The organism is Cyanobium sp. NIVA-CYA 375, assembly GCF_056108345.1.
The window spans coordinates 1-51551 of the sequence record NZ_JBSYHW010000011.1 but is presented as its reverse complement, the minus strand read 5'-3'; the positions used below and the strand labels follow the sequence as shown (position 1 = coordinate 51551).

Here is a 51551-nt window from a genome sequence, read left to right as displayed (position 1 = left end):
GGCCGGGTTTTCGAGGGGCGCCGGCCTCTCTTCTCCGCCTGCCGGGCACGCCATCCCCACGGTTGGCTGTGCTGCTTCGGGACCGTGCCTGAGCAGAGGTCGACCGGCTGGTGGTTCGGGGGCTGGCCGGAATGGTGGGTTTCAGGGTCTTCAACCGAGTCCGAGCCGGGATTCGACCCAGGATGGGGCGTGCACCTGCCCGGTCTGGGCCTCGCTGCTGCATCCCCTCGCTCAAGCTGCGTTCCCTCCGCCGGCTGGATGGCCCCATGACGGCGTTCTCACTGTGGTGCTGCCGTGCGATCGTCCGCCAGGCGCCCACTGTCACGCCACGGCTGCCACGCCACGGCTTCCACGTCACAGCCCCCCACGCCACAGCCCCACCGCGATGATCATCCTCGGCATCGACCCCGGCCTGGCCCGGGTGGGCTACGGCGTGATCGAGGTGCAGGAGCGAAGCGCGACTGGGGGTGCGGGCAGCCAGCGGCTGCTCGATTGCGGCATGATCCGCACCGAGGCTGGCCGCAGCGAAGGCGACCGCATGGTGGAGATTGCCGCCGATCTGCGCTCCTTGATCCGCCGCTGGCGGCCCGATCTGGCGGCGGTGGAAAAGTTTTTCTTTTATCGCTCCAGCAACACGATCGCCGTGGTGCAGGCCCGGGGCGTGCTGATCATGACCCTGGCCCGCTTCAAGATTCCGGTGGTGGAATACCCGCCGATGCAGATCAAACTGGCCGTCGCCGGCCACGGCCACGCCGACAAGGAGGCGGTGCTCGATGCGGTGATGCGCGAACTCGCTCTCGACCAGCCCCCCCGCCCCGATGACGCCGCCGATGCCTTGGCGGTGGCGCTGACGGGCTGGTTCCAGCGATGAACCAGTCAGCGGCCAGGGCCGCCGAAAAGGGCCGGCTGCGGCGACAGTTCCGGGCGCTGCGGCTGGCCGCACTGGCCGACAGCGAGGCCCTGATCCTGGCGGTAGCGCGCCGGGAGCTGCCGGCCCTGTTGCCGCCGGGCCGGCGGCTGGGGATCTACTGGCCCCTGGCGGGGGAGGTGGATCTGCGCCCCCTGGCGGCCCTGGATCTGCCCCTGGCGTTGCCGGCAGTGTGCGGCGACGGACCGCAGCCGCCGCGGCTGCTCTACCGCCCCTGGCACCCCGGCGATCCCCTGGCTCCAGATCACTGCGGCATCCCCGCCCCCCCGGCCAGCGATGCGCCAACCCGGCCGGCAGCCGAGCTCCACCCAGACGCCCTGGGCCTGCTGCTGGTGCCGGCCCTGGCGATCGATCGCCGCGGGACTCGCCTGGGCTACGGCGGCGGCTGGTACGACCGGCTGCGCGCCGAGCCGGCCTGGCGGGCGGTGCCGGCCCTGGCGGTGCTGCCCGCCGCCTGCGTCGTCGAGGCCCTGCCCCGCGATGGCTGGGATGTGCCCTTCGCGGGCTGGCTCGATGAGTGCGGCCTGCACCGGATCGCCGCCGCCAACATTGCAAGCTTGTAACGGTGCCGCCCTGGGCTCTCCATTGCGGCGGTGATTTGCCAAGATCCCAGACAGCAACGACTTCGCCCCCTTTGGACCTGACCGCGCTGCAGAACCAGGCCCTGCGGAGTCTCGACCACACCCCCGCCGGCCTGGAGCGCCGCCATCTCGAAAGCGAAGGCCGGCCCCGCACCGCCTCCGAGCGGATCCTGGCGGCCGAGCTGCAGGTGCGCGGCGAAGCCCCGGATGCGCTGTCGATGATGGTCGGCTCGATCGCCCGGATGGTGCAGGCCGGCAAAAGCAGCGATAGTCGCTGGAGCGCCTCCTGAATCCACGGCCCATGTCCCGTCTTCTGCTGCCCCTGCTGCTGGGCTCCGCCGGCCTGTTGCTGCTCCCCTCCGGCGCCCGGGCCCACGGCCTTGAATCCAGCCTGCAACGGCTGGGCAACCTCTCCGCCGGCCTCGAGAGCCACTATTCCAGTGGCCTGCCCGCCGCCGACGCCAAGGTGCGCCTGATCGTGCCCGGTGCTGAGCCCATCCAGCTGGGCCGCACCGATGCGGCGGGCAAGCTCACCTTCCAGCTGCCAGCCCAGGCCCAGGCCGACTGGGAGATCCAGATCGAAGCCGGCCCCGGCCACAAGGACTACCTGGAACTGCCTCCCAGCCGGCCCCAGTCCGCCGCCGCCATCAGCCACAGCGAAACCGGGCCTTTTGTAGCGCTGCGCCATCTGGGCAGCGTGGGCCTGTTGGGGCTGCTGGGAGCCGCCTCTGGCCTGCTGATGCGCCGCCAGCGTCCCTGAAACAACGCCCCAATCCCCAAGCCCCCATCCCCGTGAGCACCGGCAGCGCCGCCCTCGACCGGATCGTCGAGCGCCTCGGCAGCACCAGCGATCCGAAGCGCCGCTATGAGTACGTGCTCTGGCTGGCGAAAAAACTGGAGCCCCTACCCGAGCCTTTCCGGCAGGAGGCCTACAAGGTGCGGGGCTGCGTCTCCCAGGTGCATGTGGTGGGCCTGCTGCAGGAGGGCCGGCTCCACTGGCAGGGGGATAGCGATGCGGCGATCACCAAGGGGCTGCTGGCCCTGCTGATCGAAGGGCTGGAAGGGCTGACCCCGGCCGAGGTGGTAGCGATCGATCCAGCCTTCATCGCCGGCACCGGCCTGCAAGGCAGCCTGACGCCCTCCCGGGCCAATGGCTTCCTCAACATCTTCAAGATGATGCAGGCCCAGGCCCGGAGCCTGCTGGAGAGCCCCGCCGACCCGGCGACCGAGGCAGCGGGCTGATCCGGCCCGCAGATTTCTAGGATGGGAGGTTTGCAGGGTTGCGGCGCATGACCATCGGCATCGGCTTGTTGGGGCTGGGCACGGTGGGAGCCGGCGTGGCGGCGATCCTGGCCAGCCCGGAGGGGCGCCATCCGCTGGTGGCGGAGCTGGAGCTGCGCCGGGTGGCCGTGCGCGATCTCAGCCGCCCCAGGCCGGTGGAGCTGGCGGCTGAACTGCTGAGCACCAGCCCCGAGGCGGTGATCGACGATCCGGCCGTGGACATCGTCGTTGAGGTGATGGGCGGCCTGGAGCCGGCCCGCTCCCTGATCCTGCGGGCGATTGCGGCCGGCAAACCGGTAGTAACCGCCAACAAGGCCGTGATTGCGCGCTATGGCGAGGAGATCGCCGCCGCCGCCGCCCGCAGTGGGGTTTACGTGCTGATCGAAGCTGCAGTGGGTGGCGGCATCCCGATCATCGAGCCCCTGAAGCAGTCCCTGGGCGGTAATCGCATCCAGCGGGTGAGCGGCATCATCAACGGCACCACCAATTACATCCTCAGTCGCATGGCGGCAGAGGGCGCCGCCTACGCCGACGTGCTGGCCGAGGCCCAGCGGCTGGGCTACGCCGAAGCCGACCCCGCCGCTGATGTGCAGGGGGGGGATGCCGCCGACAAGATTGCCATCCTGGCTGGCCTGGCCTACGGCGGATCGGTGCCCCGGGAGGCCATCCCAACAGAGGGGATCGACCAGCTCGAAGCCCGCGACATCGCTTACGCCGCCCAACTGGGCTACGTGGTGAAGCTGCTGGCCGTAGCCCAGGCCATGCCCAGCGACGAGGTCGAGCAGCTGCTCGACGTGCGCGTCCATCCCACTCTGCTACCCAAAAGCCATCCACTGGCCGGCGTGAACGGGGTCAACAACGCGATCCTGGTGGAGGGAGATCCCGTGGGCCAGGTGATGTTCTATGGGCCCGGGGCTGGAGCGGGGCCCACCGCATCGGCGGTGGTAGCCGACATTCTCAACATCGCCGGCATCCGCAAGGCCACCGGCGACAGCAGCCAGGCCCGCCTTGATCCCCTGCTGGCCGCCGGCAGCTGGCGCTCCTGCCGCCTGGTTGAGAGTTCCGTAACCAGCCACCGCAATTACGTGCGGCTGCGCACTAGCGACCGGGCCGGCGTGATCGGAGCCATCGGCACCTGCTTCGGTGAAACGGGGGTGTCGATCCAATCGATTGTGCAGTTCGAAACCCAGAGCGCCGGCGACGCCGAAATCGTGGTGATCACCCACGATGTTTGCGAAGCCAATTTCCGCCAGGCCCTGGCGGCAATCGAAGCCCTGTCAGACGTTCAGACCGTGGCCGCCTGCCTGCGCACCCTGTAGCAACGCGGCTGATCGCCGCCATCAGGTCTCTAAATCGCCACTAACTGGCCAACGGGGACAGCGGCAGTCCAAGGTGGTTGGATAAATCGAAAGCAATCCTTAAGGCCCCAGCGGGGTCCGATCTGGCGGGACCAGCTCCTGAGGCGAGCCTTGTCGAGATCCACACCCGGGCCGATGTTTGTAGCGAGAGGAACAGTTTTCAGCTCCTACCCCTCGCAGCATCAGTCCATTCAGCTCCAATCAGTTAGCTCCTAACCCCATGAACGGCCCCACCTGCTCCAGTGCCCCGACCTTGTCCACAGTCAGCCTTCATCAGGGCGCCTGTGTGCAACTGGAAAGCGATGAGCAGCTCTATCAAGTAATCGGCATCGACGACCACCACGACCGCTGCTGGCTGCGCCGCTGGCCCCTGGCGCGACAGGGCTCTGAAGTGTTTGAAATTTCCCTGCAGCAGGTGCGCCCTGCCTGGCCCCGGCGTTCTTGAATGGCATTGATTTGACGGCCGCCCCTTGCCCCGCGCTCTGCGGCTGACCCAAACCCTGGCCGCAGCCCTGCTGATCAGCAGCCTGGCAACTGGCCTGGCTCTCTCCGGCTGCCGGCCCAAGCAGGAGGCGTCGGCCAACCGGCTGGTAGTTGCCAGCAAAAACCGCATCGACACGGTTGATCCAGGCGGCGCCTACACCTTCGGCGCCATGCAGCTACTGAGCGCGATCGGCGATCCGCTCTACGCCATCAATGCCAGCGGCCAGCTGGAGCCGCGCCTGGCAGTTGCCCTACCCCGCCTGAGCGCAGACGGTCTCACGGCTTTGGTGGAGCTGCGCCAGGGCGTGCGCTTCCACGACGGCACGCCGTTCAATGCCGCGGCCATGGTGTTCAGCCTGGAGCGCTTCCTGGCCATCGGCAAGCTCAGCTACCTGCTGGGCGATCGGGTAAGCGCCGCGCGGGCCGTGGGGCCCTACACAATCGAGCTGACGCTCAAGCGCCCCTTCAGCGCCTTGGCAGAGCTGCTCAGCGCCGTAAACCTCACACCCCTCTCCCCCATCGCCTACAAAGGCCACCGCGACCGCTTCCTCAACGACCGCTTCGTGGGCACCGGGCCCTACCGGCTCAGCTTTTTCACAGGCCAGCAGCAACGCTTAGAGCCGTTTGCCGGGTATTGGGGGCCCAAACCCGCCAATGGCGGCATCGACCTGGTGTCGCTCAGTAATTCCACCGCCCTCTACGGCGCCCTGCAAAGCGGCGAGGTGGATGTGCTGCTCTCGACCAGCCTCGAAATCGACCAGCAGGCCGCCCTGCAACGCCAGGCGGCGATGGGGAGCTTGCGGGAGGGCAGCGGTCCGGCACTGGAGATCGGCTACCTCACCCTGCTTACCGACCAGCCGCCCCTCAACGATCCCCGGCTGCGCCAAGCGGTTGCCTACAGCCTCGATCGCAGCACAATCAGCCGCCGGGTGACCCTGGGCCTGCGGCCGCCCCTGCGCGATCTGGTGCCCCCCAGCCTCAAGGGCTCCGATCCCCAGGCCTGGCCCAGTTACAACCCGGCCCGAGCACGCCAGCTCTACCGCCAGGCCGGCTACTGCCAGGGCAAGCGCCTCACCCTGCCGCTCACCTTCCGCTCCAACATTCCCGCCGACCGGATGTTTGCTCTCACCTGGCAGGCCCAACTGCGGCAAGATCTGGGCGATTGCGTTGAGCTCGAGGTGACCGGCATGGAGGCCACCACCGCTTACCGCCAGCTAGGCGAGGGGGCCTTCCCCCTGATCCTGCTGGAGTGGATGGGCGACTTTCCCGACGCCGACAACTACCTAGTGCCCTTGCTGGGCTGTGAGGAGGCCCGCGGTGAGCGCTGTCTCAGGGGGGCCAGCGCCGCCAGTGGCAGTTTCTGGGCCAAACCCGGGCTGCAACAAGATCTCGAGCTCAGTGCCTCCCTGGCCGGCCCCGCCCGCGCCGCCCTGTTACGCCGCATCCAGCGCCAAACCGCCGCCGCCAACCCCTACCTGCCGGTGTGGCTGGTGGCACCGCGGGCCTGGGCCCAGCCCAGCGTCAGCCAGCCCCGTTTTGATGGCTCCGGCCGCCTGCTGCTGCAGGAGCTCACCCGCAATCCGACCCGCCGCGGGACCACCAAACCATGAGCCGCCGCCGGACCCTATTGCGCTATCTGGCCGCCCGGCTAGCCCTGGCGCCATTGATGTTGTGGCTGATCGCCAGCCTGGTGTTCCTGCTGCTGCGGGTGGCGCCAGGGGATCCGATCGATGCCCTGCTCGGCACCCGCGCTCCCGAAAGCGCCCGCACAGCGCTGCGGGCCCAGCTGGGCCTTGATCAACCATTGCTGCATCAATACGGCAGCTTCCTGGGCAAATTGCTGCATGGCGACCTAGGCGCCTCGCTCACCAACCAGGAACCGGTGACGGAAGTGATTCGCCAAAGCCTGCCGGCCTCTATAGAGCTGGGGGTGGTGGCCCTGCTGCTGGCTGCTGCCATCGGGCTGGCGGTGGGTTTCTCTGGCATTGCCCGACCCGAAGGCAAGCTTGATCTGGCCGGCCGGCTCTACGGCATCGGCACCTATGCCCTACCGCCCTTCTGGGCTGCGATGGTGGTGCAGCTGGTGTTTGCGGTGTGGCTGGGCTGGCTGCCGGTGGGGGGCCGCTTCCCGCCCACCTTGCTGCCACCGGCAGGCTCCGGCTTCTACCTGCTCGACAGCCTGCGCGGTGGCCTGGCCACGGGCGATTGGAAACAGTTGCTTGGCAGTGTGCGCCATCTAGTGCTGCCGGCGGCCACCCTGGGCCTGCTGCTCAGCGGCATCTTTGCCAATGCGCTGCGGCTCAATCTGCGCCGCGCCCTCGGCTCCGACTACGTGGAAGCAGCCCGCAGCCGCGGCCTGGGCGAGGCCCGGGTTGTGCTGCGCCATGCCCTGCCCAATGCCCTGCTGCCTGTGCTCACGATCACGGGCATAACCGTGGCCTCCCTGATCGGCGGAGCGCTGCTGATCGAGATCACCTACTCCTGGCCCGGCATCGCCTTCCGGCTGCAGGAAGCGATCGGCCAGCGCGACTACCCGCTGGTGCAGGGGATTGTGGTGGTCGTAGCCGGCCTGGTGGTGCTGGTGACAGTGCTGGTGGATCTGCTGGTGGCCGTGCTCGATCCGCGCATCAAGTTCTGAGCCTTAACTCTGAGCCTTAAACCCCAGACTTAAACCCCAGCCTTAAATCTGCAAAAAGATCCTTGCAAATCGGGAGCCGTGCTCCTGAAATGCAAGGATAAATAGTGCGAAGGGGGAAGACCGTGCTGCAGCGGCAGAAGCTCACCTTGGTGCGCGAGCGGCTGAATCAGTTTCCCGCCGTAGCTCTGCTGGGCCCCAGGCAGGTGGGCAAAACGACCCTCGCGGAACAGATCGCCGCTGATCAACTGAGTCTCTATCTCGATCTGGAATCGCCAGGCGACCGAGCCAGATTGAGCGACCCCGAGCTGTATCTCAGCAGCCATGCCGACAAGCTGGTGATCCTCGATGAGGTGCAACGGCTGCCCGAGCTGTTTGCCGTGCTGCGAGGCCTGATCGACCAGGGCCGCCGCGGCGGCCGGCGGAGCCATCGCTTTCTGCTGCTGGGTTCCGCCTCCCTGGATCTGCTGCGCCAATCGAGCGAATCACTGGCGGGAAGGATCGCCTATCTGCAACTGGAGGGTTTCAACCTGCTGGAGGTGGGAGCGCCGCAGCAGGAGCAGCTTTGGATTCGCGGCGGCTTTCCGGAGAGCTTTCTGGCCGGCGATGAACCCGGCAGCGTGATCTGGCGCAGCAACTTCATTCGCACCTATCTGGAGCGGGACATTCCCCAGCTCGGTGCTCGGATCCCAGCGGAAACTCTGCGGCGCTTCTGGACCATGCTTGCCCACGACCAGGGAGGCCTCTTAAACACCGCCCAGCTGGGCCGGGGGCTGGGAGTGGATGGCAAAACGGCCGCTCGCTACCTAGATCTGCTGGTTGACCTGCTGCTGGTGCGACGGCTGCCACCATTCCACAGCAACACCGGCAAGCGGCTGGTGAAATCACCAAAGGTGTACGTGCGGGACAGTGGCGTGCTGCACACCCTGCTGGGACTGGACAACCGGGAAGCGGTCCTGGGCCACCCCGTGGCCGGCGGCAGCTGGGAGGGCTTCGTGATCGAGCAGCTGCTCAGCGTCGCTCCCGAGCGCACACAGGCTTGCTTCTACCGCAGCGCTGCCGGAGCTGAAATGGACCTGGTGCTGGATCTGCCTGGGCCCGAGCGCTGGGCGATCGAGGTGAAACGCGGCCTGGCCGCGAAACCAGGCAAGGGTTTCCACCAGGCCCGGGCCGACCTGCAGCCGCAGCGGAGCTTCCTGGTTTACGCCGGTGACGAGCATTACGGCATCGGCGATGGAATCGAGCGGATCAACCCCAGCCAGCTCTGTACCTTGCTGCAAGCCAGCCGCTGACGCTCACTCCGCCGGCAGCAACCCCTGCCAGCGGCGCGCCTGGTTGCGATCGAGCACGTAGGCCCGGACGCCATCCTGTTCGCGGCGCTGAGGGGAGAGCAGCAATGGGTGCTCAAAACCCTGCAGAAATTCGCTGGTGAGGTTGAGCAGCAGCGCCTGCACCTTGAGGGGCTCGATGCCCACCAGCTCCTCGCCGAGTCGAAACAAGGCTTCGCCCCGGTTGTCGATTCGCACCGGTGAGAAATGGCTGGCACCCTCCACCAACACCAGCCGGCTGTAGGGATGACGGGCCCCAACAAACACGGCCAGCTGCTCCTGCACCGGTGGGGTTACTAGATCAAGACTGCCGCCCACCAGCAGCACCGGCACGTTGAGGTCTTGCAGGCCGCGGTGGGGCCAAAGCAGGCTGCCAAAACCATTGAAAGCAACCACTCCCAGCAAGGGCGTGGCCTGGGGACGCACGGGGCCAGCGCTGGCGTCGCCATCACCGGTGATCCGAGGCAGCTGGCACTGCAGCAGCCGCGACAGGTTGGTGAGCGGCAGGGTCGCCAGGGCCAGCTCACAGCGGCGACCCAGGCCTCGCTCCGGCACCAGGCCTGCCCCCATCAGCGCAGCCAGGCCACCAAGCGAGTGACCCACAAGCACCACCCCCTGCTCCCCCGCCGGCGCCGGACCAAATGCCGGCAGCTGGCCCTCCCGCTTCGCCTCGAGCACGGCCTGCAGGTCTGCCAGTCGCTGGGGCAGGGATTCGGCGCCGGGCGGCGGTGCATCACCAAGCAGCGACGCCTGCAGTGCCTGCTGATCGCTACCGGGGTGGTCTACCACCAAGACGGGCCAACCCCGATCAGCCAGGGCAGCTGCCAGCCAGCTGAGCTGGTCGGCGCTACCGCCCAAACCCGGCATCAGCAGCAGCCAAGGGCCACGGCGGGCCTGCTGGGCAGGCCATAGCTCCAGCGGCAAGGGCGCCACCCGATGGGGCACCTGCAGCTGCAAACGCTGGGGCTGGCGCCGCACGGCGCTGGTAAACCCCAAAGGACTGGAGCTACGCCCGGGCAGGGGCAGCTGGCGCAACCGCTCAAGGGCAGTGTTTTGACGCTGCAGCTGGCTGCGCCACTGGCCGGCCAGCTGCAGCGCCCCATCGAGGCGCAGGGTGACGCTGGCTACCGGCAGGGCCCGCAGCAGCTCCAAAGTGGAGACGCTGCTCTGCTGCTCCAGCAACTGACGCAGGCTGCTGAGCAGCAACGGTGCCGTGCTGCGGCCAGCAGCGCCGGTAGTCAGCAGGCTGCCGGCTTCTTTAAGCAGCTGCTCACCGGTCCAGCTGTTGAGCAGCTGCAGCCCGAAGCTGCGATCCCGCAGCAGCGGCGCCCGCAGCAAGCCGATCAGGTCGAGGCGACTCTGGGGCTCGAGCAGGTTGAGCCACACCCCTAGGTCATTACCGATCTGGTCGGGCTGGCGAGTCCAGGCCTCCAGAGCCACAAGATCGAGGGGCAGAGCCAGGCCATCGAGTTGCAACACCAACTCCTCGGCAGCGCGAACCGGCATCCAGGCCATCGCCAGAGCTCCGGCGTAGCAGCAGTAGCGACAGAAAGAGCGACGGGCCAAGGCCAATGGCATGGCTGCTTATTGTCTCGTGCCAGGGCGGCACCAGACTCCCCACACCTACCTAACGGCCAGTTTGCGCCCCTCCCGTTCAGCCAGTCCGCAGCAGTTCGGCTGGCTGGCCCAGTTTCCGGCGGCGCTGCGGCAGGTGGCCTTGGTGCGACTGGTGGCTTCGATCGGAGCCGGCGGCGTGCTGTATCTGACGCCGATCGTGTTCCACCAGGCGGCCTTCAGTGCCCAGGCAGTGACCCAGGGCTTGGCGCTGGCGGCGCTGGCGGGCACGGCTGGGCGGTTTTTGAGCGGCACGCTGCTGGACCGGGGGCTGGCCTGCTCCATACCGGTGCTACTGGCCGCAACAGCGGCCCTACTGGGCGACCTGAAGCTGCTCGGCACGACCAGCTTCAGCGGCTACGTGCAAGGTCAGTTGCTGATCGGCATCGCCGCAGGGCTCTACTGGCCGGCGATTGAGCTAGCGGTGCCCTTGGGCTGCCGCACAGGAGCTGCCCCGATCCCCCCGGCCCGTGGCTTCGCGCTGGGGCGCAGCGCTGATGCCGCCGGCATAGCCACCGGCGCCCTGCTGGGCGCCCTGCTGGCGGCGAGCGGCCGGCTGCGGGGCATCTACCTGATCGACATCGTCTGCCTGCTGGTGGTAGTAGCGCTGCTGCTAAGGCAGCCCCTGCCGCGGGCTAGCCCCGCCAGTCTCGATCCCGCCGACCACACACCCTGGCGCCAATGGTTGCCGCCACTGCTGCCGCTACTAGCAATCAGCCTGCTGGCCACCTCGCTGCCAGCGCTGATGCAGAGCGCCCTGCCCCTGGATCTGGTGCGCGGCGGGCTGGAGCGGGCGGCCATGCCTGAAAGCCTGGGGGCACTTTTGGTTGGGCTGCAACTGGGCGTGCTGGTGCTGATCCAGTGGCCGGTGGGTCAGGCCCTAGCCAAGCGGCCGATAGCGCACGGGCTGGGGCTAAGCCTGGCCTGCTTTGCCATGGGCACGGTGCTGCTGGCCTTCTCAGCACTAAGTAGCCAAGGGCTTTGGCTGGTGTTGCTGGCCCAGCTGCCCCTGGCCCTGGGCGCAGCTGCTTTCCTACCGACTGCCACCGCAGCGGTGATCGAGCTCAGCCCCAAGGAGCACCAAGGCTTGGCCATGGCCCTCTTTTCCCAATGTTTTGCCCTGAGCGCCCTAGCGGCGCCGCTGCTGGCCGGCGTGGTCCTCGATGCCCAGAGCCACGCCGGTGGCATCTGGATTGGCATGACCCTGCTGTGCCTGGCAGGCCTCAACCTGGTGAAACGGCTCAGGCCGAGGCCGGCGGTTGTTCGCGAGCGGATGCCTGCTTAGCCACCCAGGCCTCGTGGGGCAGGGGCTCGGTGCCGTATTCCCAGTCGTCGTAGTCGGGATCGTTGCGGATCTTTTGGTGCAGCTGCTTCTGCACGTCGAAATCGTGGGGTTGGGGGGTAGTCATGGCTTGTCTCTCAGCAAATCCATTGTGAAGCACCCTGGAGATGGCGAATGGCCTTCAGAAGCAGAGCTGCCGGCTGATCCAGCACAAACTGCTCACGATTGGCCAGCACTCGCAGCTCGATGCGACTGGTCTTGGTGGGCTGCTTGGTAGCTGCCAGAGGTCCAACCTACTGGCGTAAGGACACTGCACGGGCAAAAGCACGGGGATGCTGCGGCAGAGACATCTCTGTTACCTAGACTAGTCTGATAACTAGTCAGAAGGTGGATCCAATGACGGTCTGGCCTGTTCAGCACGCCAAAGCGCGCTTCAGTGAATTGCTAGACGCCTGCCAGCGGGAAGGCCCCCAAGTGGTGTCGCGGCGCGGTAGCGAAACCGCGGTCCTGGTGCCCATCGAGCAATGGAACCGTCTGCAGGCTGCCGCCAGGCCCAGCCTCAAGCAGCTGTTGATAGCCCCGGATGCCCGCACGCAGGAGCTTGTGCCAGCCCGTGGTGGTCGCCGCCGCCGCCCTGTGGCGGAGCAATAGGGCGTGGCCTTTTTGCTCGACACCAACGTGGTTTCTGAACTACGCAGGCCACGCCCCCATGGCGGCGTTGTTGCTTGGATTGAGAGTGTCGCCGACGCCGAGCTCTATCTCGCCAGCGTGACCATCGGCGAGATCCAGGCCGGGATCGAACTCACCCGCGAACGGGACTCTGCAAAAGCCGGTGAGATCGAACGCTGGCTCGATCAGGTGTGCAATACCTTCAACATCCTCAGCATGGATGGCCCTGCATTCCGCCGCTGGGCTCAGCTGATGCACCCCCAGTCAGACACCCTTTACGAAGACGCGATGATCGCCGCCATCGCCAAAGTGCATCAACTCACGGTGGTCACCCGCAACGTGGGCGAATTCGGCCGCTTTGAAGTTCCCCTGCTGAACCCATTCACAAGCCACCCTGGCCTGAGCAGATAAGCCGAGACAGCCGTGCGCTCTAAACAACCGAAACATTGGGATGCGGCGCTGCAGGGCGCCTGTTGCAAAAGCTGGGTGGTGAGCGCGCACAAAATCATAAAAGTATGCCCACCTCGCCCATGCCCCCCTAGGCCCTACGCACCTACCCGAATCAGCGCTTTTGCGTAGACCTTTATGGAACTAACAGCCTGATTCCTACACGTTGAACAGAAACTCCATCACATCCCCCTCGGCCACCACATACTCCTTGCCCTCGGCCCTCAGCCAGCCCTTATTGCGGGCTGCCGACAGCGAGCCTGCCTCCAGCAGCTGCTGGGTGCCGATCGTCTGGGCGCGAATGAAGCCGCGCTCAAAATCGGTGTGGATCACACCAGCGGCCTGGGGGGCGGTCATGCCGGCCTGGATGGTCCAGGCGCGAGTTTCCTTTTCGCCGGTAGTGAAATAGGTGCGCAGGCCCAGCAGGGCGTAGGTGGCGCGGATCAGGCTCTGCAGGCCGCCCTCGTTTACCCCGAGGCCCGCTAGAAAGTCTACTCGATCCTCCACGGGAAGCTCGATCAATTCGGCCTCTACCTGGGCTGAGATGCGCACGGTGCCCGCCCCTTCCTTCACGGCCAGCGCTGCCACCTCCTCGCAGTAAGCATTGCCCGAGGCCAGATCGTCTTCGCTGACGTTGGTGGCGTAGATGATCGGTTTGGCGGTGAGTAGCCCCAAGGGCTTGAGCAGCGGGGCCTCCTCGTCGCTGAGGGCCACATTGCGGGCGGCACCGCCGGCCTCCAGCTCCACCTGGATGCGCTCGAGGGCGGCATCTTCAAACTGGGCCTCCTTACTGGTACGCACCTGCTTTTTGAGCCGCTCGCGTCGTTTTTCCACCTGGGCCAGATCCGCTAGGCCCAGCTCCAGGTTGATCACCTCGGCGTCGCGGGCCGGCCCCACCGAGCCGCTCACATGGATCACGTCGTCGTTCTCGAAGCAACGCACCACGTGCACGATTGCGTCCACCTCGCGGATGTTGGCCAGAAACTTGTTGCCCAGGCCCTCGCCCTGACTGGCCCCTCTCACCAGGCCGGCAATATCCACAAATTCCACCCGGGTGGCAATGATCTCCTTGCTGGAGCTGAGGGCCGCCAGCTGGTCGAGCCGGGGATCCGGCACAGAAACCACGCCCGAATTCGGCTCGATCGTGCAGAAGGGGTAGTTGGCGGCTTCGGCCTGGGCGTTGGCGACCAGGGCATTGAACAGGGTCGATTTGCCGACGTTAGGCAGACCGACGATTCCGGCTTTGAGCATGGCTGAAATCTACGAGCCGCAGGTCGAGGCGCCAGCAGCGAAAATAGATTCATTCGACAACAGCCAAATTCCCTCACCCAACCCAGTGCCGGCGATTTCCACCCCCCGGCGCCCGCCCTGGAAAAAGAGGGGCCTTTGGGCAGCCGCCGCCGCGATGGTGGTGCTCGTAGCCGGCATCGGCCTGGTGCAGCGGCAGCGCGGCGCCGGCCGCGCCAATCTCGCGCCATACACCGTGGTGGCAGCTTCCGGTGACCTGCCGGGGGTGGTGAGTGCCAGCGGCGAACTCGAAGCCGAAAAGCGGGTAAACGTCAGCCCCAAACGCCAGGGGGTCATCGAGGAGCTCTACGTGGAGGAGGGGGACCAGGTGCGCCGCGGCCAGGCCCTAGCTCGCATGGATCGCGGCGACTTAGACGACCGTCTCGGCGAGCTGCAGGCCCAGTTGCGCTCCGCCCAGGCCCAGCTGGCCCGCAGCCGCAGCGAGCTGGAGCGCAACGAGCGGCTTTACCGCCAAAACGCCATCAGCCTTAGCGACTACAACACCGAACGCAGCACCTTCCTTGTTGATCAAGCGGCTGAACAAGCTGCCCGTCGCCGGCTTGAGGCGCGGCGGGTTGAACTAGCTGAGTTGATGGTGCGGGCGCCGTTCGATGGGGTGGTGACCCAGCGCTTCGCCGATCCCGGCTCCTTTGTGACCCCCACCACCACCGCCTCGGCCACCGCCGGCGCTACCAGCTCCTCAATTGTGGAGCTAGCCCAGGGCCTGGAGGTGGTAGCCAAGGTGCCTGAAAGCGATATCGGCCGGGTGCAGCTTGGCCAGAGCGCCACGGTGCGGGTCGATGCCTTTCCCGATAAGCGCTTTGAGGCTCGGGTAAAACGCATCACACCCCGGGCCGTAAAAGTCAACAACGTCACCTCCTTCGATGTGGTGCTGCTCCTGGTTGGCGACCCGCCCCAGCTGCGCATCGGCATGACCGCCGACGTTGGCTTCCAGACAGGTCAGGTACAGGCCCAAACCCTGGTACCCACCGTGGCGATCGTCACCGAGGCGGGGCGGCCGGGCGTGCTGCTGGTGGGCAAGGACAACCAGCCCACCTTCCAGCCGGTGGAGCTCGGCATCAGCAGCGGCAAGGACAGCCAAATCCTCTCGGGGCTCAAAAGCGGCACCAGGGTGTTCATCGACCTGCCGCCCTGGGCCAAGAAGCGCCCCTAGCCGGCCAGGAAAGTGCGCGCCGCCGCCACAATCCGCCCTGAAGCCTGGCCATCGCCGAAGGGGTTATGAGCCCGGGCCATGGCCTCATAAGCCGCCGGACTATCCAGCAGGCGGCTGGCCTCGGCCACGATGTTGGCGCTGTCGGTGCCGATCAGCTTGGCCGTGCCCGCCTCCACTGCCTCGGGGCGCTCCGTGGTGCGGCGCAGCACCAGCACCGGCTTACCAAGTGATGGCGCCTCCTCCTGCAGACCGCCCGAATCGCTCAGCACCAAGGTGGCGCCGCGCATCGCCGCCACCAGCTGGTCGTAGTCGAGGGGTTCCACCAGGAAGGCGCGGGGGTGGTCACCGAGCAGGGCCTGCAGGGGCTCACGCACCGTGGGATTGCGATGCAAGGGCAGCAGTAGGGCCGTGTCGGGATAGCGCTGGAGCAACTCGCGGAAGCCGCGACCGATGTCCTGCAAGCGCTCCCCCCAGTTTTCACGCCTATGCACCGTGGCCAGAATCACCCGCTGGCGCTCAAAATCGAGGCCGGGCAGGGTGTAGGGAGGCGCCTGCTCGGCCATCAGCAGCAACGCGTCGATCACCGTATTGCCGGTGATGATCACCGTGCCCACCACCCCTGATGCCCGGCAATTAGCAGCCGAGAGGGCCGTGGGGGCGAAGTGCAGCTGGGCCAGCTGGGAGATCAGCCGCCGGTTGGCTTCCTCGGGGAAAGGATCGAGCAGGTTGTCGGTGCGCAGCCCGGCCTCCACATGGCCCACCGGGATCTGCTCGTAAAAAGCCGCCAGGGCCGAGGCAAAGGCGGTGGTGGTGTCGCCCTGCACCAGCACCAGCTCGGGCCGCTGCTCGCTGAACTCCTGCTTAAGTCCCTGCAGGGCGCCGCAGGTGATGTGGGTCAAGGTCTGCTTAGGGGCCATCAGGGCCAGGTCGTGGTCAGCCACTAGATCAAACAGACCCATCACCTGGCTCACCATCTCCCGGTGCTGGCCAGTGAGCACCACCCGGGTGCGGAAATCGTCGGCTTGCTGAAACGCCCGGATCACCGGCGCCAGCTTGATGGCCTCCGGACGGGTGCCCAGCACGATCGTGACAAGGGGCTTAGACACCGAAGCGCTGCAGACCAATCGATCCTACGAAGGTCGTCAGAAAAGGACCCTCGGCTGACAGGAACCGCTGCAGCGGCGAAGCTGGGGCCATTCCGGTGACCGCGTATGACGACCTCACCCTTTCCTCCCTCACCCTTTCCCCCGTCACCGTTCCCACCGGCCGCAGCCCCGGAAACTGGCGGCCCCCGGCTGGGTAACGGCAGCCAGCCAGCCAGCCTCGAAGGCATCGTGCGCATCGCCAACGAAAAGGGCTACTCCGACGTGCACCTGGGCGTTGGTGAGGCACCCCGCTTCCGGGCCCGCGGGGAGATTGCAGGCACCGGTTGGCCCGTCACCGATGCGGCCACCTTCAACGGCTGGATGCGGGAGATGCTCAGCCCCGGCGCAATCGACGCCTTTCAGCGCGATAAGGAATTCGACGGCTCCCACGCCTTTCCCTTCGTGCGGGTGCGGATCAACATGTTGGATTCCTTGCGGGGGCCGGCGATGGTGCTGCGGTTGATCCCCCAGAAAATCGCCACCCTGGAAGAACTCAACTTGCCGCCGGTGCTCAAGGAACTAGCGGCACGACCCAAGGGCATGATCCTGGTGACCGGCCCCACCGGCTCCGGCAAAAGCACCACCCTTGCCGCGATGATCGACTGGATTAATCGCAACATGAGCCGTCACATCCTCACCATCGAGGATCCGGTGGAATTCGTACACGAAAGCCGACAGTCGTTGATTCGTCACCGGGAGGTGGGTCAGCACACCAAGTTGTTCCAGAACGCCCTGAGGGCAGCGCTTCGGGAGGATCCCGATGTAATCCTGATCGGAGAAATACGCGATCAAGAAACCCTGTTTACGGCCATCGAAGCATCCCAGACAGGTCACTTGGTGTTTGGCACCTTGCACACCAACTCAGCCGTCAAAACAGTGGAACGGGTACTGGGCATGTATCCACCCAGCGAGCAGGAGAGCGTGCGGCGGGCCGTATCAGAATCCCTGCTCGGCGTGATCTCCCAAGGGTTAATCAAAACCAGCGACGGCAAGCGCGCCGCATTTCACGATATTTTGATCAATACGGATGCTTGCAAGGACTATATCCAACGGGGCAAACTAGATGAGATCGAGGAAATAATGAAACGCAGCGCTTTTGATGGCATGCTCACGGCCAATCAATCGTTGCAGCAGCTGGTTGAAGCCAGTCGGGTTACACCTGAAGACGCCGTAGCCGAGAGCCTTAAACCGAATGAACTGGTCCAGTTCCTGCGCGGACGTACGTGAGCCGGCGAGTTATTAGCGAACCGCTGCTCAATGGCTCGCCAGACGAGCGGCCAGCAACACCGAAAGACCTACGGAGAGCCCCACCATGGCAAGCCGGCCATTCCAGATTTCGGCTTGGGGCGTGAATCCCCGGCGCCAGGCATTGAGCTCGGTGGCGCTCACAGGCTCAAAACCGTCAGCAACCTGATCTGCTGAGGTGGTGGCTTGAAGCTCGAGCTCTCGGTTAAGGGTGGTCATGGCGCCGAACCAATACCAAACTCATTTCAGTTTACAACAATTAAAAGTACGGTTGTGATTCGTAAAGCAGGCCGGCTTGCTCCAGCGGCAGCCGGGCAGCCACGCCCAGCTCAAAACAGCTGCTCTGGCCGCCGGCCAGTCGCTGGGCTGCGGCGACGCCAATCATGGCGGCGTTATCTGTGCAATAGGCCAGCGGAGCTACCCGCCAGGCCAGGCCATCGAGGTCGCAGCGCTGCTCCAGCAACTGCCGCAGTCGCCTGTTGGCGGCCACGCCACCCACCAGCACCAGCGTGCCCAGGCCCTGCTCGCGGGCGCAGCGGCAACTGCGCTCCACCAACACTTGGGCCACCACCTGCTCAAAGCTGGCCGCTAGATCAGCCAGCGGCAGCTGCTCCTTGCCTGCCCGGTGCTCAGACTGGTGCTCAGCCTCCAAAGCACGCACCTGGCGCAGCATCGCCGTTTTGAGGCCGCTGAAACTGAAGTCGTAGGGATAGAAGCCGCCCTCCGGCCGCGACACCCGGCCCTTGGGCAAGGCAAAGCGAAGGGGGTCGCCATTTTGCCCAGCCGCCTCAATCGCCGGACCACCCGGGTATCCGAGCCCAAGCAGGCGGGCCACCTTGTCAAAGGCTTCGCCGGCGGCATCGTCGTGGCTGCGGCCCAAGCGGAGATAGCGGCCAGGCCCGTCAACCCGCAGCAACTCGGTGTGGCCGCCGCTCACCAGCAGCACCAGGTATGGGCCGGGGGGCAAGGGCTCGCCCAGCTGCACCGAGCAAAGATGACCTTCTAGGTGGTGAACAGCCACAAAGGGCTTGCGGTGCAGCTTCGCCAGGGTGCGGCCCGTGACCGAGGCCACCAGCAGGGCCCCCACCAGACCGGGGGCGGCGGTGGCGGCGATGCCATCGAGCTCGGCCATGGTCACGCCGCTGGCGCGGCACACCTGCTCAATCAGCTGGGGCAGGGCCTCGACGTGACGCCGCGAAGCGATTTCCGGCACCACACCCCCCCAGCGGGCGTGCTCCTCCACCTGGGAGGCCACGGCACTGGCGAGCACCGTCTGATCACGCACAATCGCTGCCGCCGACTCGTCACAACTTGTTTCGAGGGCCAGAACCAATGGCATACGACTTCAACAGCTCCCGTACTGTCCAGAAGTGTCATCCTGCCCCGCGGCCTTGCATCCGATGCGCCGTCTTTTCTCCCGCCGACTCTTCGCGGTTCTGCTCTCCGCCTTCCTGTTGCTCGGCTTCGCCCCTGCGGCCAAGGCTGACGTGGCAGGACTGACCCCCTGCTCCGAGAGCGCCCGCTTCCAGCAGCGCGCTGCTACCGCCAAAACCGATCAGGCCAAGGCGCGCTTCGCGATGTACAGCCAGTCCGTATGCGGCACCGATGGCCTGCCCCACCTGATCGTGGATGGCCGCTGGAACCATGCTGGTGATTTCATGCTCCCCGGTATCGCCTTCCTTTACATCGCTGGCTGCATTGGCTGGGCTGGTCGCAACTACCTTCGCGCCATCCGCGGCGACAAGGACGCCACCATGAAGGAGATCCAGATCGATCTGCCCTTGGCATTTAAGAGCACCCTGGCAGCAGCCAGCTGGCCCCTAGCCGCCTTCAGCGAGCTCACCAGCGGCAAGCTGCTCGAACCAGACGACAAGGTCACGGTTTCTCCTCGCTGAGTAGTTTCGCCCCGCTAAGGGTTTCTTAGCCCTGCCAGTCCAAGACGTATCTCTAAATTTTTCACCATGAAAAAGTTCCTCACCACCGCTCCGGTATTTGCTGCCATCTGGTTCGGCGTTACCGCCTTAATAATGATCGAATTCAACCATTTCTTCCCCGACTTGCTGTTCCTTCCCCTCTGATCAGCATCATTAGATCAGCGGCGGCCCGCGGGGGCCGCTTTTTTTGTGTCCGTGCCTAGCTGCCTTAGCCCAGCAGCTGCTCCAGCTCAGCTAGGGCCTGCTCCAGTTCGCCATTAACGAGCACCGCATCAAATTCCGACGCCGCCGCCAGCTCCACCCTGGCCCGCTGCAACCGCCGGCCAATCGCCTCCTCGCTGTCGGTGCCGCGGCCGCGGATACGCCGCTCAAGCTCCTCAAAACTTGGGGGTTCGACAAAAATCTGGAAAGCCTCGGCAAAGCTTTGGCGCACCTGGCGTGCCCCCTCCAGCTCGATCTCCAGCAGCACGGGCCTTCCTGCAGCGAGCTGGGCCTGCACCGGTTGGCGGGGGGTGCCGTAAAGGTTGCCGGCAAATTCGGCCCACTCCAGAAAACCGCCCTCAGCCACCTGGCCTTCAAAGGCGTTGCGAGTCAGGAAAAAGTAGTGCTGGCCATCCAGCTCACCGGCGCGGGGGGCGCGGGTGGTGGCTGAGATCGATAGCCAGATCTCCGGATGAAGTAGCAGCAGCCTCTGCACCAAGGTGCCCTTGCCGACTCCACTAGGTCCGGTGATCAAGGTGAGGCGGCCGGGCAAGGCGCTCATGGCGGGCGACAGCTCTGGCCTGCAGAGTAGAAGCCACCCTCCCGCCTGCAGGCATTGGACGTCACGACCCTGCGGGCGGTGCTGGCCGAATGGCGGCCGCTACTGCTGCCAAGTCGCTTCGAGAAGGCCCAGCAGGCCAGCCCCCAAGCCCTGCAGATCGGCCTGCGTAGCCTTAGCGGTAGCCACTGGCTCGAGCTCAGCTGGCAGGCGGAAGCGGCTCGCGCGCACACGATCCCGCCGCCACCGCGCCAGGGAGATGGCAGCACCCTGGCCCAGCAGCTGCAGCACGGCCTCAAGGGTCTAGCCCTCATAGAAATCCAGCAGCAGGGCTGGGAGCGGGTAGTGGAACTCGGCTTCGCCAGGCGTCCCGGTGAACCCGTGCTGCGCTGGCTGGTGGTGGAGTTGATGGGCCGCCACAGCAACCTGCTGCTGCTCGACACCGACCGCCAGGTAGTGGCCCTGGCCCGGCAGGTGAAACCCCAGCAATCACGGCTGCGGCCAATCGGCACCGGCGACCCTTACCAACCGCCCCCGCCCCTGGCGGGCGAGCCGCCGCGGCTGGAGGAGAGCTTTGCAAGCTGGCAGCGCCGTCTGCGCCTAGTGCCCCTAACCCTGCAGCAGGCCCTGCGCGATGCCTACCAGGGCATCAGTCCGGCCTTGCTGCGTCAGCTACTGCCCTGCGGCTGGGGCGAACTGGCCGTGGACAGCATCAGTCCGGAGCAATGGCAGCAGTTGTGGCAGGGCTGGCGCCAGTGGCTCGAAGCTGTGGAGATGGGGCGATTCAGCTGGCTGCTTGAGCCGGGCGGCTACCGCTGCTGGCCTGCCTCCAGCAGTTATGCCCAAACCGAAAATCATGGTCTGCCAATCAATCGAGCTCTAGCCGCCTATTTCAGCGAGCACCTCGGCGCCCAGGTGCTTGCTCAGCAGCGCCAGCAGCTACAGCACCGCCTCCAGGCCACAGTCGAGCGCGAAAGCCGCCAGGCCAGCGAGCAGCAAGCCCTGCTGGATGCGGTGCCGGAAGGGGAAGCTCTGCAGCGCCGCGCCGATGCCCTGCTCAGCCAGCTCCAGCCGACCCGCCAGTGCATTGAAGAGGCCCAGAAGCTCTACAAAACCGCCCGCAAGCGGCGGCGCTCTGTAGCGGCGATCACCCCCAGGCTGGAGCTGCACAGGCAGCGGTTGGCAAGCCTCGAGGCCAGCCTCACCTACCTGGAGCAGGCCGACAGCCTCGAGCAGGTGAGCAGCCTGGCTGCCGAGCTCGAAGCCCTCCTGGCTGAGCGCGGCCAGCGCAAGAGCGCGGGAGGTCGCCAGAGCCGGCGGGCTGGGGCGATCGAGGGGGTGCCCCAGCCCCTGGAGCTGCACACCCCATCTGGTTTGCCCATCCAAATTGGCCGCAACCACCGCCAAAATGAATGGATCTCCTTTCGCCAGGCGCGCCGCGGCGATCTCTGGTTCCATGCTCAGGAGCTGGCCGGTAGCCATGTGGTGCTCAAAAGCTCGGAGCGACTGGCCAACGATGCGGATCTGCAGGCCGCGGCCGATCTGGCCGCTCACTACAGCCGGGGCCGGGGTAACCGGCGGGTGCCGGTGGTGATGGTGCCCACCGAAGAGTTGCAGCGCATACCTGGCGCTGCCCCCGGTACCGTGAGACATCGGGGCGGCACCGTGCTGTGGGGAGAACCCCAGCGGGCTCTTAGCCTTCTGCCGGAGCAGAAACGATGAGCGTCAAGCCCGAACCCCCACCCATTCGCATCGCCGCGCCCCAAGCCGAGCCAGGGGAATTCCCGGCAGAGGTGGAGATGAGCCTGGTGGACCATCTCGAGGAGCTACGTCGCCGCGTGCTGCGCAGCCTGCTGGCGGTAGTAGTGGCGGCAGCAGCCTGCCTCGTCGCTGTTAAACCATTGGTGCGACTACTGGAGGTGCCAGCGGAGGGCATCCGCTTTCTGCAGCTGGCCCCGGGCGAATTTTTATTTGTGTCATTCAAAGTGGCTGGCTACGCCGGGCTCACCTTGGCCCTGCCCTACGTGCTCTACGAAGGTCTGGGGTTCGTGCTGCCCGGACTTACCAGGCGCGAGCGGCGGCTGGTGGCCCCGGCGGTGGCTGGCTCGGCGCTGCTATTCGCGGCTGGCTTGGCCTTCGCCTGGTGGGCCCTGGTGCCCGCTGCCCTGCGCTTCCTGGTGAGCTACGGCGCCGACGTGGTCGAACCGAGCTGGTCGATCGAGCGCTACCTCGACTTCGTGCTGCTGCTGATGGTGGCCACCGCGCTGGCCTTCCAGTTGCCGGTGCTGCAGTTGCTGCTCGGCGCCCTTGGCTTGGTGAAGGCCAAGCCAATGCTGGCGGGCTGGCGCTGGGTGGTGCTGGCCAGCGCTCTGGCAGGGGCGGTGTTAACTCCCTCCACCGACCCCGTAACGATGCTGCTGCTCGCCGGAGCGATAACCGCCCTCTATTTGATCGGCGTGGGCCTGGTGGCCTGCACCGAACGGCTGCGGCCTGCCTAGAGCAAAAATTCGCTGGCCCGGCCGGCCGGAATTTCCAACGCCAGACCCATGGCCTTGCCCTGTCTGGGCTTATCGGAGCTGGTGGCCAGCCAGCTGCGCACCTGATCGGCCACCCCTAGGCCGTTCAGCAAACCCACCAGTTCCTCGAGCTTGCTGCGGTAGCCCTCCTCCGTGAGCGGAAAGGACTGCTGCTCTAGGTAGGCCCACATCACTTGTAGGTAGAGCCGGCCGCGACGCTGCACCAGCTGCAGGTCGTAGGAGACCTGCCAACGGCTCTGGAGCAGGTCCCAAACCTCCTGCGCAGATAGGGGGGAACCTGCCGGGGTGGATGGGGGAAAGGCACTAGAGGGCAGGGACACGCCCAAGCTCAAACGACGGATTGCACAACAGCATGTTGCAGGCCCAGGGGCAGCTGGGCTACAGCGCCCCGGCGACGTACATGCAAGGTTCATAATGAGCGCCAGATTGTCCCGGCGCGTCTTCATGACCCAGATGCCTGCGAGCGCTTCCAACAGCGCCTCCAACGGTGATGTGCCCGGAATGGGCCGCCGGCAGTTCATGAACCTGCTGACCTTCGGGTCTGTGACCGGTGTGGCCCTGGGAGCCCTCTATCCCGTGGCTCGCTACTTCATCCCCCCCAAGGCGGCCGGTGGCGGCGGCGGCACCACCGCTAAAGATGAGCTCGGCAACAGCGTGACCGCCAGCGGCTGGCTCAGCAGCCACAAGGAGGGCGATCGCAGCTTGGTGCAAGGCCTGAAGGGAGATCCCACCTACTTGCTCGTTGAGGGCCCTGACGCCATCGGCAGCTACGGCATCAACGCCATCTGCACCCACCTGGGCTGCGTTGTGCCCTGGAATAGTGGCGCCAATAAGTTCATGTGCCCCTGCCACGGCTCCCAGTACGACGCCACCGGCAAGGTGGTGCGCGGTCCAGCACCTCTCTCTCTGGCCCTGGCCCACGTATCGGTAGACAACGACAACGTTTTCCTCAGCCAGTGGAGCGAAACCGACTTCCGCAACGGCGATAAGCCCTGGTGGACCTGAATTACTCCGAGTCCGAGTCACCTTTCCTTCTCCCTGTCTGCCGCCTGATCTCGTGATGCGTCGTTCCCTCTCCCTGCTGCTCGGCTCCCTGATCGGCACCACCCTTTCCTTGGCAGTGCTGCTCGGCGCCGCCAGCCCCAGCTGGGCCTATCCCTTCTGGGCCCAGCAGAACTACGCCAGCCCGAGGGAGGCCACCGGCAAAATCGTCTGCGCCAATTGCCACCTGGCCAAGAAGGCCACAAGGGTGGAAGTGCCCCAAGCCATTTTCCCTGACACGGTGTTTAAGGCCGTGGTGGAAATCCCCTACGACACCAGCGTTAAGCAGGTATCTGGCGACGGCAGCAGCACCGGTCTCAATGTGGGCGCTGTGGTGATGCTTCCCGATGGCTTCACCCTCGCTCCCCAGGATCGCCTCAGCGAAGAGCTGAAGGAGGAAACCGCAGGTATCTACTACACCCAGTATTCCGACGACCAACCCAACATCCTGTTGGTGGGCCCGATCTCCGGTGATGAGCACCAAGAGATCGTTTTCCCGATTCTTTCTCCTGATCCCGCCACCGACAGCAGCATCCACTTCGGCAAATACCAGCTGCATGTGGGCGGCAACCGTGGCCGCGGCCAGGTTTATCCCACCGGCGAGAAGAGCAACAACGGCGTGTTCAACGCCCCCGTAACTGGGACGGTCTCAGCAATCACTGCCGGTGATAACGGCGCTTCCCTGGTGGAGATCACCGCCGCAGATGGCACTACGGCCACTGAAACCGTGCCGGCTGGCCCCACCGTCCTGGCGGCTGTTGGTGATGCAGTAGTGGCCGGTTCACCGATCACCAACGATCCCAACGTGGGTGGCTTCGGCCAGATTGATGCCGAGGTGGTGCTGCAAAACCCTGTGCGCATTTACGGTTTGCTGGCTTTCTTTGCCGCAATCGCCCTGGCGCAGATCCTGCTGGTGCTCAAGAAGCGCCAGGTTGAAAAGGTTCAGGCTGCTGAAGGCTTGATCTGAGCAGCGTGCTTGCCACCTTCACCTCCCCGGGGCCCCTGGTTTTCCAGCTGGGCCCCTTTGCTTTGCGCTGGTACGGCCTGCTCATCGCCGTTGCCGTTTTGCTGGGCCTCAGCCTGGCCACCAGGCTCGGCCGGGCTCGAGGCATTGAGCCCTCCCTGATTGCCGATCTCCTGCCCCTGATGGTGCTGGGGGCCGTGATCGGTGCCCGCATCTACTACGTAGCCCTCGAGTGGCGCCAGTATTCCGGCAACTGGCAAGAAGCGATCGCGATTTGGCGCGGAGGCATCGCCATCCACGGCGCCCTGCTGGGCGGCGCCCTGGCCACGATGCTGTTCTGCCGCTGGCGCCGGCAGCCCTTCTGGCAGCTGCTCGATGTGCTGATGCCCGCCGTGGCCCTCGGCCAGGCGATTGGCCGCTGGGGAAATTTCTTTAATTCCGAGGCCTTCGGCCTACCTACGGATCTTCCCTGGAAACTGCAGATCCCCGCGGAAAGCCGTCCAGCTGAATTCTTAGGTCAGCTCTACTTTCACCCCACCTTCCTCTACGAATCCCTTTGGAATCTGGGGGTGTGCGCCCTACTGCTGGCTCTATTTCGTGCCGCCAGTCGCGGCCGTATTCAGCTGCTGCCTGGAGCACTCAGCTGCGTATATCTGATGGCCTACAGCAGCGGCCGGGTGTGGATTGAAGGGCTGCGCCTTGACCCCCTCTGCCTGCTGTCCGAGCCGCCCTTCTGTGATGGCGGCCTGCGCATGGCCCAGCTGGTCAGCCTGCTGTTGATTGCCCTTGGCGGCCTGGGCCTCTGGTGGCTCTACCGCCGCCGCCGCCCCCTACCCGACCCCAGTGGAGTAGCCACTTGAATAACAAGCCTGTCTGGATAGTTGGTGCCGGGCCCGGCGCACCTGACATGCTCACCCTGCGCGCCGCCCGCCTGCTGGAGCAGGCGGAGGTGTTGGTGTGGACCGACTCCCTAATCAATCCCCAGATCGCAGCCCTGGCGCCCGAGGGCTGTGAGCAGGTGCGCACCAGCACCCTCACGCTGGAGCAGGTGATGGAGGTGGTGCTGGATCGGGCCCGGGCCGGCAAAACCGTGGTACGACTCCACGATGGGGATCCCTGCCTCTATGGCGCCATCGCCGAGCAAATTTGCCGCCTGGCCGATGCTGGTATCGGTGTGGAGGTGGTGCCCGGCTTGAGTGCCTACCAGGCCACTGCCTCGGCACTGCAGAGCGAGCTCACCATCCCTGGCCTGGTGCAGACGATCGTGCTGAGCCGCGCTGGCGGACGCACCGGCGTGCCGGAGCGGGAGGCCCTGGAGCGGCTGGCCGCCCTGCGCGCTTCCCTTTGCCTCTACCTCAGTGCTCGCCACGTCGAAGAGGTGCAAGCCGAGCTGCTGCGCCACTACCCCGCCGACACTCCCGTAGCCATTGGCTACCGGGTGAGCTGGCCTGATGAGTGGATCAAGGTGGTTCCCCTGGCCGACATGGCCCGGGTGAGCCAGGAACGGCAGTTGATCCGCACCACCCTTTACGTGGTGAGCCCAGCGCTGGCGGCGCCGGCGGAGGCCCGTTCTCGCCTCTACTCAGCTAGCCACAATCACCTCTTCCGCGGCGGCGCTAGCTGATAAAGGCATCAGCCCGCCTCGCCATAAAGCTCCCGGGCAAACCGCTGCCGGTCGAAGCCACAGCCCAGGCGCTCGACGATCGCTTCTAGATCCCTGGCGGCATTCCCCAGGCAGCAGGTGCCCCCTGGGGAAGGGGTGACGTTGAAGACAAGGCCTGGCCGGGCCTCGATGCTGGCCTCGCCAAGCATCAGCTTGCGGTTGATCTTGTCGATCAACTGGGGACGCACTCCTCCGTAGCCCTCAGCAAAGCTGAGATCGGCGAGGCCCATGCCCGGCACGATCTTGCGAGCATCTGCCAAAAACAATCGGCGCCGCAGCCAGGGCACCTCAAACAGCAGATTTTTAAAGATGTAATTGCGGATATCGGCGATGCGGAAGAGTTGCCAGAAAACGGTGAGCACGGCCCAATCGAGCCGCAGCACCTTCAGAAACTGCCAAAATGATTCGGGCTTGTAGCGCTCCAGCAGGGGCAGCAGCAGGGCTGTGGGGCCAAAGCGGGTTTTGCCAGGGGCGCGCACGTCCGGGTCGCCGTGGATGGCCGCAAAGGGCAGCTTGTCGTTCTGCACGGTGTAAACCTTGCCCCGGAGCAAATCAGGCGTGAAGTAGAAGCTACCGGCTACCGGCAGGCAGGAATACTGCAGTCCATAGCCCATCTGCTGGGCCATCAGCAGGCTGTGGGCCCCGGCATTCACCACCACGTGCCGGGCTCGCACCGAGCGGGGAGCCTCCCCGGCGGCGCTGGAGCAGCCGGGGGTGGGGGCCAGTTCCACCCGGTAGCCATCGCCCCCCGGCGTAATCGCGACCACGCTGGTGCCCAGCTGCACCGTGAGCTGGCGCGGCGAACCGGCCACAGCCTCCTGCGCCTGGGCCACGAACGAGGCCGAGAGCTCCTCGTAATCCACGGCTGTGTAAGTGCGGCGGATGCCAATCGCCACCAACTCCTCCGGGCGCAGTTCGCCCTGCACAAATGCCACTTGGGGCTCCCACTCGGCGATCTGCGACTTTTCGAGCAGCTCCATTGCCGGGAAGTGGGGCGAGAAGCGTTCAAACCGTTCCCGCAGGAAGCCGCACTCGCGCTCACCCACGCCAAGCACCATTTTGGGAGTGCGGAACACGCAGCGCTCGCGGCTGGCTGGATCCAGCAGCTCGGCGTAGTGAACGATCATCTCGGCGGTGCGCTTCACCCGCACCGCCTTCTCCAGCGTGTAGTTGGTCTCAATGTCGCCGCAGTGGATCGTCTGGCTGTTGTTGGTGGCCTTGGAGTTCACCCGGGCTAGGGCGTCGTAGCGCTCCACCAGCAGGATGCGCTCCACATCGGTGTAGCGGGCCAGCTCAAACAGCAGGGCCGTGCCGCATACCCCGCCACCCACGATCAACACCTCAACATCCGCCAATGGCGCAGCTGCTTGTGCCGTTGCAGGGTTGGGGTCAGATCCGTTGGGGGTGGCGCTCACGCAATGCGGCTGGCTCAACTCCCATGGTGGCCGATCGGCTGCCAGCGGTGTTTTAAGGTATGAGCGTGCGGGCGATTAGCACAGCGGTAGCGCACTTCCTTCACACGGAAGGGGTCACTGGTTCGAATCCAGTATCGCCCATTAAAACGGTCACTTATTAAAATATTGACCAGAACCAAGTCCATCGGCTAAAAATTGGTGCGGGTTTCTGAAATAGTTATTCTGATACCGCAATCTTTCGGTCCCGAGGTTCTATCAACCCTGCGAGCCCTTGGACAGCAACTGCGCCAGGGCCGCGAAGGCCAAGAACTTGAACTCGCCGTCCTGGCAGCCCGTTTAAATATGGGGGTAGAACAACTGCAGGCACTGGAAGAAGGAGACGCCAGCCGCTTGCCAGAACCGGTGTTTGTGATCGCCCAAGCCCGCAGAGTCGCAGGCAGCCTGGCCATCAACATCGACGACGCCCTGCAGAGCCTGCGCGACAGCTTCCAAATTCACACCAAGCCGATCAAGGTGGCCGAACTGGCACCACACGCGCCGAGCGGGACTGCCAAATCGGCCGCCAGCCCAATCGGCTCAGGCAGCGGCCGCCTGGCGATCGCAGTGGCAATCTTTGCCGCTCTCAGCGCCGCGGGCTGGCAGCAGTGGCAGCGTTACCAGGCCCGCCCAATCCAACAGCCAGCCCAGCCGGTGCTGCTTACTGCGGCACCAAAAACGGGCGGCGGCAGCCTTGAGCTAATCCAGTTGCAATTGAGCACCAGCCAGCCCAGCTGGCTTGAAGTAAAAACAAAAATTGGCACCAGCCTGTTCCGCGGCACCTTCACAGGTGAGCGGAGCTTCCCCCTGGGCCAAGGTCTTGAGGTCCTGGCCGGGCGTCCCGACCTAGTGCGGGCCCAATTGGCGGGCGGTGCTGCTCAACCCCTGGGGCGCATCGATCAGCTGCGCTGGCGCAGCTTCACGGCTCCAGCACCCTGAGGCCCAGGCCACAGGATTCCTGCACCACTTCAGCGCAGGAGCGCAGGCTCCAGCGCTCCAGGCTGAGATCCGGGGCTGGCTCGCCAGGGGCGGCAACCGAGGGCTCCAGGGCAACGCAAACCGCATTTTGCCTTGAGGTCACCTTCAGGGCTGCAATCACCGCGGCTGGCCGGCGATCGAGGGCAGCGGCTAGGCGCAACAGCAAGGCCATCGCCGTCACGGTGCTGCGCTGGTCGCGGTCTTCGATCAGCTGCCACGACTCATGGCGCTTCTTCGGCAGGCTGCGGCGGTGATAGCGGCCAATTGCCGCCACCATCAGGTGTTCGGCTTCGGAGTAGCCCAGCAACTCGCCGTGGCGAATCAGATACCAGCTGTGCTTGTGATATGCCGAAATGTTGATGCTCTTGCCGCAGGTGTGCAGCTGGGCTGCGGCCCAGAGCAGCTCGCGGCCCGGGCCCTCATCGTGGTGCAGCAATCCCCGCGACTGGTCGTAGAGGCTGAGGGCATGGGCGGCCACCCGGTCGGCCCGGGCCCGGTCAACACCGAAGCTCTGGGCCAGGTGCAGCACGGTGCGCTGGCGGATTGTGCTTTGAAAGGCAAAACGATCTCCCAGTAGGCCGTTGCGCAGCATCCAATCCACGATCAGGCCCTCCCGCAGGGCCCGATCGCACACCACCAACTCCCGCAAGCCGAGCATCGCCATCGCCGTCTGCAGAATCAGGGCGCCGGGCACAATAATTTCGGCCCGACGGTCGTTGATGGCTGGCAAGGCGCGGCGCTGCTCCGGCGTCATGGCCAGTAGCCGGGCGGTGAGTTGGTCGATGCGCTCGCGGCTGAGCCGGTAGCCCTGCAGCTTTAGCGGCGGCTTGGGATCTTCAGCAGCAGCTAGGGCCGCCAGGGCCATGGCCGTGCCGCTGGTGCCCACCATCAGCGGCTGTTCGCCCCGCTGCAGCGCCGCCTTCACCTCAGCGACAGCCGGATCGAGGGCACCCTGGATATAGGCCTGCAGAAAAGAGCGGCGTTCAACCGAAAGGGGGTCCTGCTGACAAAACTCTCGCTGCAGCCGCACCGCGCCGATGCGGGTGCTGCTAAATGAACGGCCATCCCGGCCATCGGCGAGCACCAATTCGGTGGAGCCGCCACCGATATCGATGATCAGGTGGGGCTGATCGCCGAAAGCCATGCCGGAGAGCACACCCAAGTAAATGAGGCGTGCCTCCTCCGGGCCGCTCACCAGATCCACCTCCAGGCCCAGCTGCTCCTGCAGGGCAACCAAAAAATCCCGGCCATTGGGGGCCTCTCGCACGGCGCTAGTCGCCGCCGTGACGATCTGCTCCACCCCATGGCTAAGGGCCAGATCGCGATCGTGGCGCAGGGTGAGAAAAGCCCGGTCGATCGCCTCGGCACTGAGGTCACCGCTATGGGGATCCCTTTCTCCGAGCCGGGTGGTGGCCTTCTCAGCCAGCACCACACTGAAGCTGCTCAGCTCCGGATCCACCTCTGCCACCAGCAGGTGAATCGAGTTGGTGCCGATGTCAATCGCAGCAACCCGGCGTCGACCGGCCTGCTGGAGGTTGGGGGCCTGAACCATCGAGCTCGGCAACTGCCGCAGGGGCGCTACTTTGCCATCCATGGCCCATCCCACCGGCACACCTAGGGTGCGGCACGACGAAAAGGGGGCATGGCCAACTCGACGCGCGGCACCCGTCTAGGCGCCTGGCTGGAGCTGGTGCGCTGGCACAAGCCCAGTGGCCGCCTGATCCTGCTGATCCCAGCCGGCTGGAGCCTCTGGCTCACCCCAAACGCCCCGCCGGCGCCGCTGTTGGTGGGATTGATCGTGCTGGGAGGACTGGCGGTGAGCGCGGCCGGCTGCATCGCCAACGACCTCTGGGACCGCCGAATCGACCCCTTAGTGGAGCGCACCCGCAGCCGTCCAATTGCCGATGGCCGCGTTGGCGTTGGCGAGGCGATAGGCCTGCTGCTGCTTAGCCTGGTCGTCGCCTTAGCGGTGCTGCTGGTGCTGATGTGGGGGTTGCCCGCCGCCAGCCGCAACCTCTGCCTGCTGCTGGCAATCGCGGCACTGCCGGCAGTGCTGCTCTACCCCTCGGCTAAACGCTGGTTTGGTTACCCCCAATTGGTGCTGGCCCTCTGCTGGGGTTTTGCGGTGCTGATCCCCTGGGCCGCAGCCACCGGCTCCCTGGCCGGCGGCTGGCCCCTGGCCCTGGTGTGGCTGGCCACCTTGCTTTGGACCTTCGGCTTCGACACGGTGTACGCCATGGCCGACCGGGATGACGACCGGGCCATCGGCGTGCGCAGCAGTGCCCTCAGCCTGGGCAGCCGGGCCCCCCTGGCGGTGGCGATCAGCTACGGCCTCGCCGCCCTGGCCCTGGGGCTAGCCGCCGGCCTGCAGGGCTGCGGCTGGATCAGCTGGCCCTTGGGTCTGCTGGCAGCAGCCGGCATGCAGCGCGAAGCCGCCCTGCTGCGCCGCCCCAACCTGCCCCGCTCCGCCTACGGCCGCCACTTCAGCCGCCAGGTGCAGCTGGGAGGGCTGCTGCTGCTTGCCCTGGTGCTGGGGCAGCTGCCATGAGCCAGTTCTTACGTCAGCCCTCACCACTGCGGCCCGGGGATCGGGTGCAGCTGGTGGCGGCAAGCTCGGCCCTGCTGGGCGAAGACGCCCTGGCGCGCCTGGAGGCGGGCATCGCCGTGCTCGAAAGCTGGGGGCTGGAGGTGGAGAGCACGCCGCTGCTCGGGCGCCAATGGGGCTACCTGGCCGGCCAAGACCATGAGCGCCGCGGCGACCTGGAAGCGGCCGCCCGCCGGGGCGCCGAGCTGCTGGCCTGTGTGCGGGGTGGCTGGGGTGCGGCCCGTTTGTTGGAAGCCCCCCTGGCCCTGCCAGCTCGCTGGCTGCTTGGTTTCTCCGATGTCACCTCCCTGCTCTGGGCCCAAGTCGCCCAGGGGCAGGGAGGAGCCATCCACGGGCCGCTGCTCACCACCCTGGCCGCCGAACCCACCTGGAGCCAGGAGCGGCTGCGGTGCCTGTTGTTTGGCGAACCCCTGGGCGACCTTCAGGGCGAGGGCTGGTATGGCGGCAGCGCCGCAGGCCCCCTGCTGGCCGCCAACCTCACCGTGGCCACCCACCTGCTGGGTACGCCCTATATGCCGGATTTGCGCGGCGCCATCTTGGTGCTCGAAGACGTGGGCGAAGCTCCTTACCGAATCGAGCGCATGCTCACCCACTGGCGGCTGGGCGGTGGGCTGCAGCAGCTGGCCGGCATCGGCCTGGGGCAGTTCACAGACTGCGATGACAACCCAGCCGCAGCAGATCGGTTCAGCCTCGAGCAGGTGCTGCGCGAGCGCACAAGCGATCTCGGCATCCCCGTGGTGAGCAACTTGCCCGTGGGTCATGGTGCAGGCAACGCGGCCCTACCCCTAGGTGCCTGGGCCGAGCTCGCTGGCAGCAGCGGCCAGCTGCGGATCAGCAGCGCGCAGCAAGCACCGCCGCTGCCACGGTGATATCGAAGGGGGTGGTGAGCTTGATGTTGGAGGCAGGCGCCTCCAGCACCTGCACCGCCAAACCCAGCCGCTCAAACAGGGCCGCATCGTCGGTGACGCTCCAGCCCTGCTCCGTGGCGGTTGCATGGGCAGCCCGCAGCTGCTGCACCGGGAATCCCTGGGGAGTTTGGGCTGCCCACAACCAGCTGCGATCTGGAGTGGCCGTGATGGTGCCAGCGCCATCCACCTGCTTGATCGTGTCGGTTACGGGGGTGGCGGCGATCACAGCAGCGCCTTGCTGCACCGCAGCGGCACAGCGGGCCAGCAGCTCCGGCTCGACAAGACAGCGAGCCCCGTCGTGGATCAGCACCCCACTAGCTGCTGCCGGCAGGGCCGCCAGCCCCCGGCTCACCGACTCCTGGCGGGTGTCACCACCCTCAATCCACTGCACCGGCCGGTCTGGCTGAGCTGCAGCCACAATCGCCGCGATCGCGCCGGCATCGATGGGTTGGCCGACGATGCCGATCCAGCTAATTGCCGGGCAGGCGAGGGCCGCATCTAGCGTCCAGGCCAGCACCGAGCGCCCCGCCACTGGCAACAGCAGCTTGTTGCCAGTGGCCCCCATGCGGCGGCCGCTGCCGGCAGCGGCGATCAGCAAATGCACAAGCGACTCCCGCGAGACGGGTCAATCCGAATCTGCTCCATACAATCAGGCCGCCGAACCTGTGTCGTCTGCGATGCGCGCCCTGTTTCTGATTCCGGGCGGCAGCAGCCAGCAGCTGCAGAGTTTTGCCGCCGTTGCCGCCGTTGCCGACCAACTCCATGCGGACGTTCAGGTGGTCTGTCCGTTAGCGGCGGTACCCCTTTGGTCCCTCCATCCAGCGGTGGAACGGGCCATGCCCTTCAGCTACGAGCAGGCAACCCTGGCCGATTGGGCCAACTTGATGGGTTCGGTGCGGGAGCCTGATTTTCAGGTGAGCCTCAACCTGGCCCCCAGCCGCCAGATGGATCTAATGCTGTCGATGAGCCACATCCCCACCCGGGTAGCCAGCGGTGGCTTCTCCGCCACCGAGCGGATCACCCCCATCGAGGGCGGCTGGGCCAACCAGGCCTTTGAGGCCTTCCTGCGGCCCATCGGGGTGCGGCTCGAGGCTGATTCTTTCCGGTTGCCGATCGCCCCGGCCGACCTGGAGGCCGCCAGCGCGGCCCTACCCAGTGGCGATGGCCCGGCCCTGCTGCTGGCCCCCTCCGGTACTGGCGGCGACTGGCCAGCCCAGCAATGGCAAGACCTACCCGCCAAGATCCGCAGCAAGCTGCCCAACCTGCGGACCTTGGCGGGCACTGAGGCTAGGGATATGCGTAAGCGCGCAGCCCAGATCGCCAGTGCCGATGTGGTGCTAGCCAGCGACCCCGTAGCCATCGAATTGGCCCTACTGCTCGGCCTGCCGCTGGTAGCCCTGGGCCGGGATGCCACCAGTCTGCCCAGCCGTGCTGGGGTGCAGGGCCTCGGCAACGCCGCCAACCTCAGCCAACTGGGCGACGCCGAGGTGCTTGCCGCCCTAGGACTGGGATAGCTGGGGATCGGGGCATAGTCAGGCCATACGATCAGCGCCACTAACGCCAGCGCCGTGATGTCCAGTGACGTGATGTCCAGCCCCGCCCCCCTGGCCGGCCAAGTGGCCCTGGTTACCGGTGCAAGCAGGGGTATCGGTCGCGCCATCGCCCTTGAGCTGGCAGCCGCCGGCGCCCAAGTAGTGGTTAATTACGCCAGCTCCCCAGATGCCGCCGAAGCGGTCGTGGCTGAGATCACCGCCGCTGGGGGCGAAGCCTGGAGCCATCAGGCCGATGTAGCCGATGAAGAGCAGGTCGACGCCATGGTCAAAGCGGTGCTTGCTAGGGGCGGCCGGCTAGACGTGCTGGTCAATAACGCCGGCATCACCCGCGACGGCCTGCTGATGCGGATGAAAACCGCCGATTGGCAGAGCGTGATCAACCTCAACCTCACCGGCGTATTTCTCTGCACCCGCGCTGTCAGCCGCACCATGCTCAAGGCCCGCAGCGGCCGGATCATCAACATCACCTCGGTGGTGGCCTTGATGGGCAATCCAGGCCAAGCCAACTACAGCGCTGCCAAAGCCGGGGTGATCGGCCTCACCCGCAGCAATGCGGCTGAATTTGCAGCCAGGAGCGTGACCGTCAATGCCGTTGCCCCAGGCTTCATCGAAAGCGATATGACCGCCGAATTAGATAAGGCACCAATCCTGGCGGCCATTCCGATGGGACGCATGGGCCAGGCCCGCGAGGTAGCCGGCGCAGTGCGCTTTTTGGCCGCAGACCCGGCTGCTGCCTACATCACCGGGCAGGTATTGCAGGTGGATGGCGGCATGGTGATGCGGTGAGTATGTAGGGCTTGACGCCTCAGGAACCAGTAATCGGCTGACCCAATTCATGACGCAGCCGACGTATCCGCTGCAACAGCCGCAGGCGGCGACTGCGAGCAGTGATAGTCAAAAACAGCCTGACCGGCACGTACACCAGAGCCATCAGCACCCCGGCCGCCGCCACAAGCACAAACACCATGGCGTTGGCAGTGGAGCCCGGATTCAGCGAAATGGCTTCGTCCGCGCTTTCCAGTGCTGTTTGCAGCAGATCCTCCATAGGCGAACCCTATCGAGCCTGGAGCAAATCAGCAGCCGCAAGCAGCAGCTTGATTCGGCTTTCCCCACCTTGCTTAGTTAGCTCTCCGGCGGGCTGCTGTGGGACCCTGATTCCATTGATTGAAGACCGTTTTCATGGCCAAGCTGATCAGCTTTTCGGATGCTTCCCGTGGCGCCCTCGAGCGGGGTGTAAACGCCCTGGCCAATGCGGTGAAGGTCACCATCGGGCCCCGCGGCCGCAACGTGGTACTCGAAAAGAAATTCGGCGCGCCCGAGATCGTTAATGACGGCGTCACCATTGCCCGGGAGATTGAACTCGAAGATCCCTTCGAAAACGTTGGCGCCAAGCTGATGCAGCAGGTGGCCAGCAAGACCAAGGACACCGCCGGCGACGGCACCACCACTGCCACCCTGCTGGCCCAGGCACTTGTCCGTGAAGGCCTCAGAAACGTGGCTGCCGGCGCCAGCCCGGTCGTGTTACGCCGCGGCATGGAAAAGGCCACAGCCCAGATCGTGGCGGGCATCGCCGAGAGGGCCCAGCCAGTTGCCGGTGAAGCGATTCGCCAGGTGGCCGAAGTGAGCTCCGGCAACGACGAAGAGATCGGCCGGATGATCGCCGAAGCCATGGACAAGGTGAGCGCTGACGGCGTCATCACCGTTGAGGAGTCCACCTCCTTGGCCACCGAACTGGAGATCACCGAGGGCATGGCCTTCGACCGTGGCTACAGCTCCCCCTACTTCGTCACCGACCAGGAGAGGCGCGAATGCGTCTTTGAAAATGCCCTAATCCTGATCACCGACCGCAAAATCAGCACCATCACTGACCTGGTGCCCGTACTTGAGGCGGTTTCCAAGGGCGGCAGGCCCCTGCTGATCCTGGCCGAAGAAGTGGAGGGCGAAGCTCTCGCCACCCTGGTGGTCAACAAAAACCGGGGCGTATTGCAGGTTGCAGCAGTGCGGGCCCCTGGCTTCGGGGATCGCCGCAAGGCGATGCTTGGCGACATCGCCGTACTCACTGGCGCCACGGTCGTGAGCGAAGACCAGGCCATGACCCTCGACAAGACCGGCCTGGCCGAGTTGGGCCAGGCCCGCCGCATCACCATCACAAAGGACAGCACCACGATCGTGGCCAGCGGTGAGCACCATGCGGCAGTGGCCGATCGGGTTGCCTCGATCAAGCGCGAGCTCGACAACACCGACTCCGATTACGACCGCGAAAAACTGCAGGAGCGGATCGCCAAACTGGCGGGAGGGGTGGCCGTGATCAAAGTGGGTGCTCCCACCGAAACCGAGCTCAAGAACCGCAAACTGCGCATCGAAGACGCCCTCAACGCCACCCGCGCTGCGGTGGAGGAGGGAATCATTGCTGGTGGCGGCTGCACCCTGTTGGAGCTGGCCGAGGGACTCAACAGCCTGGCGGCTAGCTGCCAGGGCGACGAGCGCACAGGCGTCGAGATTGTGCAGCGCTCCCTGGCAGAGCCGGTGCGCCAGATCGCCCACAACTCCGGTGCCGATGGCGCCGTGGTAGCCGCTGAGATCCTTAGGCTGGGCAAGGGCTACAACGCCCTCACCGGCGTCTACGAAGACTTGCTAGCAGCAGGCATCCTGGATGCGGCCAAGGTGGTGCGGCTAGCCCTTCAAGATGCGGTCTCGATCGCCTCCATGCTGATCACCACCGAGGTTGTGATCGCCGATAAGCCCGAACCCGAAGCTGCCCCAGCCGGCGGCGGCGACATGGGTGGTATGGGCGGTATGGGAGGCATGGGAGGCATGGGCATGCCCGGGATGATGTGATCCCAGGCTGCTCAGCAGGCCCGAACATCGCGAACGTAAGCAGCAACTTGCAAATCGACCCCGGTGATTGCCGTGCCGACTACCACGGCATCAGCGCCGAGTTCGAGAGCTTGGCGGGCTTGCTGGGGGCTGGCTATGCCGCCCTCGCAGATCAGACTCACCTCAGCAGGCAATTGCTGTCTCAGCAGGGGCAATAGATCCCAGGCTGGTGGCTTCTGGCCTGAGGTTGAGTGGGTGTAGCCGTACAGGGTGGTGCCGACCCAGGTGCAACCCAGCTCGGCGGCACGCAGGCCATTGGCAACGCTGTCCACATCCGCCATCAGCGCAGCTCCCAGCTCCTGCTGGGCACGGGCTATCAGGGCCGCCAAGTTGTCTCCGCCGGGGCGATCCCGCTCTGTGGCATCAATCGCCACCACATCGGCGCCCGCAGCCCAAACAGCCCGAATTTCCTCCCATCCGGGCGTGATGTACACCGAGCTGTCTGGGTAGCTGCGCTTCCATAGGCCCACGATTAGGGCATCTGGGCAGCGCTGTCGAACAGCGCCGATGTGTTCTGGGCTTTCCAGGCGCACTCCAGAGGCACCATTACGCAAACTGGCATCCGCCATAGCCGCGATCACATCGGGATCGCGCATCGGTGAGCCCTCGGGGGCTTGCACCGACACAATCAAACCGGAGGGTTTCACTCAGCTGGCCAGGGGAAGGTTCTTGCCAGCAAGCGGATCTGCATCCGGCAGCCAGGCCCGCAGGGAAGCGTGGGCATAGGGAGCAGGAGCGGCATTGATAGGCCCCGGAGCTAGAGCGTCCTGCACAAGGGCCAGCACAGCTCGTTGGGCAACGGGCTCATCGGCGAGTGCAGGGTTGCTTTCCAGGCCAGCCTGGGAGCGGAGCCACTCAGCCGCCCCAACTCCCTGGCCCGCGCTCAGGGGGCCGGCGATCAGGGCCTCCAGCGCCGGCAGCCCGCGGCGGTGCACCCACTGCTGCACCAGACGCTGGGCCATGGCTTGGTCCCGTTCTGCAACCGCCGCCAGTAAGCGAGCCCCTAAGTCGGGACGGTCGGACAGGGGGAATCTGGAGGGCTGCGTCACGAAAGGGCTTGCTAGGTGAGCTTGCGATCCAAAAGCGGCCGTATCAGCAGGAACAATCCGGCGGCCAACAAGGCGAGCACCCCTAAGCAGGTGGCGCTGCTGAGCTGGCCGTAGGGGGCCTCCAGCACCACTGCGGTGAGAGAGACCTGTCCCGCATAGGCGGCACGAATCGGTTCTATCGCGAAGGTAAGGGGATTCAGCGCCGCTAGCCAGCCCAGCCAAGCCGGCATGAACGACAAGGGAGCCAAAGCGGTGCTGGCAAACAACAGCGGCAGGTTGGCTACAAAGATCACCGCAATCAGCTCAATGTGGCCTGGCAGCGCAAAAGCCAACCCCAAACTCAAGGCCGTGACTGCAAATACCAACAACAGCAAGGTGACCAACACCAGCAGAAGTCCAGCGCCACCAGGCCAGCCATAACCCAGCAGGGCGGCAGTGCCCATGATCACCAGGCTCTGCACCAAGCTGAGTGTGGTGATGTAGAGCACCGATGCAAACACGATCGAGCTGCGCGAGCGCAGCGGCGCCACCAGCAACCGGTTGAGGAAGCCGAATTCCCGGTCAAACATCAAGGGCAGGCCGGCGTTGAGTGCCGCACTGAAGGCCGTGAAGACGATCACACCGGCCCCCAAGAATCTGCCGTAGCTGATGCCGCCAGGCAGCAGTCCCGCCGGAGCCTTGGCAAACAGGGCGCCAAATAACACCAGCCAGATCAGGGGCTGAAGCACCCCCGCCACCAAGGTGGAAGGCCGGCGCTGCAGCTGTACGAACAAACGTCGGGTGAGGGCCAGGGTTTCTTGACTGATCTCGGCCAAGGCGGATGCCTCGGGTTGGGGGCCTGGAAGGGTTGTGGTCATCACATACTCGCTTTGCGTTCAGCCTTGGGATCACGGCTGCCGGCCACCGCCAGCTCCGCGTCCATCAGGGTGCGGCCGGTGGCCTGGAGATAGACATCATCGAGGCTGGGGCGGCTTTGGGCGAGGGCGAAAACCGGCAGGTCGGCTGCCGCCAATTGGCGGCGCAGCTGTTCAACCACGCCGTCGTGCTCAATCACCAGGTTCAGGGAGTAGCCCTGGGCCCGGTTCACCACCACCTGGCGCACCCCGGCGCAATCGTGCAGCAAGCTGCGCACCCGCTCAGCTTCCGCGGCATCACTGAATTCGCGCACCCTCAAGGTCACCCGATCGCCACCCAAGGCAGCCTTGAGGACCGCAGGGGAGCCTTCAGCAATGACCTGGCCGGCCTCGATGATCGCCAGATGGTCAGCCAGGGCATCAATCTCTTCTAAGTAATGGCTACTGAGCAGCACGGTTGTGCCGCCATCGCGCAGCTGGCGCAACACGGCCCAGATCGCAGCGCGACTTTCGATATCAAGCCCGACGGTGGGCTCATCGAGCACCAGCACTTGGGGGCAGTGCAGCAGGCCAGCGGCCAGATCGAGCCGGCGGCGCATCCCGCCCGAGTAGCTACCGCAACGCCGATCAATCCAGTCGGCCATGCCGAGCAGCTCGATCAGCTCATCCATGCGCCGGTTCCGCGCAGCCGGAGCCAGGTGATAAAGATCCCCCTGCAGCTGCAGCAGTTCGCGGCCGGTGAGAATTTTGTCGATGGCCACCTCCTGGGCCACATAGCCCAATAAGCGACGCACTGCCCGGGGGTCGGCCAGGGCATCAACGCCGCCTACCCGCACGCTGCCGCTGTCAGGGGCCAGCAGGGTGCACAGGATGCGCAAGGATGTCGTCTTACCGGCACCGTTAGGGCCAAGGAGGCCATAGAGGCTGCCAGCCGGCACTTGCAGGGAAAGGTTGTCTAGGGCAACGACGGCAGTTGCCGCCTTTTTGCCCCCGTAGCGCTTGCAGAGCTGCTGCAGTTCGATCACCGACTCAAGCCGCTCCAATCAGCCCATCAATCTAGGCAAGGCAGCAAAGGGGATGTTGAACAGTTGGGGGCCCAGCAGGGCTGCCTGGGGTAGGCGGGCCAGCAAAAGCAACGCACAGATGCCAAACAGGTAAAAGATTGACCAGCGGAACATGGCCTTGGCCCGTTGGGGTTCGTCAGGGTGACTGCGCAACTGGGAACTCAACTGCAGCAGTCGGGCGTTAAAGGGCAGCACCATCAAGCCATAGAACAAGCCACCGCTGGGCAGCGCCACGATCCCAAGCAGGCTCAAGCCAACGGTGGCCCAGGCGTAATGGCTGATGGCCCGAGTGGTCACCGTCACTCCCTTGACCACCGGCAGCATCGGGATGCCCACGGAGCGGTAATCGTCCTTGAGCAGCAGGGCAAGGGCCCAGAAGTGGGCTGGTGTCCAGAGCATTACCAAGGAAAACAGCCACCAGGAAGGCCAGCCCAGGGAGCCGGTTGCCGCAGCAGCACCCACTAGGGGTGGAATCGCGCCAGCCACACCGCCGACCACAATATTTTGGCTAGTACGGGGCTTGAGCAGGGCCGTGTAGAGCAGCACGTAGCTGCAAAGGCCAAGCAGAGAAAGGCTGGCTGCCAGAGGATTGACGCCGATCACCAGCACCACAACCGACAGGATGGTGAGACCGATGGCCAGAGCAAAGGCCTGACGCTGAGCCAGTCGTCCGGAGGGCAGAGCCCGCAGGCTGGTGCGCTGCATGCGCCCATCAAGATCCTGCTCCCAAAGGCAATTGAGCACCCCAGCCGCAGCCGAAGCCAAGCTGCCTCCCACCAGGGTGCATAGAACAGTTCCGGCGGAGGGGGAGTCGCCAGAGCTGAGCGCCATGCCACCAAGGGTGGTCGCGAGCAGCAGCGGTATGAGGCGGGGCTTGGCAACCTCAAGCCAGGCCGGTAATTTCACCGAGGGGCGGATCGCCGGGGCTACGGCAATTGGAGCTGTGACCGTTGCGCTAACCATGGGCCACCTCGGGCGAAATTGGAGTGATCGAAAGGGACCGGCCGAAGTGGCCGAGGGAGCGGGCAACCACCGCCGCAAGCAGGCCGACCAACAGCGCTGCCATGAGTTGGTGGGCGATCGTCACCAGAGGAGCTTGCAACTGAAGCCTCAAAGTCCAGATGCCAAGGGCCACTTGAGCCAGCATCAAAACTGCAGCTCCCTGGGCTAAGGCGGGCAGCTGACCCTGGCCAGCAGGCAAAAGTGGAGTAGCTGCCGCCAAGGTGAGCACTGCAAGAGCGGCGGGCATTGCTACCTGCCGGTGGGCAAGCAACCAGCGGCAGCCACTGCCGGAACTTAAGCATTGGTCAGCAGCCCACTGGCTGGCCATCGATCCGCCGAGCAGGCACTGGGCAAACACCAATAGCAGGGCTGAAGTAGCCAGCATTTGCCACCAAACGGGAGGGCCGACAACCCGCATGTTCACCATGGCAAGGCGCTGGTAAAGACAGCTGGTTAAGGCAACCAGCAGCAGGGCCGTAATGAGGTGAGCAGTCACCAGCGGCGCTGCAAGCAACTGGGTAACGGTGAGAGCCCCTAAGGCTCCCTGCACCATTACTAAAAGAAGTGAACCCCCGGCTAGCCAGGGCAACCAAGCGGGCAGGCCTCGCCTCCAGAAAATGCTCGCAGCCGTAAGTACCAGCAGGGCCACCCCCACCACGAAGGCATCTAGACGGTGAAACCACTCCAGAAACACCTGAAGATTCATCTGGCGACCCGGCAGGAGCCGGCCATAACAAAGGGGCCAGTCAGGGCAAGCAAGGCCTGCCTCCATCACCCGAGTAGCCCCGCCGATTGCCACTAAAGCAACCAATGCCACAACGAGGTGGGAGGTAAGCAGAGCTAACCTCCGGCGCAACAAAGGATCTTGATTTTTGACGGAAACCTGAATGTGGTTTGACTGGAGATCTGTCGTCACGGTAACGACCATCCATTAGTTCCAGAGAACCTAACCAAGCTGTTCAAAACAAGGGATGCTTAAGTCATCAGATCACGAAGTGAAAACATCAGCCATGGCCGGCAAGCGGCTGCCGCGTTGATTTGCCAACCAACTCAACGATCCACACGCACACCATGGCTCCCACCCATAGGCTGGTAGGAGCTCCAACAGCAACGTGCCGATTCGCACAGCCTTAGCTGTTTTCACGGCTACCACTGCCCTGGTCCTGACTGGGCTATGGGTTGGCAACAACGTCAATATGCTGCCGCTGGGCGCCAGTAGCAACGCATCTACCTACGACGCCCTTTTTAAGGTTTTGTTCAGCATTGGTACCGTGCTGTTCCTTGGCATCGTGATCCTGCTGGTTTACAGCTTGTTTCGATTTAGGCGCCGCAGCGGCGATACGGGCGACGGCCTAGCGATCGAGGGAAACCTGCCCTTGGAAATCGTCTGGACTGCAATTCCCGCAATTGTTGTTTTATTTGTTGGGCTCTATAGCTACGACATTTACGAACGCATGGGTGGCATGGCCACGCTCAACGACCATATGTCCATGGACCATGCAGCTATGCAGCAGGTCAGCGTCAAGGAGGGAGATTCAGCTGGTAGGGTTTGGGGTGGTATAGGTGTAGCCGGCATGGATGCAGTCCCTGGCGGCCCGGTATTACCGGTTGAGGTCACTGCTATGCAATTTGCCTTCATTTTCCACTACCCGGGGGCAGATATAACCAGTGGCGAATTGCATGTGCCCACCGGCCAACAAGTGGAATTGCGCATGGAAGCTCGCGACGTTATCCATGCCTTCTGGGTGCCGCAGTTTCGGCTCAAGCAGGACGTGATTCCAGGTCAACCGACAGTTCTCTCCTTTACGGCTACTCGCGCTGGCACCTATCCGATCATCTGCGCCGAGCTCTGCGGTCCGTATCACGGCGGCATGCGCTCCAACGTTGTCGTGCACGAGCCTGAGGCCTACGCCAATTGGTTGCAGCAAAACACTCCTAATCGCACTACTGCCTAATCCGCCATGACTCTCGCCAACCCAAGCGATTTCAACGGCAACCTGCAACCCCAAGGCTGGCTGCGCTACTTCAGCTTCAGCCTCGATCACAAAGTGATTGGGCTGCAATATTTGGTTTGCGGCTTTATCTTTTATTTGATTGGTGGCGCCCTAGCTGGGGTTATCCGCACGGAATTGGTCAGCCCAATCTCCGATTTCGTCAGCCGTGAGACATACAACGAGGTGCTTACCCTCCACGGCACGGTGATGATCTTTCTGTGGATCGTGCCAGTAGTAAATGGCGCTTTCGGCAACTACTTGATTCCTTTTTATGTGGGAGCCAGGGACATGGCTTTCCCGCGCCTCAATGCAGTTGCCTTCTGGTTGATCCCCCCCGCGGGTATTCTGCTTATCAGTAGTTATTTCATCGCCGGAGCGGCTGCCCAATCGGGTTGGACTGCCTATCCGCCCCTAAGTCTTACAACTCCGGCAGCTGGGCAGGTGGTTTGGATTCTGAGCGTGCTTCTACTTGGTGGAAGTTCAATTTTTGGTGGTATCAACTTCATTGCCACCATCCTTAAGCTGCGGCGTCCGGGCTTGAAGCTGATGATGCTGCCAATGTATTGCTGGGCCATGCTCGGCACCAGCATTTTGGTAGTGCTTTCCACGCCAGTTCTAGCGGGCACATTGATTTTGCTTAGTTTCGACATCATTGCCCATACCGGATTTTTCAACCCAACCATGGGAGGAAATGTTGTCGTTTATCAGCATCTTTTCTGGTTTTACTCCCACCCAGCTGTTTACATTATGGTACTGCCAGCCTTCGGGCTGGTGAGTGAGATTCTGCCGATTCACGCTCGCAAACCACTATTTGGCTACACCACAATGGTGTATTCAATCATGGCCATCGTTTTCCTGGGCCTAATAGTTTGGGCTCACCACATGTTCACCAGTGGCACGCCCCCCTGGATGCGTTTGTTCTTCACGATAGCCACCTCATTTATTGCCGTACCCACCGGCATTAAATTCTTCAATTGGTTGGCCACCCTCTGGGGCGGCAAAATCGCCCTGAATTCGGCGATGTTGTTTTCTTGCGCCTTCATTGTAAATTTCGTATTTGGCGGCATCACCGGTGTAGCTCTTGCCCAGGTGCCTTTCGACATTCACGTCCATGACACCTACTTTGTAGTGGGTCATTTTCACTACATCGTTTACGGGGGCACGGTGTTTGTGATCTTCGGATCTCTCTATCATTGGTATCCCAAGTTCACTGGACGCCTGCTAAATGAGGATCTGGGCAGGCTTCATTTCCTGCTCACTTTTATTGGCTTCAATCTTTGCTTTGCCCCCCAGCACTGGCTTGGCTTGAATGGCATGCCCCGTCGAGTTGCCGAATACGATCCCGCCTTCACCACCCTTAATCAGGTGAGCAGCGTGGGCGCCCTATTGATGGCGATCAGCACCCTGCCACTGCTTATTAATATTGTGGTGACGGCTATAAATGGCAAAGAAGCTGGCGACAATCCCTGGAATGCCTTGACGCCAGAGTGGCTTACCAGTTCGCCGCCACCGGTCGAGAACTGGCATGGCGATGCTCCATTAGTAACCGAGCCCTACGGCTACGGACAGCACCCTGAGGTAAAAGCGTGACAAGCACCACACCCCTGCAGGATTCCACCATCGTTGAGTCGGATCACGGCCCAGCAGGCGAGGGCCACGGCGATTTCCGCCTATTCGGCCTGGCTACCTTTTTGGTGGCAGACGGCATGACCTTCGCAGGTTTTTTTGCCGCCTATCTCACTTTCCGGGCCGTGAATCCGCTACCGGAAGGAGGGATTTATGAGCTTGAACTGCTGCTCCCCACTATCAACACAGTGGTTCTAATTATCAGTAGCTTCACCTTTCACCGCGCTGGCAAGGAATGCCGGGCCGGACAGCTGGGGGCCAGCCGTCTCTGGCTAGCAAGCACCGGTGCTCTAGGTGCAGTTTTCCTGGCTGGACAAATGTTCGAATATTTCAGCCTGCCCTTCAGTCTCACTGACAACCTGTTTGCCAGCACCTTCTACGCCCTCACCGGCTTCCACGGCTTGCACGTCACCCTTGGCGTGATCTGCATCACCATCGTCGCCCTGCAGACCCGCCCCGGAGGTCGCATCAGCGCCAGCGACCACTTCGGCCTGGAAGCAGCAGAACTTTATTGGCATTTCGTAGATGGCATTTGGGTGGTGCTCTACGGAATCCTGTATCTGCTTTGAGGCCTTAAGTCGTCAACCGCTGGCAGGGATAGCGATTTCCTTGCATACCGGGCACAATCAATCCATATATCTGCCTAGGGCAGGCGTTTCCCATGGCGGCCAGGAGCGGCGACAGCCCCGCGGACATGCTGGAAGGCAAAGCCCTTCTTGATCGGGCCCGCGCCCTGAGCAACCGCCCAGAAGACGAAATCGCCCGGGGCTGCGGCTACGTGGGCCCGAGCGGGCGGCTGCTGAAAAAAAGTTTTTATCGCGCCCTGGTGGCCGCTAAGGGCTACGCCCTACCAAGCAGTGTTAGCCAAACCGGCAGCAGCGGCCAAGGCAAGGGACGGCAAGCAGAATTCCGCACCCGGGTGCATGGCAACGGCAACCTGCTGATCGGCCAGGCCTACACCCGCCAGCTGGGGTTGGAGCCGGGCCAGGAATTCCGGATCGAAATCGACCCAGATAACGGTTCGATCAGCCTGGTGCCGCTCGAACCACTCGATCCCTAGGCACCTCTGCCCTGGCACTCCTGCTCAGTCGTCGCCGTGGAAGCTGGCACTAAAGGCGAGCAGGTCGATACCGCTGAATAGGAAGCTGATTCCCACCAGCACCCCGATGACCCAGAGCAGGCCCCAACCCTGCATGGCCACGATCAGCACGCCGAGGATCAGGGTGACGATTCCGTTGAGCAAGCCCCAACCCCAGCCCCTCACCCGTGTGTGACCAAGGGCCACCAGCATCGAAACCACGCCTTCGAGGATGAAAACGATGCCGATGGCAAAGGCCAGACTGGCTACCACCACGCCGCCCTCAAGCGGACCGCCGCGGAACTGCTGAATCATCCAAGCCCCCACCACGATGAAGAGGGTGGAGATCACCAGCCGCCAAAAGCAATACCAGCGGCCCAACTGGCGGGAGCGGGCCAGGTTGCTGACCCAGCCCACGATGCCTCCCACCAGAAAGCCCAGCGCCACGATCACGGTGATCCAGGCGGAAGCCAGCACCGGAAAATCAGGGCCAGCACCCCAAGCACCAGCATCAGCTGGACCGTAGGCACACCAACCGCAGACGTCAGATCCAGCCGTGATCAGCCAGCCAGGGAGCATTAATCGGCTCGGCCACGCCGCTGGGGCCGGTGGCAGCCAGCAGCCGCTCGGTGTATTTAGCCAGTAGGTCGGCCTCCAGGTTGACCCCATCCCCCACGGCCAGCTGCGCCAGGGTGGTGCTGGCCCAGGTGTGGGGAATCACGGCAATCCAGAAGCCGGCGCCAGCGGGGTCGCAGCCGGCCACTGTCAGGCTGATGCCATCCACCGCCACGCTGGCCTTTTCGCACACATAGCGGCCGTAGGCGGGGTTGTGCCAGGCCAGCTCCAGGCGCCAGGAGGCGGCCTGGCGGGCGATGGCCCGCACCACCCCCAGCCCATCCACATGGCCGCTCACCAGGTGGCCACCAAGCCGGTCGGCCAGGCGCAGGGCCGGCTCGAGATTCACTCTGCCGCCCCGGTCTGCCTTGGCGGCCAGGGTGGAGCGGCCCAGGGTTTCCTCACTGACATCGGCGCGAAAGCCATCGGCCAACCGCCCGGCCACGGTGAGACACACGCCATCGACCGCCACGCTGTCGCCCAGGGCCAGGTCAGCTGGTGTCCAGCCAGCCTCCGGAGCTGGAGTCCACTGCACCTGAACGCCCTGGGGAGAACGGCGGATCACGCCTGTGGCCTGCACCAGCCCGGTAAACATCTGCTATCCAGCCCAGGGGGATCGTTCCTCGCCATAATCGGACAAAAGGCTGCGCTGGGCCATGGTGGAAATGCGCGTTGCCGGAATTGCCCTAGATGCGGCCAGTCGCAGCCCGATCGTGCTGCTGCGCGATCCATCCGGCCGTCGCCAGGTGCCGATCTGGATTGATCAGGCCCAGGCACAAAACATCCTTGCAGGCCTTAGCGATGAACCGCCTAGCCGGCCCCTCAGCCACGACCTGATGGCCGACCTGCTCGAGGCGGGGGGGCTACAGCTCGACCGGGTTGTAATCCACACAATCGAAGACAGCACCTTCCGGGCCGTGCTGAAACTCAGCCCCGCTAGCGATGGGGAAGCTGGGGCACCTGGCGACGCAACGGCGGCTGCAAGCATCGAGCTCGATGCCCGGCCCAGCGATGCCATCGCCCTCGCCCTACGCACCGACAGCAGCATCTGGATGCTCGAAGAGGTTGTGGCTGATGCCTCCATCCCGGTGGATGCGGAGGCCGACGCCCAGGAGCAGGACAATTTCCGCCGCTTCCTAGACAGCACCAGCCCCGCCGACCTGGTGCGCCACCTCAAACAGGCCCGCCCCGAAGCAGACGAACCTGGGGATGTCCCAACTGCCTGAAAACCAGTTGCAGCGCCCCTATGGCGCCGGGCCGCCGGTGTCGGCCTTCAGCCTCGGCACGATGCGGGCCCTAAGCAGCCCCGCCCAGATGGAAGCGGTGCTGAGGGCAGCCTTGGCCGCCGGCATCAACCACCTGGAAACGGCCGCCGCCTACGGGCCCGCCGAAACCTTCCTGGGCCAGGCCGTGGCGGCCTTGCAACGGGACAACCTGGCCCCAGAGGCCGGCTGGCGCATCACCAGCAAATTGCTGCCCGGCCCCGACCTGGCCACCGGCCAGGGGCAACTGCGCTCGATCCTGGAGCGCCTTGGCGTGGCCCAGCTCACCAACCTGGCCGTGCATGGCCTCAACCGTCCCGAACACCTGGAGTGGGCGCTTAAGGGGCCCGGCGCCGAGCTGCTGGCCTGGGCCAAAGATGAAGGGCTGGTGGGCCAGGTGGGCTTCAGCAGCCACGGCACGCCCGAGCTAATCGAGGCCGCCCTGAGCTCGGGGGCGTTCACGTTCTGCAGCCTGCATGTGCACCTGTTTGACCAGACCCGACTGGCCATCGCCCGCGCCGCCCTGAGCGAGGGAATCGGCGTGCTGGCCATCTCCCCGGCCGATAAGGGCGGCCGCCTCTACGACCCACCAGCCGAGCTAGTCGCCGACTGCGCTCCGTTTCACCCCCTGGAGCTGGCCTATCGCTTCCTGCTCGATCAGGGGATCTCCACCTTGAGCCTGGGAGCTGAGCAGCCGGCAGACCTGGCCTGGGCCGCTGCCATCGGCGGGCCCTCGCCCTGGCTGAGTGCCGCACAACGCTCAGCCCTGCAGCGCCTGGATGCAGCCGGCCGCGAGCGTCTGGGGGCGGAGCGCTGCGGCCAATGCCGCGCTTGCCTGCCCTGCCCCAACGGCGTGCCGATCCCCGAACTCCTGCGCCTGCGCAACCTGGCAGTGGGCCACGGCATGGAGGTCTTTGCCCAGGAGCGCTACAACCTGATCGGCCGCGCCGGCCACTGGTGGGAGGAGCTCAACGCCGAGGCCTGCCGCTCCTGCGGCGCCTGCCTGCCCCGCTGCCCCCACGAGCTGCCCATCCCCGCGCTGCTGGCCGACACCCACCGGCGCCTGAGCGCCGCCCCCCGCCGCCGGCTCTGGGGCTAGATCTAGGGGGGTGGGGCTTGGTGGGGCATCGTCTTGCCGGAGAGCCCTGGCTGGGGATCCATCGCTGCAATGGCTTGCTAGTGCTGTACAGCTTGTACAGATTCCTCAACAGTTTTGATCCAGATGCGCCCGGGCCGCGATCAGGATGGCTGCGTTCACGCGATGCCCCCGTATTCCTCCAGCAGCGAGATCACATCTCGGACTCGCCTGGCGTTGCGTTCGGAGGGGTCGAGCTGGTGCCGGAGCTGAACAAGATTGCACTGAGCTTGCTGCTGAGCTCGTCGAACCGCTCGTCGAGCTTCCGTAGCCGCTCGTCCTCTTGCCTCCTCTGCTCGTCTTCTTTCCTCATTTGCTCGTCCTCTCTCCTCATTTGCAGCTTCCTCTGCTCCAGCTCGTAACGCTGCACCTTCAGCTCGACGGTTGGATGCCAATTGAGCTTCTGCAACAGCCGCTGCCACGGCGGCAGCGATGCAAGGAATTCCTGCTTGCTGCGGTAGGTCGACGGAAGCGGCTCCCAGGAGGTCGACATGGGTGTAATTAGTAAACAGCGTGATCAGGGCGAGGAGCAGGGCGGCAAAAACCGTGATCCAGCCTTGACGGTCAAATCCCAGAAACACCGTAGCCAGCCCAAACCCTGAACACAGAATGGTACAGGCGAACTATCGCGGCATCCGTGGAATCACGGGTTGCGCGGCCAGCGTCCATCAATCTGTACAAGCTGTACAGAAAACTGACAGTTCCGCACCCAAATGCCTGGGCTCAGGGCCTGGGGGGGCCGGCTGCAAGGCCTGGGGAGCGCCGTTGGCCAGATCACCGCCAGGCGCTGGTCACGGCGCAGCAGGGGGATGAGCCGCTGCAACGGCAGCACCGCCACCTCGGTGTTGCCGCTGAGCAACAGGCTGAGGCCGTCGCAGTCGTCGCAGGCCAGGGCTTGGTCCCGTAGCATGGGGTCGAGCAGCAGCCGGTCGGGCCGAACAGCCGGGAAACGCCGGGGCTGAGGGCCACAAAACCAGGCCCCGGGCGACCCGCCGCAAATCCGGCCCATTATACCACCGCGGGATTCGCCAGGACCCTCAAACGCCAGGGGCCAGGGAGCTGCTTCAGCCAGGCAGCCGGTAGCTCGCCCTCCACCTGCACCAGCTCAGGACCATCGGCGGGGCGGCGGCTAGCGGCGGGAGAGCGATCCGAAGACAGGAGCCATGGCAGCGACCCTAGACACCGAGTTCGATCCGGCAAGCCCGGTCGCAGGCGGCCAATTGCCACAGCAGGGCCAAACCGCCAGCTCCCACACCCTCCTTCACATAGCCGCGCTCGTAGTTGCGCAGGGAGGGATTCGCCGGCGAGCGCTACGACCTGATCGGCCAGGGCTCATTAGAAGTCAGGCAGAATTCAGTACCTGAGCTGGTTTTCGCCAGCCCAGCAGTGCCAGAAGGGCCCTGATGTCATGCGCCAGAGCGGCCAGCCCCTCGGTGATCGACCAGAAGCCATCGAGTCGCAGGGCGTTCATGGCCAGGCTGCGGAGCGTGGCCATGATCTGCACGCCGTTTGCCTCGCGGTAGCGGTGCGCGTCTTCCCGCAGCTGGGTGTCGCGGGGCCAATGCCAGGAGTTCTCGATGCTCCAGCGATCACGCACGTGCTGCAGCAGAGCCTCGGCTCCAGTACGCAAACTCGAGACGTAGTAACGGGTCTCATCGACGGGCTTGCCCTCTCGGATCCCCTTGCAGCGCACCGCCAGGATCGTGGCGCTGCCCGGCCAGTTCTCCATCACCCACGCCGGGGCGGGCATGCCCCGCAGCGTCCAGGTGAGGTCGCGGCCGCGTTTGCGTTCACGCTTGCTGGCTTGCCACGGCGTGTTGCGGCCATAGGTCAGCCGGTCCTTGATGACCTGAGATCCTTTGCGGCCACTGTGCTTTACAGCAATCAGGAAGTCGGCGCCACGCTGCTCGAGGTAGAGGAAAAAGGGCGGTTTGCATGCAGCGCGTCGGCCTGCACCAAAAGACCATCCAGCTGGACACGATCGAGGAGCTGGCGCAGTGCCGCGATCTCGCCGCCGGCATCGGTGGCGTAGGTGTTTTGGGCTATCGCCACCCCAAGTGTGTTGGAGTACAGGCTGACCTGAGCGATAAAACGCGCTGCGCCAGAAGCGGTTTGATCGATCGAACCCCGCAGGGTCTTGCCGTCACACACCAGGGTGTCGACGCTCTCGGTGACGCCAGGCTGGGCTTCCATCCACTGCTGCAGCAGGGCATCGAAGCCATCGACATCGAGCTGAGAGAGCAGCAAACGGAAGGTCGAGTCCGATGGTGGCTTGGCGATGTGGGTGCCGAGCAGCTCGTTGAGGGTCTTGCGGTGGCGTTTGGCAAAACGCTCCATCCCGAGCAGCGAACCCTGGTTGCTGTAGGCGTCAGCCTTCCGCAAAGCGGTAAATGGCCAGGATCGCCACCAGCAGCATCCACCACTGCGGGTAGCGAATCCCCCGGCGCAGGCGGCAATCGGGAAGCGCCTACTCCTCCGGAGAAGCCTGCGGCTAGAGGAAGCTGATCAGATCCGTTGCAGCGGCTGGGTTCTCGAGCGGCGAGGCCAAGAGAATTGGGCGAGACCTGCGCACCAAACCGAAGCTGAGCGCCGCACGCCAGGGCTACTGGGACAGACTCCTAATGGACCCTGGCTGCCGTGGTGAGCCTGCATAGATCAGAAGACGGATCGGCCCTGGAGCTGGATGGATCTCGCCATAGCTTCCAGCCCTAGTGGCTCTCCAAGGGCATCAGCGGCAGCCACAACCAATTAGTCGCTCCGCTCGCATCCAGGAATCCCGTGCTTCGCGGTGTGAACGGCAAGGCCGACACCTTTGTGCTGCGGCCGGCACTCCACGTGGTGCCGCATCTAGAAAACTTCCGTCCCCAGGATGGCGACCAGCTACTGGTCGATGCTGTTGCGCTCCAACGCATGCGCAGCACGCCCGGGATGAGGATCCATAGCGAAGCGAGCAAGGCCCAGGCACTCCAAGAGCTGGAGCAGCGGCTCGGTACTGAAGCCCTAGGCGCGCTCACGAGCGATGCGTTGGCAGCACTGCTGGAAGCTCTGCTGCATGAACGCGATCCCCTGCCTGCGGTGCGATTGGATCAGCTCAACACCTACGGCGGCCTGCTGTTTGATCTGGTGAGTCAGCGACCACTCGCC

60 protein-coding genes and 1 tRNA gene are annotated in these 51551 nt (G+C 64.7%); 37 read left to right on the top strand and 24 right to left on the bottom strand.

Annotated features, from left to right (window positions below; genetic code table 11):
• Positions 1–385: 385 nt before the first annotated feature.
• The 10 genes from ruvC to AC01FP_RS04955 all read left to right on the top strand — a co-directional run bounded on the left by ruvC (position 386) and on the right by AC01FP_RS04955 (position 8558).
• Positions 386–871 (top strand): crossover junction endodeoxyribonuclease RuvC, encoded by a 486-nt coding sequence (ruvC, locus tag AC01FP_RS05000; RefSeq protein WP_474478556.1) that lies wholly within the window; start codon positions 386–388, stop codon positions 869–871.
• A complete protein-coding gene (locus AC01FP_RS04995; protein ID WP_474478555.1) occupies positions 868–1491 on the top strand; it encodes a 5-formyltetrahydrofolate cyclo-ligase in 624 nt (207 codons plus the stop codon). The genes ruvC and AC01FP_RS04995 overlap by 4 nt, the downstream gene beginning before the upstream one ends.
• Before the next feature lie 71 nt (positions 1492–1562).
• Positions 1563–1799 (top strand): hypothetical protein, encoded by a 237-nt coding sequence (locus AC01FP_RS04990; protein ID WP_474478554.1) that lies wholly within the window; start codon positions 1563–1565, stop codon positions 1797–1799.
• Positions 1800–1810: 11 nt separating this feature from the next.
• The gene (locus tag AC01FP_RS04985; RefSeq protein ID WP_474478553.1) at positions 1811–2269 is read left to right on the top strand and encodes a hypothetical protein; all 459 of its coding nucleotides are present in this window, start codon (positions 1811–1813) and stop codon (positions 2267–2269) included.
• Positions 2270–2295: 26 nt separating this feature from the next.
• On the top strand, positions 2296–2751 hold the full coding sequence (locus AC01FP_RS04980; protein ID WP_474478569.1) for a SufE family protein: 456 nt from the start codon (positions 2296–2298) through the stop codon (positions 2749–2751).
• A 47-nt stretch (positions 2752–2798) separates the two neighbouring features.
• Positions 2799–4109 carry a homoserine dehydrogenase gene (locus AC01FP_RS04975; RefSeq protein ID WP_474478552.1) on the top strand — a complete coding sequence of 437 codons (1311 nt, stop codon included), beginning with the start codon at positions 2799–2801 and terminating at the stop codon, positions 4107–4109.
• A 259-nt stretch (positions 4110–4368) separates the two neighbouring features.
• Positions 4369–4593, top strand: a complete 225-nt coding sequence (locus AC01FP_RS04970) for a hypothetical protein (protein WP_474478550.1) — start codon at positions 4369–4371, stop codon at positions 4591–4593.
• A 208-nt stretch (positions 4594–4801) separates the two neighbouring features.
• Positions 4802–6241 (top strand): ABC transporter substrate-binding protein, encoded by a 1440-nt coding sequence (locus tag AC01FP_RS04965; RefSeq protein ID WP_474478568.1) that lies wholly within the window; start codon positions 4802–4804, stop codon positions 6239–6241.
• A complete protein-coding gene (locus AC01FP_RS04960) occupies positions 6238–7269 on the top strand; it encodes an ABC transporter permease (RefSeq protein WP_474478549.1) in 1032 nt (343 codons plus the stop codon). The genes AC01FP_RS04965 and AC01FP_RS04960 overlap by 4 nt, the downstream gene beginning before the upstream one ends.
• A gap of 122 nt (positions 7270–7391) precedes the next feature.
• Entirely contained in the window at positions 7392–8558 is a 1167-nt protein-coding gene (locus tag AC01FP_RS04955; protein ID WP_474478546.1) for an ATP-binding protein, read from the top strand.
• Between the two features lie 3 nt (positions 8559–8561).
• Here AC01FP_RS04955 and AC01FP_RS04950 read toward each other — a convergent pair whose 3' ends face one another.
• Positions 8562–10172 (bottom strand): alpha/beta hydrolase, encoded by a 1611-nt coding sequence (locus AC01FP_RS04950; protein WP_474478544.1) that lies wholly within the window; start codon positions 10170–10172, stop codon positions 8562–8564.
• Here AC01FP_RS04950 and AC01FP_RS04945 point away from each other — a divergent pair.
• Positions 10171–11493, top strand: a complete 1323-nt coding sequence (locus tag AC01FP_RS04945; RefSeq protein ID WP_474478543.1) for an MFS transporter — start codon at positions 10171–10173, stop codon at positions 11491–11493. The genes AC01FP_RS04950 and AC01FP_RS04945 overlap by 2 nt on opposite strands.
• Here AC01FP_RS04945 and AC01FP_RS04940 read toward each other — a convergent pair.
• The gene (locus tag AC01FP_RS04940) at positions 11450–11617 is read right to left on the bottom strand and encodes a hypothetical protein (protein ID WP_474478542.1); all 168 of its coding nucleotides are present in this window, start codon (positions 11615–11617) and stop codon (positions 11450–11452) included. The two genes, AC01FP_RS04945 and AC01FP_RS04940, sit on opposite strands and share 44 nt — an antisense overlap.
• 269 nt (positions 11618–11886) lie before the next feature.
• On the opposite strand from AC01FP_RS04940, the gene AC01FP_RS04935 reads away from it, so the two are divergent.
• Positions 11887–12141 carry a type II toxin-antitoxin system Phd/YefM family antitoxin gene (locus AC01FP_RS04935; protein WP_474478541.1) on the top strand — a complete coding sequence of 85 codons (255 nt, stop codon included), beginning with the start codon at positions 11887–11889 and terminating at the stop codon, positions 12139–12141.
• A 3-nt stretch (positions 12142–12144) separates the two neighbouring features.
• Positions 12145–12570, top strand: coding sequence for a PIN domain-containing protein (locus AC01FP_RS04930; RefSeq protein ID WP_474478540.1), 426 nt, complete (start codon positions 12145–12147; stop codon positions 12568–12570).
• A gap of 195 nt (positions 12571–12765) precedes the next feature.
• On the opposite strand, the gene ychF is transcribed toward AC01FP_RS04930, so the two are convergent.
• On the bottom strand, positions 12766–13857 hold the full coding sequence (gene ychF / locus AC01FP_RS04925; RefSeq protein WP_474478539.1) for a redox-regulated ATPase YchF: 1092 nt from the start codon (positions 13855–13857) through the stop codon (positions 12766–12768).
• Between the two features lie 154 nt (positions 13858–14011).
• Between ychF and AC01FP_RS04920 the strand changes: the two genes are divergently transcribed.
• Positions 14012–15067: an efflux RND transporter periplasmic adaptor subunit gene (locus tag AC01FP_RS04920; protein ID WP_474478567.1), complete on the top strand. Its 1056-nt coding sequence runs from the start codon at positions 14012–14014 to the stop codon at positions 15065–15067.
• Here AC01FP_RS04920 and wecB read toward each other — a convergent pair.
• The gene (gene wecB, locus AC01FP_RS04915) at positions 15064–16173 is read right to left on the bottom strand and encodes a non-hydrolyzing UDP-N-acetylglucosamine 2-epimerase (RefSeq protein ID WP_474478538.1); all 1110 of its coding nucleotides are present in this window, start codon (positions 16171–16173) and stop codon (positions 15064–15066) included. The two genes, AC01FP_RS04920 and wecB, sit on opposite strands and share 4 nt — an antisense overlap.
• A 105-nt stretch (positions 16174–16278) precedes the next feature.
• On the opposite strand from wecB, the gene AC01FP_RS04910 reads away from it, so the two are divergent.
• Positions 16279–17439 carry a type IV pilus twitching motility protein PilT gene (locus tag AC01FP_RS04910; protein WP_474478537.1) on the top strand — a complete coding sequence of 387 codons (1161 nt, stop codon included), beginning with the start codon at positions 16279–16281 and terminating at the stop codon, positions 17437–17439.
• 27 nt (positions 17440–17466) lie between these two features.
• Here the strand turns inward: AC01FP_RS04910 and AC01FP_RS04905 are convergent, their stop codons facing one another.
• A complete protein-coding gene (locus AC01FP_RS04905) occupies positions 17467–17676 on the bottom strand; it encodes a high light inducible protein (RefSeq protein ID WP_474478536.1) in 210 nt (69 codons plus the stop codon).
• Positions 17677–17716: 40 nt separating this feature from the next.
• The gene (tsaD, locus tag AC01FP_RS04900) at positions 17717–18796 is read right to left on the bottom strand and encodes a tRNA (adenosine(37)-N6)-threonylcarbamoyltransferase complex transferase subunit TsaD (RefSeq protein ID WP_474478535.1); all 1080 of its coding nucleotides are present in this window, start codon (positions 18794–18796) and stop codon (positions 17717–17719) included.
• Positions 18797–18857: 61 nt separating this feature from the next.
• Between tsaD and AC01FP_RS04895 the strand changes: the two genes are divergently transcribed.
• Positions 18858–19352 carry a Photosystem I reaction center subunit III gene (locus AC01FP_RS04895; protein WP_474478534.1) on the top strand — a complete coding sequence of 165 codons (495 nt, stop codon included), beginning with the start codon at positions 18858–18860 and terminating at the stop codon, positions 19350–19352.
• A gap of 66 nt (positions 19353–19418) precedes the next feature.
• Positions 19419–19535, top strand: coding sequence for a Photosystem I reaction center subunit IX (locus tag AC01FP_RS04890; RefSeq protein WP_254935959.1), 117 nt, complete (start codon positions 19419–19421; stop codon positions 19533–19535).
• Positions 19536–19599: 64 nt separating this feature from the next.
• On the opposite strand, the gene gmk is transcribed toward AC01FP_RS04890, so the two are convergent.
• Complete coding sequence (gene gmk / locus AC01FP_RS04885) at positions 19600–20154, bottom strand: guanylate kinase (RefSeq protein ID WP_474478533.1); 555 nt, start codon at positions 20152–20154, stop codon at positions 19600–19602.
• Positions 20155–20208: 54 nt separating this feature from the next.
• Here gmk and AC01FP_RS04880 point away from each other — a divergent pair, with 54 nt between their 5' ends.
• The gene (locus tag AC01FP_RS04880) at positions 20209–21873 is read left to right on the top strand and encodes an Rqc2 family fibronectin-binding protein (protein WP_474478532.1); all 1665 of its coding nucleotides are present in this window, start codon (positions 20209–20211) and stop codon (positions 21871–21873) included.
• Positions 21870–22649 carry a twin-arginine translocase subunit TatC gene (gene tatC, locus AC01FP_RS04875; RefSeq protein WP_474478531.1) on the top strand — a complete coding sequence of 260 codons (780 nt, stop codon included), beginning with the start codon at positions 21870–21872 and terminating at the stop codon, positions 22647–22649. Before AC01FP_RS04880 ends, tatC begins: the two co-directional genes overlap by 4 nt.
• On the opposite strand, the gene AC01FP_RS04870 is transcribed toward tatC, so the two are convergent.
• A complete protein-coding gene (locus AC01FP_RS04870) occupies positions 22646–23008 on the bottom strand; it encodes a DUF3067 family protein (RefSeq protein ID WP_474478530.1) in 363 nt (120 codons plus the stop codon). The two genes, tatC and AC01FP_RS04870, sit on opposite strands and share 4 nt — an antisense overlap.
• Positions 23009–23132: 124 nt before the next feature.
• Between AC01FP_RS04870 and petC the strand changes: the two genes are divergently transcribed.
• Genes petC through cobM form a run of 4 tightly spaced genes read left to right on the top strand, consistent with a single transcriptional unit; the run spans position 23133 to position 26317 of the window.
• Positions 23133–23693 (top strand): cytochrome b6-f complex iron-sulfur subunit, encoded by a 561-nt coding sequence (gene petC / locus AC01FP_RS04865; protein WP_474478529.1) that lies wholly within the window; start codon positions 23133–23135, stop codon positions 23691–23693.
• A 55-nt stretch (positions 23694–23748) separates the two neighbouring features.
• Positions 23749–24696, top strand: a complete 948-nt coding sequence (gene petA / locus AC01FP_RS04860) for a cytochrome f (RefSeq protein ID WP_474478528.1) — start codon at positions 23749–23751, stop codon at positions 24694–24696.
• Positions 24693–25553, top strand: coding sequence for a prolipoprotein diacylglyceryl transferase (gene lgt / locus AC01FP_RS04855; RefSeq protein WP_474478565.1), 861 nt, complete (start codon positions 24693–24695; stop codon positions 25551–25553). The genes petA and lgt overlap by 4 nt, the downstream gene beginning before the upstream one ends.
• The gene (cobM, locus tag AC01FP_RS04850; RefSeq protein WP_474478526.1) at positions 25550–26317 is read left to right on the top strand and encodes a precorrin-4 C(11)-methyltransferase; all 768 of its coding nucleotides are present in this window, start codon (positions 25550–25552) and stop codon (positions 26315–26317) included. Before lgt ends, cobM begins: the two co-directional genes overlap by 4 nt.
• A gap of 8 nt (positions 26318–26325) precedes the next feature.
• On the opposite strand, the gene AC01FP_RS04845 is transcribed toward cobM, so the two are convergent.
• Positions 26326–27771 carry an FAD-dependent oxidoreductase gene (locus tag AC01FP_RS04845; RefSeq protein ID WP_474478525.1) on the bottom strand — a complete coding sequence of 482 codons (1446 nt, stop codon included), beginning with the start codon at positions 27769–27771 and terminating at the stop codon, positions 26326–26328.
• A gap of 69 nt (positions 27772–27840) precedes the next feature.
• Between AC01FP_RS04845 and AC01FP_RS04840 the strand changes: the two genes are divergently transcribed.
• Positions 27841–27912, top strand: a tRNA-Val gene (locus AC01FP_RS04840).
• A 57-nt stretch (positions 27913–27969) separates the two neighbouring features.
• Entirely contained in the window at positions 27970–28746 is a 777-nt protein-coding gene (locus AC01FP_RS04835; protein WP_474478523.1) for a helix-turn-helix domain-containing protein, read from the top strand.
• Here the strand turns inward: AC01FP_RS04835 and AC01FP_RS04830 are convergent.
• Positions 28727–30337 (bottom strand): Ppx/GppA phosphatase family protein, encoded by a 1611-nt coding sequence (locus AC01FP_RS04830; protein ID WP_474478563.1) that lies wholly within the window; start codon positions 30335–30337, stop codon positions 28727–28729. The two genes, AC01FP_RS04835 and AC01FP_RS04830, sit on opposite strands and share 20 nt — an antisense overlap.
• 90 nt (positions 30338–30427) lie before the next feature.
• Between AC01FP_RS04830 and AC01FP_RS04825 the strand changes: the two genes are divergently transcribed.
• Together AC01FP_RS04825 and AC01FP_RS04820 are read left to right on the top strand one after the other, a co-directional pair.
• Entirely contained in the window at positions 30428–31333 is a 906-nt protein-coding gene (locus tag AC01FP_RS04825; RefSeq protein WP_474478522.1) for a 4-hydroxybenzoate polyprenyltransferase, read from the top strand.
• The gene (locus tag AC01FP_RS04820; protein WP_474478521.1) at positions 31330–32259 is read left to right on the top strand and encodes a S66 peptidase family protein; all 930 of its coding nucleotides are present in this window, start codon (positions 31330–31332) and stop codon (positions 32257–32259) included. The genes AC01FP_RS04825 and AC01FP_RS04820 overlap by 4 nt, the downstream gene beginning before the upstream one ends.
• Here the strand turns inward: AC01FP_RS04820 and ispD are convergent.
• Positions 32222–32902 (bottom strand): 2-C-methyl-D-erythritol 4-phosphate cytidylyltransferase, encoded by a 681-nt coding sequence (gene ispD, locus AC01FP_RS04815; RefSeq protein WP_474478520.1) that lies wholly within the window; start codon positions 32900–32902, stop codon positions 32222–32224. The two genes, AC01FP_RS04820 and ispD, sit on opposite strands and share 38 nt — an antisense overlap.
• Positions 32903–32975: 73 nt before the next feature.
• Between ispD and AC01FP_RS04810 the strand changes: the two genes are divergently transcribed.
• Together AC01FP_RS04810 and fabG are read left to right on the top strand one after the other, a co-directional pair.
• Complete coding sequence (locus AC01FP_RS04810) at positions 32976–33812, top strand: lipopolysaccharide heptosyltransferase family protein (RefSeq protein ID WP_474478519.1); 837 nt, start codon at positions 32976–32978, stop codon at positions 33810–33812.
• 72 nt (positions 33813–33884) lie between these two features.
• The gene (fabG, locus tag AC01FP_RS04805; protein WP_474478516.1) at positions 33885–34637 is read left to right on the top strand and encodes a 3-oxoacyl-[acyl-carrier-protein] reductase; all 753 of its coding nucleotides are present in this window, start codon (positions 33885–33887) and stop codon (positions 34635–34637) included.
• Positions 34638–34656: 19 nt separating this feature from the next.
• Here fabG and AC01FP_RS04800 read toward each other — a convergent pair whose 3' ends face one another.
• On the bottom strand, positions 34657–34896 hold the full coding sequence (locus AC01FP_RS04800; RefSeq protein WP_474478514.1) for a hypothetical protein: 240 nt from the start codon (positions 34894–34896) through the stop codon (positions 34657–34659).
• A gap of 134 nt (positions 34897–35030) precedes the next feature.
• On the opposite strand from AC01FP_RS04800, the gene groL reads away from it, so the two are divergent.
• Positions 35031–36689, top strand: a complete 1659-nt coding sequence (gene groL, locus AC01FP_RS04795) for a chaperonin GroEL (RefSeq protein ID WP_474478512.1) — start codon at positions 35031–35033, stop codon at positions 36687–36689.
• Positions 36690–36700: 11 nt separating this feature from the next.
• Here groL and AC01FP_RS04790 read toward each other — a convergent pair whose 3' ends face one another.
• From AC01FP_RS04790 to AC01FP_RS04765, 6 genes are all read right to left on the bottom strand, one after another.
• A complete protein-coding gene (locus AC01FP_RS04790; protein ID WP_474478511.1) occupies positions 36701–37375 on the bottom strand; it encodes an N-acetylmannosamine-6-phosphate 2-epimerase in 675 nt (224 codons plus the stop codon).
• On the bottom strand, positions 37376–37690 hold the full coding sequence (locus AC01FP_RS04785) for a hypothetical protein (protein ID WP_474478510.1): 315 nt from the start codon (positions 37688–37690) through the stop codon (positions 37376–37378). It abuts the gene before it with no gap.
• 98 nt (positions 37691–37788) lie between these two features.
• A complete protein-coding gene (locus AC01FP_RS04780) occupies positions 37789–38634 on the bottom strand; it encodes an ABC transporter permease (protein WP_474478509.1) in 846 nt (281 codons plus the stop codon).
• Positions 38634–39674, bottom strand: a complete 1041-nt coding sequence (locus AC01FP_RS04775) for an ABC transporter ATP-binding protein (protein WP_474478508.1) — start codon at positions 39672–39674, stop codon at positions 38634–38636. The genes AC01FP_RS04780 and AC01FP_RS04775 overlap by 1 nt, the downstream gene beginning before the upstream one ends.
• Positions 39675–40658 (bottom strand): heme o synthase, encoded by a 984-nt coding sequence (locus AC01FP_RS04770; protein ID WP_474478506.1) that lies wholly within the window; start codon positions 40656–40658, stop codon positions 39675–39677.
• Positions 40651–41514: a COX15/CtaA family protein gene (locus AC01FP_RS04765; protein ID WP_474478505.1), complete on the bottom strand. Its 864-nt coding sequence runs from the start codon at positions 41512–41514 to the stop codon at positions 40651–40653. The genes AC01FP_RS04770 and AC01FP_RS04765 overlap by 8 nt, the downstream gene beginning before the upstream one ends.
• A 295-nt stretch (positions 41515–41809) precedes the next feature.
• Here AC01FP_RS04765 and AC01FP_RS04760 point away from each other — a divergent pair, with 295 nt between their 5' ends.
• The 4 genes from AC01FP_RS04760 (at position 41810) to AC01FP_RS04745 (ending at position 45377) form a co-directional block, all read left to right on the top strand.
• Positions 41810–42652 carry a cytochrome c oxidase subunit II gene (locus AC01FP_RS04760; RefSeq protein WP_474478504.1) on the top strand — a complete coding sequence of 281 codons (843 nt, stop codon included), beginning with the start codon at positions 41810–41812 and terminating at the stop codon, positions 42650–42652.
• A gap of 6 nt (positions 42653–42658) precedes the next feature.
• Complete coding sequence (gene ctaD, locus AC01FP_RS04755) at positions 42659–44281, top strand: cytochrome c oxidase subunit I (RefSeq protein WP_474478503.1); 1623 nt, start codon at positions 42659–42661, stop codon at positions 44279–44281.
• Positions 44278–44886, top strand: a complete 609-nt coding sequence (locus AC01FP_RS04750; protein WP_474478501.1) for a cytochrome c oxidase subunit 3 — start codon at positions 44278–44280, stop codon at positions 44884–44886. The genes ctaD and AC01FP_RS04750 overlap by 4 nt, the downstream gene beginning before the upstream one ends.
• Before the next feature lie 125 nt (positions 44887–45011).
• A complete protein-coding gene (locus AC01FP_RS04745) occupies positions 45012–45377 on the top strand; it encodes an AbrB family transcriptional regulator (RefSeq protein ID WP_474478561.1) in 366 nt (121 codons plus the stop codon).
• Between the two features lie 24 nt (positions 45378–45401).
• Here AC01FP_RS04745 and AC01FP_RS04740 read toward each other — a convergent pair whose 3' ends face one another.
• A complete protein-coding gene (locus AC01FP_RS04740) occupies positions 45402–45872 on the bottom strand; it encodes a DUF308 domain-containing protein (protein WP_474478498.1) in 471 nt (156 codons plus the stop codon).
• A gap of 67 nt (positions 45873–45939) precedes the next feature.
• A complete protein-coding gene (locus AC01FP_RS04735; RefSeq protein WP_474478496.1) occupies positions 45940–46605 on the bottom strand; it encodes a riboflavin synthase in 666 nt (221 codons plus the stop codon).
• Between the two features lie 61 nt (positions 46606–46666).
• On the opposite strand from AC01FP_RS04735, the gene AC01FP_RS04730 reads away from it, so the two are divergent.
• Both AC01FP_RS04730 and AC01FP_RS04725 read left to right on the top strand, forming a co-directional pair.
• The gene (locus tag AC01FP_RS04730) at positions 46667–47236 is read left to right on the top strand and encodes a bifunctional nuclease family protein (protein ID WP_474478493.1); all 570 of its coding nucleotides are present in this window, start codon (positions 46667–46669) and stop codon (positions 47234–47236) included.
• A gap of 61 nt (positions 47237–47297) precedes the next feature.
• Complete coding sequence (locus AC01FP_RS04725; RefSeq protein WP_474478559.1) at positions 47298–48371, top strand: aldo/keto reductase; 1074 nt, start codon at positions 47298–47300, stop codon at positions 48369–48371.
• Positions 48372–48561: 190 nt separating this feature from the next.
• Here AC01FP_RS04725 and AC01FP_RS04720 read toward each other — a convergent pair whose 3' ends face one another.
• The 4 genes from AC01FP_RS04720 to AC01FP_RS04705 all read right to left on the bottom strand — a co-directional run bounded on the left by AC01FP_RS04720 (position 48562) and on the right by AC01FP_RS04705 (position 50789).
• Complete coding sequence (locus AC01FP_RS04720) at positions 48562–48900, bottom strand: hypothetical protein (RefSeq protein ID WP_474478490.1); 339 nt, start codon at positions 48898–48900, stop codon at positions 48562–48564.
• A gap of 150 nt (positions 48901–49050) precedes the next feature.
• On the bottom strand, positions 49051–49416 hold the full coding sequence (locus AC01FP_RS04715; RefSeq protein WP_474478487.1) for a hypothetical protein: 366 nt from the start codon (positions 49414–49416) through the stop codon (positions 49051–49053).
• Positions 49417–49749: 333 nt separating this feature from the next.
• Positions 49750–50292, bottom strand: coding sequence for an ISAs1 family transposase (locus AC01FP_RS04710; RefSeq protein WP_474478558.1), 543 nt, complete (start codon positions 50290–50292; stop codon positions 49750–49752).
• Complete coding sequence (locus tag AC01FP_RS04705) at positions 50292–50789, bottom strand: ISAs1 family transposase (protein ID WP_474478485.1); 498 nt, start codon at positions 50787–50789, stop codon at positions 50292–50294. The genes AC01FP_RS04710 and AC01FP_RS04705 overlap by 1 nt, the downstream gene beginning before the upstream one ends.
• Before the next feature lie 396 nt (positions 50790–51185).
• On the opposite strand from AC01FP_RS04705, the gene AC01FP_RS04700 reads away from it, so the two are divergent.
• Positions 51186–51551, top strand: a 366-nt coding sequence (locus tag AC01FP_RS04700; protein WP_474478483.1) for a hypothetical protein, incomplete at its 3' end; no start/stop codon positions are given.

Bases quoted from the DNA above. Each gene is read 5' to 3' on its own strand.
- AC01FP_RS04785 (WP_474478510.1), bottom strand. From the start codon at position 37,690: ATGGCCCAGCGTCTGGTGCAGCAGTGGGTGCACCGCCGCGGGCTGCCG.
- AC01FP_RS04830 (WP_474478563.1), bottom strand. From the start codon at position 30,337: ATGGTTCAGGCCCCCAACCTCCAGCAGGCCGGTCGACGCCGGGTTGCT.
- AC01FP_RS04735 (WP_474478496.1), bottom strand. From the start codon at position 46,605: ATGTTTACCGGGCTGGTGCAGGCCACAGGCGTGATCCGCCGTTCTCCC.
- ychF (WP_474478539.1), bottom strand. From the start codon at position 13,857: ATGCTCAAAGCCGGAATCGTCGGTCTGCCTAACGTCGGCAAATCGACC.
- AC01FP_RS04725 (WP_474478559.1), top strand. From the start codon at position 47,298: ATGCGGGCCCTAAGCAGCCCCGCCCAGATGGAAGCGGTGCTGAGGGCA.
- AC01FP_RS04715 (WP_474478487.1), bottom strand. From the start codon at position 49,416: ATGGGCCGGATTTGCGGCGGGTCGCCCGGGGCCTGGTTTTGTGGCCCT.
- AC01FP_RS04920 (WP_474478567.1), top strand. From the start codon at position 14,012: ATGGTGGTGCTCGTAGCCGGCATCGGCCTGGTGCAGCGGCAGCGCGGC.
- AC01FP_RS04995 (WP_474478555.1), top strand. From the start codon at position 868: ATGAACCAGTCAGCGGCCAGGGCCGCCGAAAAGGGCCGGCTGCGGCGA.
- AC01FP_RS04720 (WP_474478490.1), bottom strand. From the start codon at position 48,900: ATGTCGACCTCCTGGGAGCCGCTTCCGTCGACCTACCGCAGCAAGCAG.
- ctaD (WP_474478503.1), top strand. From the start codon at position 42,659: ATGACTCTCGCCAACCCAAGCGATTTCAACGGCAACCTGCAACCCCAA.
- AC01FP_RS04780 (WP_474478509.1), bottom strand. From the start codon at position 38,634: ATGACCACAACCCTTCCAGGCCCCCAACCCGAGGCATCCGCCTTGGCC.
- tsaD (WP_474478535.1), bottom strand. From the start codon at position 18,796: ATGCCATTGGTTCTGGCCCTCGAAACAAGTTGTGACGAGTCGGCGGCA.
- AC01FP_RS04975 (WP_474478552.1), top strand. From the start codon at position 2,799: ATGACCATCGGCATCGGCTTGTTGGGGCTGGGCACGGTGGGAGCCGGC.
- AC01FP_RS04960 (WP_474478549.1), top strand. From the start codon at position 6,238: ATGAGCCGCCGCCGGACCCTATTGCGCTATCTGGCCGCCCGGCTAGCC.
- AC01FP_RS04820 (WP_474478521.1), top strand. From the start codon at position 31,330: ATGAGCCAGTTCTTACGTCAGCCCTCACCACTGCGGCCCGGGGATCGG.
- AC01FP_RS04910 (WP_474478537.1), top strand. From the start codon at position 16,279: ATGACGACCTCACCCTTTCCTCCCTCACCCTTTCCCCCGTCACCGTTC.
- AC01FP_RS04970 (WP_474478550.1), top strand. From the start codon at position 4,369: ATGAACGGCCCCACCTGCTCCAGTGCCCCGACCTTGTCCACAGTCAGC.
- groL (WP_474478512.1), top strand. From the start codon at position 35,031: ATGGCCAAGCTGATCAGCTTTTCGGATGCTTCCCGTGGCGCCCTCGAG.
- AC01FP_RS04745 (WP_474478561.1), top strand. From the start codon at position 45,012: ATGCTGGAAGGCAAAGCCCTTCTTGATCGGGCCCGCGCCCTGAGCAAC.
- AC01FP_RS04730 (WP_474478493.1), top strand. From the start codon at position 46,667: ATGGTGGAAATGCGCGTTGCCGGAATTGCCCTAGATGCGGCCAGTCGC.
- gmk (WP_474478533.1), bottom strand. From the start codon at position 20,154: ATGAGCGCCTTGCCCGGCCGCCTCACCTTGATCACCGGACCTAGTGGA.
- AC01FP_RS04890 (WP_254935959.1), top strand. From the start codon at position 19,419: ATGAAAAAGTTCCTCACCACCGCTCCGGTATTTGCTGCCATCTGGTTC.
- AC01FP_RS04945 (WP_474478543.1), top strand. From the start codon at position 10,171: ATGGCTGCTTATTGTCTCGTGCCAGGGCGGCACCAGACTCCCCACACC.
- AC01FP_RS04965 (WP_474478568.1), top strand. From the start codon at position 4,802: ATGCAGCTACTGAGCGCGATCGGCGATCCGCTCTACGCCATCAATGCC.
- tatC (WP_474478531.1), top strand. From the start codon at position 21,870: ATGAGCGTCAAGCCCGAACCCCCACCCATTCGCATCGCCGCGCCCCAA.
- AC01FP_RS04950 (WP_474478544.1), bottom strand. From the start codon at position 10,172: ATGCCATTGGCCTTGGCCCGTCGCTCTTTCTGTCGCTACTGCTGCTAC.
- ruvC (WP_474478556.1), top strand. From the start codon at position 386: ATGATCATCCTCGGCATCGACCCCGGCCTGGCCCGGGTGGGCTACGGC.
- AC01FP_RS04825 (WP_474478522.1), top strand. From the start codon at position 30,428: ATGGCCAACTCGACGCGCGGCACCCGTCTAGGCGCCTGGCTGGAGCTG.
- AC01FP_RS04940 (WP_474478542.1), bottom strand. From the start codon at position 11,617: ATGACTACCCCCCAACCCCACGATTTCGACGTGCAGAAGCAGCTGCAC.
- AC01FP_RS04770 (WP_474478506.1), bottom strand. From the start codon at position 40,658: ATGGTTAGCGCAACGGTCACAGCTCCAATTGCCGTAGCCCCGGCGATC.
- fabG (WP_474478516.1), top strand. From the start codon at position 33,885: ATGTCCAGCCCCGCCCCCCTGGCCGGCCAAGTGGCCCTGGTTACCGGT.
- AC01FP_RS04810 (WP_474478519.1), top strand. From the start codon at position 32,976: ATGCGCGCCCTGTTTCTGATTCCGGGCGGCAGCAGCCAGCAGCTGCAG.
- AC01FP_RS04800 (WP_474478514.1), bottom strand. From the start codon at position 34,896: ATGGAGGATCTGCTGCAAACAGCACTGGAAAGCGCGGACGAAGCCATT.
- AC01FP_RS04935 (WP_474478541.1), top strand. From the start codon at position 11,887: ATGACGGTCTGGCCTGTTCAGCACGCCAAAGCGCGCTTCAGTGAATTG.
- petC (WP_474478529.1), top strand. From the start codon at position 23,133: ATGACCCAGATGCCTGCGAGCGCTTCCAACAGCGCCTCCAACGGTGAT.
- AC01FP_RS04905 (WP_474478536.1), bottom strand. From the start codon at position 17,676: ATGACCACCCTTAACCGAGAGCTCGAGCTTCAAGCCACCACCTCAGCA.
- AC01FP_RS04895 (WP_474478534.1), top strand. From the start codon at position 18,858: ATGCGCCGTCTTTTCTCCCGCCGACTCTTCGCGGTTCTGCTCTCCGCC.
- AC01FP_RS04985 (WP_474478553.1), top strand. From the start codon at position 1,811: ATGTCCCGTCTTCTGCTGCCCCTGCTGCTGGGCTCCGCCGGCCTGTTG.
- petA (WP_474478528.1), top strand. From the start codon at position 23,749: ATGCGTCGTTCCCTCTCCCTGCTGCTCGGCTCCCTGATCGGCACCACC.